The sequence below is a fragment of the Rhizobium sp. NLR8a genome, assembly GCF_019685235.1.
In the GTDB taxonomy this organism is placed as follows: domain Bacteria; phylum Pseudomonadota; class Alphaproteobacteria; order Rhizobiales; family Rhizobiaceae; genus Rhizobium.
This window is the reverse complement of the sequence record NZ_JABDWI010000008.1, coordinates 1-56,089: the sequence shown is the minus strand read 5'-3', so window position 1 is coordinate 56,089 and position 56,089 is coordinate 1. Positions and strand designations below refer to the sequence as shown.

The 56,089-nt window shown below is 62.8% G+C and carries 50 protein-coding genes, 1 tRNA gene and 1 pseudogene (1 of these 52 cut by a window edge); 24 read left to right on the top strand and 28 right to left on the bottom strand.

The annotated features are described in order from the left end of the window. On the bottom strand, positions 1–980 hold the 5' portion of the coding sequence (locus HJC04_RS16440) for a pitrilysin family protein (RefSeq protein WP_210628907.1). Its footprint begins 316 nt before the window's first position; 980 of the gene's 1,296 nt are visible here — the first part of the coding sequence; the start codon lies at positions 978–980; its stop codon lies beyond the left edge, outside the window. Positions 981–983: 3 nt separating this feature from the next. Then, complete coding sequence (thrC, locus tag HJC04_RS16435) at positions 984–2,408, bottom strand: threonine synthase (RefSeq protein WP_221146656.1); 1,425 nt, start codon at positions 2,406–2,408, stop codon at positions 984–986. A gap of 263 nt (positions 2,409–2,671) precedes the next feature. Here thrC and HJC04_RS16430 point away from each other — a divergent pair, with 263 nt between their 5' ends. Beyond that, the gene (locus HJC04_RS16430) at positions 2,672–3,319 is read left to right on the top strand and encodes a hypothetical protein (protein ID WP_210631687.1); all 648 of its coding nucleotides are present in this window, start codon (positions 2,672–2,674) and stop codon (positions 3,317–3,319) included. 306 nt (positions 3,320–3,625) lie between these two features. On the opposite strand, the gene HJC04_RS16425 is transcribed toward HJC04_RS16430, so the two are convergent. The 5 genes from HJC04_RS16425 to HJC04_RS16410 form a co-directional block, all read right to left on the bottom strand. After that, a complete protein-coding gene (locus HJC04_RS16425) occupies positions 3,626–4,315 on the bottom strand; it encodes an HAD family hydrolase (protein WP_210628905.1) in 690 nt (229 codons plus the stop codon). 187 nt (positions 4,316–4,502) lie between these two features. Beyond that, the gene (locus HJC04_RS16420; RefSeq protein ID WP_210628904.1) at positions 4,503–4,946 is read right to left on the bottom strand and encodes a hypothetical protein; all 444 of its coding nucleotides are present in this window, start codon (positions 4,944–4,946) and stop codon (positions 4,503–4,505) included. 9 nt (positions 4,947–4,955) lie between these two features. Then, positions 4,956–5,300, bottom strand: a complete 345-nt coding sequence (locus HJC04_RS31790; RefSeq protein WP_210628903.1) for a hypothetical protein — start codon at positions 5,298–5,300, stop codon at positions 4,956–4,958. Positions 5,301–5,351: 51 nt separating this feature from the next. Next, positions 5,352–5,927 (bottom strand): hypothetical protein, encoded by a 576-nt coding sequence (locus tag HJC04_RS31785; RefSeq protein ID WP_210628902.1) that lies wholly within the window; start codon positions 5,925–5,927, stop codon positions 5,352–5,354. Between the two features lie 135 nt (positions 5,928–6,062). Then, positions 6,063–6,977: a MarR family transcriptional regulator gene (locus HJC04_RS16410; RefSeq protein WP_221146654.1), complete on the bottom strand. Its 915-nt coding sequence runs from the start codon at positions 6,975–6,977 to the stop codon at positions 6,063–6,065. 110 nt (positions 6,978–7,087) lie between these two features. Here HJC04_RS16410 and HJC04_RS16405 point away from each other — a divergent pair, with 110 nt between their 5' ends. Beyond that, a complete protein-coding gene (locus HJC04_RS16405) occupies positions 7,088–10,705 on the top strand; it encodes an autotransporter domain-containing protein (protein WP_221146653.1) in 3,618 nt (1,205 codons plus the stop codon). A 5-nt stretch (positions 10,706–10,710) separates the two neighbouring features. Here the strand turns inward: HJC04_RS16405 and HJC04_RS16400 are convergent, their stop codons facing one another. After that, positions 10,711–11,397 (bottom strand): helix-turn-helix transcriptional regulator, encoded by a 687-nt coding sequence (locus tag HJC04_RS16400; protein WP_221146652.1) that lies wholly within the window; start codon positions 11,395–11,397, stop codon positions 10,711–10,713. 69 nt (positions 11,398–11,466) lie between these two features. Here HJC04_RS16400 and HJC04_RS16395 point away from each other — a divergent pair, with 69 nt between their 5' ends. The 4 genes from HJC04_RS16395 to HJC04_RS16380 all read left to right on the top strand — a co-directional run bounded on the left by HJC04_RS16395 (position 11,467) and on the right by HJC04_RS16380 (position 14,215). Further along, the gene (locus HJC04_RS16395; RefSeq protein WP_210628897.1) at positions 11,467–11,796 is read left to right on the top strand and encodes an NIPSNAP family protein; all 330 of its coding nucleotides are present in this window, start codon (positions 11,467–11,469) and stop codon (positions 11,794–11,796) included. Then, the gene (locus HJC04_RS16390) at positions 11,793–12,143 is read left to right on the top strand and encodes an antibiotic biosynthesis monooxygenase (protein WP_210628896.1); all 351 of its coding nucleotides are present in this window, start codon (positions 11,793–11,795) and stop codon (positions 12,141–12,143) included. The genes HJC04_RS16395 and HJC04_RS16390 overlap by 4 nt, the downstream gene beginning before the upstream one ends. Before the next feature lie 126 nt (positions 12,144–12,269). Further along, positions 12,270–12,914, top strand: a complete 645-nt coding sequence (locus HJC04_RS16385; RefSeq protein WP_210628895.1) for a hypothetical protein — start codon at positions 12,270–12,272, stop codon at positions 12,912–12,914. Between the two features lie 170 nt (positions 12,915–13,084). Beyond that, positions 13,085–14,215 (top strand): site-specific DNA-methyltransferase, encoded by a 1,131-nt coding sequence (locus HJC04_RS16380; RefSeq protein WP_221146651.1) that lies wholly within the window; start codon positions 13,085–13,087, stop codon positions 14,213–14,215. Positions 14,216–14,394: 179 nt separating this feature from the next. On the opposite strand, the gene HJC04_RS16375 is transcribed toward HJC04_RS16380, so the two are convergent. From HJC04_RS16375 to mutY, 3 genes are read right to left on the bottom strand one after another with little or no spacing between them, the layout of a single operon-like run. Beyond that, a complete protein-coding gene (locus HJC04_RS16375; protein ID WP_221146650.1) occupies positions 14,395–14,760 on the bottom strand; it encodes a nuclear transport factor 2 family protein in 366 nt (121 codons plus the stop codon). 5 nt (positions 14,761–14,765) lie between these two features. Continuing rightward, the gene (locus HJC04_RS16370) at positions 14,766–15,380 is read right to left on the bottom strand and encodes an HAD family phosphatase (protein WP_210628892.1); all 615 of its coding nucleotides are present in this window, start codon (positions 15,378–15,380) and stop codon (positions 14,766–14,768) included. Between the two features lie 2 nt (positions 15,381–15,382). Next, a complete protein-coding gene (gene mutY / locus HJC04_RS16365; protein ID WP_210628891.1) occupies positions 15,383–16,486 on the bottom strand; it encodes an A/G-specific adenine glycosylase in 1,104 nt (367 codons plus the stop codon). Between the two features lie 96 nt (positions 16,487–16,582). On the opposite strand from mutY, the gene HJC04_RS16360 reads away from it, so the two are divergent. The 5 genes from HJC04_RS16360 to HJC04_RS16340 all read left to right on the top strand — a co-directional run bounded on the left by HJC04_RS16360 (position 16,583) and on the right by HJC04_RS16340 (position 22,278). After that, on the top strand, positions 16,583–17,080 hold the full coding sequence (locus HJC04_RS16360; RefSeq protein WP_210628890.1) for a DUF721 domain-containing protein: 498 nt from the start codon (positions 16,583–16,585) through the stop codon (positions 17,078–17,080). A 229-nt stretch (positions 17,081–17,309) separates the two neighbouring features. Then, the gene (locus tag HJC04_RS16355; protein WP_210631686.1) at positions 17,310–17,534 is read left to right on the top strand and encodes a DUF6290 family protein; all 225 of its coding nucleotides are present in this window, start codon (positions 17,310–17,312) and stop codon (positions 17,532–17,534) included. Continuing rightward, positions 17,518–17,787 carry a type II toxin-antitoxin system RelE/ParE family toxin gene (locus HJC04_RS16350; RefSeq protein WP_221122530.1) on the top strand — a complete coding sequence of 90 codons (270 nt, stop codon included), beginning with the start codon at positions 17,518–17,520 and terminating at the stop codon, positions 17,785–17,787. Before HJC04_RS16355 ends, HJC04_RS16350 begins: the two co-directional genes overlap by 17 nt. Positions 17,788–17,943: 156 nt before the next feature. Continuing rightward, complete coding sequence (locus tag HJC04_RS16345; RefSeq protein ID WP_405047662.1) at positions 17,944–18,714, top strand: DsbA family protein; 771 nt, start codon at positions 17,944–17,946, stop codon at positions 18,712–18,714. Positions 18,715–18,816: 102 nt separating this feature from the next. Continuing rightward, positions 18,817–22,278, top strand: a complete 3,462-nt coding sequence (locus HJC04_RS16340; RefSeq protein ID WP_221146649.1) for a chromosome segregation SMC family protein — start codon at positions 18,817–18,819, stop codon at positions 22,276–22,278. Between the two features lie 521 nt (positions 22,279–22,799). Here HJC04_RS16340 and HJC04_RS16335 read toward each other — a convergent pair. Then, complete coding sequence (locus HJC04_RS16335) at positions 22,800–23,453, bottom strand: glutathione S-transferase family protein (protein ID WP_221146648.1); 654 nt, start codon at positions 23,451–23,453, stop codon at positions 22,800–22,802. Positions 23,454–24,332: 879 nt separating this feature from the next. Between HJC04_RS16335 and ppdK the strand changes: the two genes are divergently transcribed. Beyond that, a complete protein-coding gene (ppdK, locus tag HJC04_RS16330; protein ID WP_221146647.1) occupies positions 24,333–26,999 on the top strand; it encodes a pyruvate, phosphate dikinase in 2,667 nt (888 codons plus the stop codon). 18 nt (positions 27,000–27,017) lie between these two features. On the opposite strand, the gene HJC04_RS16325 is transcribed toward ppdK, so the two are convergent. Further along, on the bottom strand, positions 27,018–27,293 hold the full coding sequence (locus tag HJC04_RS16325) for a hypothetical protein (RefSeq protein ID WP_210628884.1): 276 nt from the start codon (positions 27,291–27,293) through the stop codon (positions 27,018–27,020). 526 nt (positions 27,294–27,819) lie between these two features. On the opposite strand from HJC04_RS16325, the gene HJC04_RS16320 reads away from it, so the two are divergent. Continuing rightward, entirely contained in the window at positions 27,820–28,104 is a 285-nt protein-coding gene (locus HJC04_RS16320) for a GIY-YIG nuclease family protein (protein WP_221146646.1), read from the top strand. Positions 28,105–28,529: 425 nt separating this feature from the next. Here the strand turns inward: HJC04_RS16320 and HJC04_RS16315 are convergent, their stop codons facing one another. Next, entirely contained in the window at positions 28,530–28,727 is a 198-nt protein-coding gene (locus HJC04_RS16315) for a hypothetical protein (protein ID WP_029531594.1), read from the bottom strand. Between the two features lie 116 nt (positions 28,728–28,843). Here HJC04_RS16315 and HJC04_RS16310 point away from each other — a divergent pair, with 116 nt between their 5' ends. Next, positions 28,844–29,089, top strand: coding sequence for a hypothetical protein (locus HJC04_RS16310; protein WP_064706406.1), 246 nt, complete (start codon positions 28,844–28,846; stop codon positions 29,087–29,089). Between the two features lie 15 nt (positions 29,090–29,104). Here HJC04_RS16310 and HJC04_RS16305 read toward each other — a convergent pair whose 3' ends face one another. After that, positions 29,105–29,491: a hypothetical protein gene (locus HJC04_RS16305; RefSeq protein WP_221122535.1), complete on the bottom strand. Its 387-nt coding sequence runs from the start codon at positions 29,489–29,491 to the stop codon at positions 29,105–29,107. Between the two features lie 695 nt (positions 29,492–30,186). Here HJC04_RS16305 and HJC04_RS16300 point away from each other — a divergent pair. Further along, a complete protein-coding gene (locus HJC04_RS16300; RefSeq protein WP_210628882.1) occupies positions 30,187–31,095 on the top strand; it encodes a DUF1499 domain-containing protein in 909 nt (302 codons plus the stop codon). Positions 31,096–31,521: 426 nt separating this feature from the next. Here HJC04_RS16300 and HJC04_RS16295 read toward each other — a convergent pair whose 3' ends face one another. Continuing rightward, positions 31,522–32,202, bottom strand: a complete 681-nt coding sequence (locus HJC04_RS16295; protein ID WP_221146645.1) for a peroxiredoxin-like family protein — start codon at positions 32,200–32,202, stop codon at positions 31,522–31,524. Between the two features lie 113 nt (positions 32,203–32,315). Continuing rightward, positions 32,316–33,248, bottom strand: a complete 933-nt coding sequence (locus HJC04_RS16290) for a PHB depolymerase family esterase (protein WP_259668883.1) — start codon at positions 33,246–33,248, stop codon at positions 32,316–32,318. Between HJC04_RS16290 and HJC04_RS31780 the strand changes: the two genes are divergently transcribed. Both HJC04_RS31780 and HJC04_RS16285 read left to right on the top strand, forming a co-directional pair. Continuing rightward, positions 33,145–33,396, top strand: coding sequence for a hypothetical protein (locus HJC04_RS31780; protein ID WP_259668888.1), 252 nt, complete (start codon positions 33,145–33,147; stop codon positions 33,394–33,396). The genes HJC04_RS16290 and HJC04_RS31780 overlap by 104 nt on opposite strands. Positions 33,397–33,567: 171 nt before the next feature. Further along, positions 33,568–34,263, top strand: a complete 696-nt coding sequence (locus HJC04_RS16285; protein ID WP_221146643.1) for a MarR family winged helix-turn-helix transcriptional regulator — start codon at positions 33,568–33,570, stop codon at positions 34,261–34,263. A gap of 2 nt (positions 34,264–34,265) precedes the next feature. Here HJC04_RS16285 and HJC04_RS16280 read toward each other — a convergent pair whose 3' ends face one another. Together HJC04_RS16280 and HJC04_RS16275 are read right to left on the bottom strand one after the other, a co-directional pair. After that, the gene (locus HJC04_RS16280) at positions 34,266–34,676 is read right to left on the bottom strand and encodes an ester cyclase (protein WP_210628878.1); all 411 of its coding nucleotides are present in this window, start codon (positions 34,674–34,676) and stop codon (positions 34,266–34,268) included. A 208-nt stretch (positions 34,677–34,884) separates the two neighbouring features. After that, positions 34,885–35,583, bottom strand: coding sequence for a YafY family protein (locus HJC04_RS16275; RefSeq protein ID WP_221146642.1), 699 nt, complete (start codon positions 35,581–35,583; stop codon positions 34,885–34,887). A gap of 103 nt (positions 35,584–35,686) precedes the next feature. On the opposite strand from HJC04_RS16275, the gene HJC04_RS16270 reads away from it, so the two are divergent. Continuing rightward, positions 35,687–36,085, top strand: a complete 399-nt coding sequence (locus HJC04_RS16270) for a VOC family protein (protein WP_221146641.1) — start codon at positions 35,687–35,689, stop codon at positions 36,083–36,085. A 21-nt stretch (positions 36,086–36,106) separates the two neighbouring features. On the opposite strand, the gene HJC04_RS16265 is transcribed toward HJC04_RS16270, so the two are convergent. The 3 genes from HJC04_RS16265 to HJC04_RS16255 are packed head-to-tail and all read right to left on the bottom strand — an operon-like array spanning position 36,107 to position 39,205. Continuing rightward, positions 36,107–37,828: an SDR family oxidoreductase gene (locus tag HJC04_RS16265; protein WP_221146640.1), complete on the bottom strand. Its 1,722-nt coding sequence runs from the start codon at positions 37,826–37,828 to the stop codon at positions 36,107–36,109. Further along, positions 37,825–38,274: a thiol-disulfide oxidoreductase DCC family protein gene (locus HJC04_RS16260; RefSeq protein WP_221146639.1), complete on the bottom strand. Its 450-nt coding sequence runs from the start codon at positions 38,272–38,274 to the stop codon at positions 37,825–37,827. The genes HJC04_RS16265 and HJC04_RS16260 overlap by 4 nt, the downstream gene beginning before the upstream one ends. A 22-nt stretch (positions 38,275–38,296) precedes the next feature. Further along, complete coding sequence (locus tag HJC04_RS16255) at positions 38,297–39,205, bottom strand: MBL fold metallo-hydrolase (RefSeq protein ID WP_221146638.1); 909 nt, start codon at positions 39,203–39,205, stop codon at positions 38,297–38,299. A gap of 166 nt (positions 39,206–39,371) precedes the next feature. Here HJC04_RS16255 and HJC04_RS16250 point away from each other — a divergent pair. Both HJC04_RS16250 and HJC04_RS16245 read left to right on the top strand, forming a co-directional pair. Beyond that, positions 39,372–39,446 (top strand) — tRNA-Gln (locus HJC04_RS16250). 119 nt (positions 39,447–39,565) lie between these two features. Then, positions 39,566–40,255, top strand: a complete 690-nt coding sequence (locus tag HJC04_RS16245; RefSeq protein WP_221146637.1) for a hypothetical protein — start codon at positions 39,566–39,568, stop codon at positions 40,253–40,255. Between the two features lie 46 nt (positions 40,256–40,301). Here the strand turns inward: HJC04_RS16245 and HJC04_RS16240 are convergent, their stop codons facing one another. Genes HJC04_RS16240 through HJC04_RS16230 form a run of 3 tightly spaced genes read right to left on the bottom strand, consistent with a single transcriptional unit; the run spans position 40,302 to position 46,474 of the window. Continuing rightward, positions 40,302–43,724: a DEAD/DEAH box helicase family protein gene (locus tag HJC04_RS16240; RefSeq protein ID WP_221146636.1), complete on the bottom strand. Its 3,423-nt coding sequence runs from the start codon at positions 43,722–43,724 to the stop codon at positions 40,302–40,304. A gap of 6 nt (positions 43,725–43,730) precedes the next feature. Then, positions 43,731–44,921 (bottom strand): restriction endonuclease subunit S, encoded by a 1,191-nt coding sequence (locus HJC04_RS16235; RefSeq protein WP_259668882.1) that lies wholly within the window; start codon positions 44,919–44,921, stop codon positions 43,731–43,733. 2 nt (positions 44,922–44,923) lie between these two features. Then, positions 44,924–46,474 carry a class I SAM-dependent DNA methyltransferase gene (locus tag HJC04_RS16230; RefSeq protein WP_221146634.1) on the bottom strand — a complete coding sequence of 517 codons (1,551 nt, stop codon included), beginning with the start codon at positions 46,472–46,474 and terminating at the stop codon, positions 44,924–44,926. Between the two features lie 320 nt (positions 46,475–46,794). On the opposite strand from HJC04_RS16230, the gene HJC04_RS16225 reads away from it, so the two are divergent. Continuing rightward, on the top strand, positions 46,795–48,009 hold the full coding sequence (locus HJC04_RS16225; RefSeq protein ID WP_221146633.1) for a phospholipase D family protein: 1,215 nt from the start codon (positions 46,795–46,797) through the stop codon (positions 48,007–48,009). A gap of 91 nt (positions 48,010–48,100) precedes the next feature. On the opposite strand, the gene HJC04_RS16220 is transcribed toward HJC04_RS16225, so the two are convergent. Both HJC04_RS16220 and HJC04_RS16215 read right to left on the bottom strand, forming a co-directional pair. Continuing rightward, the gene (locus HJC04_RS16220; RefSeq protein ID WP_221146632.1) at positions 48,101–48,880 is read right to left on the bottom strand and encodes an SDR family NAD(P)-dependent oxidoreductase; all 780 of its coding nucleotides are present in this window, start codon (positions 48,878–48,880) and stop codon (positions 48,101–48,103) included. Positions 48,881–49,573: 693 nt separating this feature from the next. Continuing rightward, positions 49,574–50,188, bottom strand: coding sequence for a TetR/AcrR family transcriptional regulator (locus tag HJC04_RS16215; protein WP_064706421.1), 615 nt, complete (start codon positions 50,186–50,188; stop codon positions 49,574–49,576). Between the two features lie 112 nt (positions 50,189–50,300). Between HJC04_RS16215 and HJC04_RS16210 the strand changes: the two genes are divergently transcribed. From HJC04_RS16210 to HJC04_RS16200, 3 genes are all read left to right on the top strand, one after another. Beyond that, positions 50,301–50,987, top strand: a complete 687-nt coding sequence (locus HJC04_RS16210; RefSeq protein WP_221146631.1) for a PspA/IM30 family protein — start codon at positions 50,301–50,303, stop codon at positions 50,985–50,987. Between the two features lie 46 nt (positions 50,988–51,033). Then, positions 51,034–51,315: a YiaA/YiaB family inner membrane protein gene (locus tag HJC04_RS16205; protein WP_008529123.1), complete on the top strand. Its 282-nt coding sequence runs from the start codon at positions 51,034–51,036 to the stop codon at positions 51,313–51,315. 92 nt (positions 51,316–51,407) lie between these two features. Beyond that, positions 51,408–54,803 (top strand): acyl-[ACP]--phospholipid O-acyltransferase, encoded by a 3,396-nt coding sequence (locus HJC04_RS16200; protein WP_221146630.1) that lies wholly within the window; start codon positions 51,408–51,410, stop codon positions 54,801–54,803. Positions 54,804–55,981: 1,178 nt separating this feature from the next. On the opposite strand, the pseudogene HJC04_RS31775 reads toward HJC04_RS16200, so the two are convergent. After that, a pseudogene (locus tag HJC04_RS31775) lies at positions 55,982–56,089 on the bottom strand (GIY-YIG nuclease family protein); the annotation flags it as partial.

The window sequence follows — 56,089 nt, the reverse complement described above, 5'->3', positions numbered from 1 at the left end:
TCGCTGGCCGACTTGTGCAGCTCGTCGATGATCACAGGCACCAGCTCCGGCAGGTTTTCTCCGCCGGTAGCGGCATGAATGCCGAAGATGCCGGTATCGGAAAAGCCCCAGTGGAAGGCGTAGACGGAATAACAGAGGCCGCGGAACTCGCGCACTTCCTGGAACAGCCTGGAGGACATGCCGCCGCCGAGGATATTGGCGAGGATCTGCGAGCAGTAGAAGTCGCGGGCGTGGTAGGGCTTGCCCTCGAAACCGAGCAGGATCTGCGCGTCCATCAGGTCGCGCGGCTCGCGCACGCTGCCGCCGATATAACGCGCCGCTTCCATCACCGGCGGCGCCGAAGGCTGCGTCGGCAGGCTGGCGAAACGCTGCTCGACCATGCGCAGGAATTCCTGGTGGTCGACGGCGCCGGTGGCGACCACGAACATCCGATCGGTCGTGTAGTTGCGGCCGAGATAGGTGCGGATCTGCTGCGGCGTGAAGGAGACGACGGTCTCCGGCGTGCCGAGAATGGCGCGTCCGAGCGTCTGGTCACGATAGGCGGCCTCGGAGAAACGGTCGAACACGACGTCGTCGGGGGTATCGTTGGCGGCGTTGATCTCCTGCAGGATCACCTGCTTCTCACGCTCCAGCTCCTCCTCCTCGAAGGCCGATTCCGTCAGGATGTCGGCGAGGATGTCGACGGCGAGCGGCACGTGGTCCTTCAGCACCCGGGCATAATAGGAGGTCGTCTCGGTCGAGGTGGCGGCGTTGACCTCGCCGCCGACATCCTCGATCTCTTCGGCGATCTGGCGGGCCGTGCGGCGCGCCGTGCCCTTGAAGGCCATGTGTTCGAGCAGGTGGGCGATGCCGTGCTCGTCTTCCGTCTCGTTGCGCGATCCCGATTTGATCCAGACTCCGAGCGCAACGCTTTCCAGGTGCGGCATGGTTTCTGTGACTACTGTCAGCCCGGATTTGAGCCGGGTGCACTCAACTGTCATTGGCTATCTTTCTGCGCCTGCTGTCGTCTCGCTGCGGGCGTGCTGGCCGATAAAGGTTTCAACGGCTTTCAGCTCCGGTTTGATGATCTGGAAGCGCTCCTCCCTTTGCATCAGACCAGCAAGCCACGTCGGAAGCGCCGGGTCAATACCGCTGGCCGATTTTACGGCGACGGGGAATTTCGCCGGATGCGCGGTCGCAAGCGTCACCATCGGCGTATTCGCCTTTTCCTTCTTCTTCGCCACGAAGACGCCGATCGCCGAATGCGGATCGAGCAGATAACCGGTCTCGGCATGGGTCTTGCGGATCGTCTCGGCCACCTGCCGCTCACTGGCGCGGCCGGCGCGGAAATCGCGGCGGATCGCCTTCAGCGCTTGCGCGCCGATCTCGAAGCCGTTGGATTGCTTGAGGCTTTCCATCGCGGCGCGCACCTTCGAGGCATCGCGCCCATAGGCTTCGAACAGCAGCCGCTCGAAGTTCGACGAGATCTGGATATCCATCGACGGCGAACTCGTCGCCTTGACTGCCTTCATGTCGTAGCGGCCGGTCTTCAGCGTGCGGGTGAGAATGTCGTTCTCGTTGGTGGCGATGACGAGCCGGTCGATCGGCAGGCCCATGCGCTTGGCGCAGTAGCCGGCGAAGATGTCGCCGAAATTGCCCGTGGGCACCGTGAACGAGACCTTCCGGTCCGGCCCGCCGAGCGCCACCGCCGTCGTGAAATAATAGACGATCTGGGCCATGATGCGGGCCCAGTTGATCGAGTTGACGCCGGAGAGACGGACCCTGTCGCGGAAGGCCGCGTCGTTGAACATCGCCTTCACCAGGTTCTGGCAGTCGTCGAAATTGCCTTCGACGGCGAGCGCATGCACATTCGAAGACGTCGAAGTGGTCATCTGCCGCTGCTGCACCGGCGAGACCTTGCCGTGCGGGAAGAGGATGAAGATGTCGGTGCGCTCGCGGCCGGCAAAGGCGTCGATCGCCGCGCCGCCGGTATCGCCGGAGGTGGCGCCGACGATCGTCGCCCGCTCGCCGCGCTTTTCCAGCGCATAATCCATCAGCCGGGCGAGCAGCTGCATCGCCACGTCCTTGAAGGCAAGCGTCGTGCCGTGGAACAGCTCCATGACGAAGCTGTTCGGCCCGGTCTGGACGAGCGGCGCGATCGCCGGATGGCGGAAGGTGCCGTAGGCCTCGTCGATCATTGCCCGGAAGGTCGCCTCGGGGATCTCGCCATTGGTGAAGGGCGAGAGAATGGTGAAGGCGATCTCCTGATAGCTCTTGCCCCGGAGCGCCCGGATCTCCTTCTTGGAGAAGTGCGGCCATTCACTGGGAATATAGAGCCCGCCGTCGCGCGCCAGCCCCGTCAAGAGGGCGTCGCAAAAGCCGAGGGAAGGGGCCTCGCCGCGGGTCGAGATATAGTCCACGTTCGTCATCCTTGATCTATCGCTGGAGAAAATCCGGCCGGGCGCGGCCGTGGCCTGCTTCGCCGGAAACCGAGAAGGTGCGGCCCTGCCGACATATGATCGCCGTTATCTTGTTGAAGTTGCCCGCATCCGGCGGCGAAAAGTGCATCAAAACGGCGCGTACCCAATCGATTTTTGTTTGAGCCGCTGATATAGACCATCGCCAACCGTCGTGAAAGGCCTCACGCAAAAGACATGGGGCCTCCAAGAAACGCTTGTGCAAGGGGTGGAATATCGTGCTCGGCAAGGTCTCGCGTCTCATCGTCTCCGCTTCTCTTGTCGCCCTGCTCGCCGGCTGCAATTCGCTCGGCATAGGCGGCGACAGCAAACCGGAGGCAGCGCCCGCCCAGCCGAACGGCAATGCCCAGATCATGCCGCTGGCGCCCGCCAATCCGTCGTCCAACAATCCGTCGATCGGCACGGCCACGACTGCGCAGGGCACCGTCGCCCCGGTCGTCCAGGGCGCCTGCCCGCAGATCTTCATGCGCGATCAGGATGCGATCTTCCGCACTTACGCCAAGGGCAAGAAGGACGATCCGCAGCAGATCGCCGTCCAGGCCTCCTTCGGCGATTACACCCGCCAGTGCATGCTGAACGATACCAACCTGACGATGACCGTCGTCGCCCAACTGCGCCTCATCACGGGCCCGGCGGGCGCTCCCGGCCCGGTGACGCTGCCGATCCGCGTCAGCGTCCTCGACGGCGAGAACGTGCTCTACTCCGAAGTCACCAAGTTCCCGACCGAAATCCCGGCGGGCTCGCCGGGCACGCAGGTCATCTTCCGCAAGGAAGGCATCAAGATGCCGGTCGGCGCCGGCGCCCTGGTGCGCGTCAACGTCGGCTTCGACACCCAGCCGGCGAAGACGAAGAAGAGCAGCTAGGCCTGCCTTTGTCATGCTCGGGATATCCGTTGGATGCCGAGAGGACATAGCCGCAATCTCAGCCATTGCCACGCCCACACCGTCATTTCAGGGCTTGACTCTGGGATCCACGACCGGCACTCGGCCTCAATTGCTTGCCCACGGGGAAATGTCGCCGCTCCTCACGCAGTGCCAGCCGCATGGATCCCAGGGTCAAGCCCTGGGATGACGGAGGAGAGGCGGTGCCGGGATGCATAAGCCCCGCCGGCGCGGAGGAGAGGTAGTGCCGCGACCGCATCGGCAGCAGCCGAGCGAAATGGTCCAGGCCTAGAGCACGCCTTCCCACGCCGCCAGCGCGGCAACCACGCCCGGCAGGTCGTTCATGCGTGAGATCACCGTCTCGGCGCCGGCATCGGTGAGTTTGTCGGCATGGGCGGGGTAGCTGTGCGAGGCGCCGGTGAAGCCGATGACGCGCATGCCGGCGGCGCGGGCGGCGTGCACGCCGTGGACGGAATCCTCGACCACGACCGTCTGGTCGGGAGAGACGCCCATGCGGCTTGCTCCGTGCAGGAAGATATCCGGCTTCGGCTTGACGCGGTCGGCGCCGAGATCCTTGGCGGAGAAGACGTTGGGCGCAAACAGCGGCTTCAGGCCGACCTTGCCGAGCATCATGTCGAGCCGCTTCGTGCTCGAATTCGAGCAGATGCAGCGCTTCATCGGTAGCCTGGAGACGGCGAATTCGACGCCCGGGATCGCCTTGACGTCATTCGCCAGCCTGAGGTCGAGCAGCTGCTCGGATTTATCCAGCAGCGAGGCCGAAAGCGGGATGCTGGCCTCGCGCTCGACCTGCAGCAGGATGTTGTGCCAGGTCATGCCGGCGAAACGCTCGCCCATTTCCTCGACGCCGATCGGATATCCGGCCTCCGTCAGCAGTGCGGATTCGACTTCGGCCGCGATGATTTCGGAATCGACGAGGACACCGTCGCAGTCGAAGATGATGAGATCGAAGCCGTCCATTGTTCACGCCTTGCTGGAAATCTGGTCTTGTGCGGGGATGCTGCGGCTTTACACGATCACCGGGCAAAGCTCAACCTGATCTCAAGCATGGCTGCGATGCGGCAAGCGACCGGCTCCGTGGTCGCTGCTCAATGGTGATACTGGAGGGGCAGGGCTCGTCGAAGTTCAAGCGGCGAGCCCCGGGCAATTATTGTTCCGGCAGAATGATCTTCTGAGTGGTGGTGCTTTTCACCGGCTTTTCGCCCGGAACATGCGACATCGTACGAGTCGTGCTGTCGAGCGAGCTGCCGTCCGTGCTGGTCTTGGTGCGGGACTTGCTGAACGTGCCCTTGTCGACGGCCTGGGCCTTGGTCTGCGCCTTCAGCTTGTCGCCATTATCGTTGATATGAGTCTTGCTTTGCGCCTTTCCGTCGACCGTGGCCGCACTTCCGCCAGATCCGATCGACGATGTCGTGCCGCCATCGGTCTGGCAGGCGCCCGCCGTTCCGACCGAGCTGGCGGATGTGCCTCCGGCCGAAGCGCTTCCCGCCGTGCCGACGGTTCCGGCCGCATTACACTCCTCCGCAAGGGCGGCCGGGCTCGATGCGAGGAGCGCGATCGAGGCGGCGGCGATAAAGTTGATGGGTTTCATTGCCATCTCCTATTTGTTCGGCTTGGTGATGGAGCAGGTTCCATCGGACCGTTTCGTGATGACGGTGCCGTCCGGCCGGGTCACGCTTGCCGTCGAAAAGCTGTCGACGCTTCCCGATCCCGCCGAGGAGCCCGCCGAGGCGGATGACGAAGTGGAGCCGGTCGAACCGCTGCCCGTCGTGGTCGACGAGGACACGTGCCCGTTGCCGGCCGTGACGGTGGTTGACGTGTCTCCCGCCTGGGATTGGACGATCGTGCACGTCGTCCCGTCGTCGAGCTTGATCTCTTCCGACATTGTCGGGCCGGCGATCACAATGAGCGAAGCGGCCAGTGCGATTGTGGAAAACCGGGTCATTGGTTTCTCTCCAAGAGTTTGGCCGGCGCCCGGAAGCGCCGGCCGGGATCATCATTTGCAATCCTCGGTGCCGGCGGCACCCTTCTTGACCTGGCCAGGCGCGCAGCCTTTCTTGCCCTTATTGTCGTGTGAGCTGCCTGCCGCGCTGCTGCCGGTGCCGACGGTGCTGCCGGTCTTGTCTCCATCCGCCGACGAAGCGCCGGTTCCGACACTCGAGGCCGAATTTGCATCGCCCGAACCTGCGGCGGAACCGCCGGTGCCCACGCTGCTGCTGGACGTGCCGCCGCCGGCCGACGAGCCACCGGTGCCAAGCGTAGAGGCGGAACCGGATCCAGAGCCCGAGCCCGCGGCCGAGCCGCCGGTACCGACCGTGCTGCTCGACGTCCCGCCGCCAGCCGACGAGCCGCCGGTGCCGAGCGTCGAGGACGAACCGGAATTGCAGTTGGTCGCACCAGCCGGGCAGGTGCCCCCGGCAGAGCTGCCACCAGTACCGACGGTGCTGCTCGCAGTTCCGCCGCCCGCCGTCGAACCGCCGGTGCCGACTGTGCTCGAAGACTGCGCAAAGCCGGAAGCCGCCGTGCCGGCCAGAAGGGCCGCTGCCAATGCCAGATGTGTTACCTTCATCATAGGATATTCCTCCGATTGTTTGTCAGTTGCCGTCGCATCCGGAGTGGATGGACGACTGTTTGACAAACGACGGTTTTACCCGGCTGTTCCTGATCTAGGCACTCAGTCGGACAAGGCCTCGGACCTTAGGCCGATTTAATCGTTCGGCGCGGCGGCTTCGACTCTTTTGCCGCCGATCAGCGCCGTCAGGCGGCTGTAATGGACCATCTGTCCGGCCACCCAGGTCTCGAACTGAAGGAGCGTCCCATCGGGCATCGAGGCGAGTTCGCCCCCCGCGGAGACGCAATACCAGCCCTTCTCAGCGGCTTCGTCGAGGATGTTGCTGATATGCTGACGGGACACGCCGAAGCGCTCCGCAAGCGCTCGATAAGTCAGGCTTGCGGGGACCTTCGCGTCGGCCGGGCGCTCGCGCAGCGCCTCGGCGATGACGGCGCAGAAAACGAGGTGGCCGGCATCTCTTTCGCTGTGGCGCACGATGGCCGGAAATGGGCCGAATAGGTCGTCCTTCAACGCATAACGTTCCGCGGAGAGCGCCAGCCAGCGCGCCAGCACGTCCTCGTCCTGGGCGAGTTCGTCCGGGCGGATGGGCAGAGGCGGCGCCAGGAGCTCGAAGGATCTCAAAATGGCCAATGGCGAGTGTGCGATTTCCCGCATCAATGCCAGACCCGGCTTCAGGATTTGCGTACGGCGATCCGTCTCCAGTGACATCGCGGTGACAAGGCCCCGGTCACGCAGCCCGCCGGTGAAATCGGCGATCTGGCGCGGGCTGCCGGGTGCAGCGCGCTGAAGAAGGGCAAGCGATGGCGCTGGGCCACGCGCTTGAAGCCACTGAATGTAAAGACAAATCAGCACGAAGGAAACGAGATAGCGCTGCTTCTGGGCAAAAAGCTTGTTGGCAGGCAACACCTTCGGCACGCGTGCAACCATTGCCTCGCAATAGGATAGCACCGCGCCGCGATAGGAGGGATGTCGCATCAAGCCGGCCGCCTCGACCCACAGAGTGTCCGCGGCGAAGTCATTCACTCCTGCGTAAAGCCTTGTCTCACTCATTTTTCTTTTCGTCTGCTTACCTGATCAATGCAAAGTTTAGACTCTGCCCTGGGCGGGGAGGCGGTTTATACAGCTTCCGCGTTTAATTTTCTTCAATAAAGTTGATTCTGATGAAAGCACAGGGCCGTATTTCAGTTCACTTCGCCGTGGCCGGTTCAGCCTTTATTCCACTCTTCCTTTCAGCCGTTACCGCGCAAAGCGATCCCTTGCTCGATTCCTATGTCGAGATCAGCAACGGCGGCGAGTTGGGAACGGATCAGGTCGACATGTCGACGGGTGGATGGATCAGATCCGTGGGGGCCGGAACCGTCAACCTGGTGCCGGAAATGGATATTATGAACGGCGCCGTTGTGCGTTTCTCCGCCATTGCCGGTAGTGATCTGAATCTCAGGCTTTATCGGGCCGGGACGGCCGCGGAACTTCATTTCGGCGGCGCCGGCGACACCGGCACCGTCACGCTTGCGGATAACTTCTTCTCGGGCGGAGGCCAGGACGTTTATGTCGATTCTGGCACGCTACTGATCCCGGGGGACGGTCAAGGGGCACTGCTCCGCGCCACCACGACAACCGTTGCATCCGGCGCAACCATCGACTTCGGGACGCACAACGATTGGATAGCCTCTCTTGCCGGCAGCGGCACCATCCGCCTCAACAATGCTAATCTTGAGATCCGAGACTTCACATTCGATGGAACGATCGACGGCGCAAACAGTGTGACCTTCAGCCGGGGCGGAAACTGGCAGGGCAGGTTCGTCGGCGTCGGCGAAGTCGCGCTCTCCGCCAACCGGACGCTAAACATTCTCGATGCCGCCACCGCTGCAAATCTTTCGACGCTCGATTCGCTTCGATTGTCGTCAGGCTCGACCCTGGATCTAAGAACGTACGACGCCTCGCTCAACAACCTCTACGGCTCCGGCATGATAGGCACGACGGAAACGCTGGCGATCGGATCCGGAAATTATTCCGGCGAGATCATCGCCACCCGCGGGCTGACGATTTCCGGGGATTTTCTCTGGTCGGGAATCGCGCAAGGGGGCCTCTCGATCGATGTCCTGTCCGGCGCGACACTGACTGCTGATGGCGGCAAGGTGTTCGGGGGCCTTGCGGACATCAATCTCGACGGGACGTTGACTATCAAGACAAGTGAAGCTGTCGATGCACTAACCGGTAGTGGGAGTGTCGACGTCGCCGGCAACGCCGTTCTTTCCGTTGGAGCTGACAATAGCTCGACCACTTTCGACGGAGTTATATCAGGTGACGGCGGTCTGACCAAAGCCGGCACCGGCACCGTCACGCTCAGCAGCCGCCAGTCCTTTACAGGTGCAACGACCATCTCAGCCGGCACATTGCAGTTGATGTCGGCCAATGCGCTTTCCACCTCTTCTGGACTCTTCATGAATAATGGCACCCAATTGGATATGGGCGGCTTCAATCAGGCTGTTGCGAGCCTATCCGGCGGCGGCGACATTCTGCTCGGCAGTGCAAGCCTGTCCCTCGGCGCCTCCGGCGGGAGCGGATCGTTCGGCGGGGTCATATCCGGCAGCGGGTCCGTTACAAAGTCGGGCACCGGCACTTTTGGGCTATTTGGACCCAACAGTTTTTCCGGAGCCATGAATGTACTGGGAGGAACCCTCTTTGTGTCCTCATCCGCATCTCTCGGTGATGGCAGCGCCACCAATACCGTGACCCTCGACGGCGCGACGTTGCAGACATTCGGCACTGTTGCGTCTCCAGCCGCCCGGGGTGTGGTCATCGGAGGCGCCGGTGGCACCGTGAACACGAACGGCTATGCTGTGACCTTCGCCGGCAACGTGTCGGGTACCGGACGGCTGACCAAGACTGGCGCGGGGACACTGACCCTTTCCGGCAACAACACGCGTTCCGGCGATACGGTGATCGACCAGGGGCGGTTATTCATCCAGAACGGCAATGCATTGGCCGACGGAGCGGGCGTGACCATTACTGATCTTGCCGGAACCGGGCTCGACGTCGCCACCTCCGAAACCATCGGCTCGCTCGCCGGCGGCGGTTCGTCGGGCGGAGATGTGAACCTTTTTAACACGGCGACACTCACGGTCGGCGGCGACGACAGTTCAACCACTTTCGCCGGGTCGATCACCGGCGATGGCAGTCTCGTCAAGACTGGCGATGGCCTCTTTCACCTGACTGGAAACAGCAGCTATAGCGGCGATACGGATGTGCTTGACGGCACGCTGTCGGTCAATGGCAGCCTGACTGGTGCGGTCAACATCGGTTCCGGCGCAAGACTTCAGGGAACGGGAAGCGTCGGCACCGCCTCGCTTGCCGCAAACAGCGTCCTTGCTCCTGGCAATTCGATTGGAACCCTCGCGGTCTCCGGAGATCTGAACCTCGATCCACTCACTCTTTTCGAGGTCGAGATCGGCAGCGCCGGGCTGAGCGACAAGGTCGATGTCACCGGCACCGCCTTCCTGAACGGCGCCAAAGTCCAGGCAATCCTATGGGACCCGGCCGTGAGTTACATCAACGGCCAGTCCTACACGATCGTCTCCGCCGGCGCCGTGTCGGGCACCTTTGGCGATCTGGAGATCGATTCCGCCTTCCTGAAGTCTTTCCTCAGCTATTCCGCCACCGACGTAACCTTGACCCTGCGTACCGTGCTGAGCCCCGGCTCTCTGTTCCCGAGCGCCGCCCTCACCTTTAATCAGCAACAGTCGGCTTACGGGCTCGACTTTCTCGACCAGACGAGCGGTTCCAGCAGCCTGGCGCTCTACAATGCGATTCTTTATAGCGACAGGGCAGAAGCGAGGGATGCGTTCGATCAGCTCTCCGGCGAGATTCACGCCTCGTTGCAAAATGGCCTTTTCAGCGAAGCCGATGACGTGCGCAATGCGGTCTATGACCGGCTGAACGAGGCGTTCGAGACCGGCGGCAAGGCATGGACGAGCGCCTATGGCAATCTTTCCTGGTTGAAGGGCGACGGAAACGCCTCCAGCGCGACGACGGCGCGCGGCGGTGCGCTGTACGGTGTCGACTGGGTGATCGACGATCGTTCGGCCGGGGTGTTCGCAGGCGTCGGACAATCGTCTTTCCAGATCCCGGACCTTGGCTCCACGGCCAATATCGACAGCGTGCATCTTGGCCTCTATGCCGCCCAGCGATTCGGCGGACTGCAGGTCAAGTTCGGGGCGTCGAATAGCTGGCACGACATCGAAACGCGCCGCGACATTGCCTTTGACGGTTTTTCCGACAGTCAAACGGCAAGCTATCATGGCAGTACCGCCCAGTTTTTCTCGGAGGCGTCATTCGACTTCGGCCTTTCCCCTGACCTGATCGTGACGCCGTTCGGCAGACTGGACTGTGCAATCGGCCAGCGCGACAGCTTTCACGAGGACGGCGGCGCTGCCTCCCTTTCGGGCGAGAGTGCGCGTGAAGATCTGTTTGCAACGACGGTCGGGCTACGGACGAAACGGCAGGCTTCGCTCGCCGGAAAGAGCATCACAACGGGTTTGGATTTCGCCTGGAGGCGGATCGCCGATCAGGATGCCCCGCTTTCCGCCCTGACATTTGAAAATGGTGGCAGTTTCGCGGTTAGAGGGCTGCGTAATGCCGAAAACAGCGTCGTTGCGGGCGGATCGGTGGCATTGCAGTTGACCGAGGCAGCGGCCGCATCCTTATCGTACCGCGGAGAATTCGGCGATGGCCTCAACCGTCACAGCGCCAATGCCCGGTTGGACGTGAGATTTTAAAGGCGCTACGCCTCTAACGGAAACAGCCTCAGGAACTGCCGGTCGCCCTCCGGTGAAAAGATGATCGAGCGGCTTTCGGCGGTGCGCCTCGCCCAGCCCCTGTCAAGGAAGCTCGACAGCAGCGCCTTGCCGAGGCTGCCCGCCAGATGCGCTCGTCTTTCGCTCCAGTCGAGGCAGGAGCGGCAGAGCGGGCGGCGCGAGGATTTGAGATTGCCGACGTCGATGCCGATGCGGGCGAGATCGCTCTCGCCCTTTTCCGTCAGCGCCAGACCCTCTCCGACCGCCTCGATCGCGCCTGATGCAATCAGGCTGTCGAGCATGCGCACGCCATAATCGCCGGCCAGATGATCGTAGCAGATGCGCGCCTTGCGCAGCGCCGGCTCCTTCGGCCCTGGCTGGTGGCGCAGATGCCCGCGCCCGGCGGCAAAACCCATCATGCTTTCGATCAGCCGGGCGGCGGCCTCGTCGGCCAGCGTGAAATAGCGGTGGCGCCCCTGCTTGCGCTGGCTCAGCAGCCCGCCGGCTTCGAGTTTGGCCAGATGCGCGCTTGCCGTCTGCAGCGTGATGCCGCCAACGCCGGCAAGCTCGGTCGCCGTCAGCGCCCGCCCACCGGTCAGCGCCGCCAGCATGTTGGCCCGCGCAGGATCGCCGATCAGCGCGCCGATCTGGGCAATGTCTGGTCCTTCCTTCATAGTTCGATCGTAACCGAAGCATCTTCGTCCGGCAATGTGCGAAAACGGGGAAGCACAAAGGAGAACCCGATGATCACCTGCTTCATCCGCTATGAGATCGACCCCTTCAAGAAGGACGTCTTCACTGAGTATGCCCGCAACTGGGGCCAGGCGATCCCGAGGAATGGCGCCGACCTGATCGGCTATTTCGCCCCGCATGAAGGGTCGGCGACGACGGCTTACGGCGTCTACAATATCGAAAGCCTCGCCGCCTACGAAGCCTACCGCGCCCGGCTGGCCGCCGACCCGCTCGGCCGCGAGAATTACGAGTTCGCCCGTCGCGAACGCTTTATCCTGAAGGAGGATCGCGTCTTCCTGAAAAACGTCTCTGCTCCCCACGCAAAGCTGGTGCTGCCATGATCGCCGTCATCTTCGAAGTCGTGCCCTATATGGGCGAGCGCCACAAATATCTCGATCTCGCCGGCGAGCTGCGTGCCGAACTCGAAACCATCGACGGCTTCATCTCGATCGAACGTTTCGAAAGCCTGACCAACCGCGGCAAGCTGCTGTCGCTCTCCTTCTTCCGCGACGAGGCGGCGGTGAAGGAATGGCGCAACCGTGAGGCCCATCGGTCCGCCCAGCAGGCGGGCCGCGGCGGCATCTTCGCCGATTACCGCCTGCGCATCGCCAGTGTCCTGCGCGACTACGGCATGTTCGAACGCGGCGAGGCGCCGGCCGACAGCCGCAGGGTTCATGATGCGGTGTGAGGACGGCGAGAACTGGTAGAGCTCCGCCCGTTTTCGTCTGAAACAGGTTTTCTCGCTTTTACTTGCAATGCTGTCGGATATCTTCGAAATGTAAGGCTCAAGTTGCATTGAAGGCGCAAATCTCGAATGGATGATAGAAAAAATTGTTCGCGCTCTTGCCTCATTCGAGCAGTCTTTACGGTATTTGCTTTAGCCGCTGCTCTTACGCCAATTGCAGTTTTTGCCCAGACGGCTGATGAGCAGCCAGCCCTTGAGAAGCAAGCATTTAATCTGATCCGCAAGGGCAATTGCGCAGAAGCATGGAAAATCGTTTGGCATGAAGCGCGCCAGGGAAATTCAGAAGCTTTGGCCTCGCTTGCGGATCGGCTAGTGCCTTTGGGAATTCTTGTGCCGCCGTCGTATTTTCCCATGAGGGAGAATATCGTGCAGAATTTCGAGGATCAGGTTACAGCACTCAGGCTATACGCCTGGAAAGACGCTGGAGTAAGTAACGCTCTCAAAGATCATGGTCTTGGGGTGGACCAAATTATTCCCAGGCACTTTTGGGATAACAAAGTGATAGGAGATTACAGGCGCGTGGATGCTTGCTTGAAAAGCAACAAGAACACTGGGGACTGTGTCCAGCTTGCAATCAAATTGAAAATCATTCCGCCTTTCGATGTTTATGTCTCAATGATGGACGCTGCACCCCGGCAGGCATTCTGCATCGCCCTGACCGAGAAACCAAAAGGTACTCCTCATTCGGTGCCCCTCCAGTCTCAACAGAGATAAGCTTTTCAAGCAAACGATTAAAACAATCGCCTCATGGCGCCGCTCTCGGACCGTTACCCGATTGCCCGCCACAATAAATTCCCGAAATCAGTCATCGCTTCAGGCTTTGGTAACTAAGTTGGGTAACCATAACGGAGAGTTAAGCGTAAAGCGTATGAGTGAGTATCAGAATGGCGTCAGTTTTTCCGCTTGCCGACCTGAAGGCCTCCGTCAAGACGGACTCCTGGGTTGACACCATCATCAAGGGCGACTGCGTGAGCGCCCTTGAAGCCTTGCCCAACCACTCCGTCGACGTGATCTTCGCCGACCCGCCGTACAATCTCCAGCTCGGCGGAACGCTGCATCGTCCCGACCAGTCGCTGGTCGACGCGGTCGACGACGAATGGGATCAATTCGCCTCCTTCGAGGCCTATGACGCCTTCACCCGTGCGTGGCTGCTCGCCTGCCGCCGCGTGCTGAAGCCCACGGGCTCGATCTGGGTGATCGGCTCCTATCACAATATCTTCCGCGTCGGCGCCACGCTGCAGGATCTGAACTTCTGGATCCTGAACGACATCATCTGGCGCAAGACCAATCCGATGCCGAATTTCAAGGGTCGCCGTTTCCAGAACGCCCATGAGACGATGATCTGGGCAAGCCCCAACGCCAAGGCCAAGGGCTATACCTTCAACTACGACGCGATGAAGGCCGCCAATGACGACGTGCAGATGCGTTCGGACTGGCTGTTCCCGATCTGCAATGGCGGCGAGCGGCTGAAGGGCGAGGACGGCAAGAAGGTGCATCCGACCCAGAAGCCGGAAGCGCTGCTCGCCCGCGTCATCATGGCTTCGACCAAGCCCGGCGATATCGTGCTCGATCCCTTCTTCGGCTCGGGCACGACGGGTGCCGTCGCCAAGCGCCTCGGCCGCCACTTCGTCGGCATCGAGCGCGAGCAGGATTATATCGATGCGGCCGCCGCCCGCATCGCCGCCGTCGAGCCGCTCGGCAAGGCGGAATTGACCGTCATGACCGGCAAGAAGGCCGAGGTGCGCGTCGCCTTCAACGTGCTTGTCGAAAGCGGCCTGATCAAGCCCGGCCAGGTGCTGACTGACGCCAAGCGCCGCTACAGCGCGATCGTGCGCGCCGATGGCACGGTGGCATCAGGCGGCGAGGCCGGCTCCATTCATCGTCTCGGCGCCAAGGTGCAGGGTCTCGATGCTTGCAACGGATGGACCTTCTGGCACTTCGAAGACGGTCTGTCCCTGCGCCCGATCGACGAGCTCAGGTCCGTCATCCGCAGTGATCTGGCAAAGGTGGAGTGAGCACCACCTAAACCAGATAATTGGAGCATGATGTCGTCCGAAAACCGCTTACACTTTTCGGCATCATGCTCTGGCGAATCGAAATAACTTCTTCCGGTTTCCTCCAGTTGCGGAAGAAGACCAAGGCGCCCGGGGTTCAAGCCTCGGGCGTCTTCTATTTGAGCTGGGAAGCGCAATGATCAGAACTGGCGATAGTCGGTGACTTCGACCCGCGTGATGCGGCCATCTTCATTGAAGGTGATCATTTCCTCGCCCTCGCGCAGCAGCGGTTTGCCGGTCCGGCTGTGGGTGGCGCTGAGCGACCAGACCGCGCGGCCGGAGAGGGGCGTCAGGCTTTCCACCAGCGAATTCTCCGCCGTCTGATCGGGATAATCGTCGAAATAGCGCCGGAAGGCAGCCATGATCTCTGGTCGCCCCGAGAGGCTGCCGACGCCGTTCGAGACATAGGTCGCGTCCTCGGCGAAATAGTCCTCGATCGCCGGAAAATCCAGCGCGTTGATGGCGGCGTGGAAGCGTTCGATTTCCTCTGCCGGGTCGAAGGCCATGGCTCTCACACCTTCACGCCGTAGGCAGCGAGATCGCTGCGCAGTTTGTCCGCGCCCGAAAACCGCACCGCGTTCCAGCCGAAGGCCTTGGCGCCTTCGACATTGGCCGGTGCGTCGTCGATGAAGATCGTCGCGGCGGGATCGAGGCCGAAGCTCTTCGTATGCGTCTCATAGATCGCGATGTCAGGCTTGATCAGGCCGACATCGCCGGAAACGGTGACGCCTCGCGGTTTCGTCAGGAACGGGAAACGTTGCTGCGCCTCGCGGAAAGTGTCGGAGGCGAAGTTGGTGAGCATGGTCACGTCGCGGCCTTCGTCGATCAGCCCCTCCATGATCGCGACGCTCTCCTCATAAGCGTGCGGGACCATCTCGTGCCAGTATTTGCGGAAAGCGCGGATGTGCTCCTCGCGCGTCGGATGCGCTTCGATCAGCTGCGCTTCGGCCTCCGCCCAGGTGCGGCCGCGGTCCTGCTCGACGTTCCAGTCATGGGTGCAGATATTGGCGAAAAACCAATTGCGCTCGGCCTCGTCGGGAATGAGGCGGGCGAAGGGAAGATTGGGATCGTAATGAATGAGAACTTTGCCGATGTCGAAAACGATATGCCTTATTTCGATGGTCATGTTTATGCCCTGGATGTTTTGAACGCGAGAGGAATAGCCGCTGCGATCGCTTTTTTCATGACGGTCGGCAAGGCCTGCGCTTCAAGATTTGTAACCGGTTCCCACCATCCGTCATCCACGCCAGCATTCGGCTTCGGCTTTGCAGCGATCGCCGCCCGCCAGATCGACAGCCGGAGTTCGAAATGGGTGAAGACATGGATGACGGTGCCGCAGGATTGCCAGGCCGCCTCGAAGGGGGCGGCGGTGACGGAGGTCTCGCCGTCGATGCGCGCCGTCCAGCCCGTCGTCGGCACCTCGGTCATGCCGCCGAGCAGGCCGCTATCGGCCCGCCGCCTGAGCAGGATCTCGCCCTCTGCGGTCACCGCGATGAAGGCCGCGCCCTGGCGAACCGGCTTGTCCTTCTTCGCCCCCTTGACCGGAAAGAGCTCGGGATCGGAAAGCTTCAGCGCCTGGCAGGCATCGCGAAACGGACAGAGCGAACAGGCCGGCCGCTTCGGCGTGCAGATCGTCGCCCCGAGATCCATCATCGCCTGGGCGAAATCACCGGGCCGAGCCGCTGGCGTCAGCAGCGCCACCTTCGCCTTCATCAGCGGCTTGGCGCCCGGCAGCGGTGTTTCGATGGCATAGAGCCTTGAAATCACCCGCTCGACATTGCCGTCCATGACGGCGGCCCGCCGATTGAAAGCAATGGCGGCGACGGCGGCAGCGGTATAATCGCCGATGCCGGGAAGCGATTTCAGTCCCTCTTCGGTGTCGGGAAAGACGCCGCCATGTTCCCTAGCTACCGCTTCGGCGCATTTCTTCAGATTGCGGGCCCGCGCATAATAGCCGAGCCCCGCCCAGGCGGCCATGACCGCCTCGTTTTCGGCTGCGGCAAGATCGGAGACTTCGGGCCAGCGCTCGAGAAACTTCTCGAAATAGGGTTTGACCGCCTGCACCGTCGTCTGCTGCAGCATCACTTCGGACAGCCAGACGCGATAGGGATCGGCGCGGACGCCGCGCGCCGCCATGCCGGGCGAAACGCGCCAGGGCAGGTCGCGGTGATGGCGGTCGTACCAGTCGAGGAGGGGCTTTGCCGAGGGCGTGTCGAGTGTCGTGGTCGTCATGATTTGCCGCAATGGGGGGAAGGCCCTATACTTGGCGAAGCAACGCCGCGCGATCAAGTCGGCCGCACCAATTCGTGACGCCGTTCAAAGGTTTCGATGAGTTATCCACGCAAAGATGTGAAGCAGATTTCCGAACTGGCGAACGGGCTGATCGATCCGGTCCTGGCGCGCCGCGCCGGCATCAACACGGCGCTGCTCGGCTCGTGGAGCGAAATCGCCGGCGAGGATTTCGCCGATTGCACCCGGCCGGAAAAGATCGCCTGGGCCCGCGGCGGCGGCGATGACGGCAGCTTCCGCCCCGGCGTGCTGACGATCGCCTGCGAAGGCGCGCGCGCGCTCTTCCTCACCCATGCCCAGGGCGAACTTATCCAGCGCATCAACAGCTTCTTCGGCTTCGCCGCCGTCCACCAGATCCGCATCGTCCAGAAGCCGGTGTCGCAAGCCGTCCGCCGCTCCCGCCCGCCCGCGCCGCTGAAGGGCGAGGCCGCGCGCAAGCTCGAAGGCATGATGGAGGGCATCGAGGGCGACAAGCTGCGTCAGGCGATCCAGCGCTTGGGAACTGCGGTGATGGGCAAGCGGGGAAGAGGGCGCTGATGAGCAAATCTGAGTGGAAGTTTGTCCGCTTCTGGCGACCGAGGCGTCCTACGGGCGTTTAATTTTTTGATCCTGCTTCAACACGCTCGCGGGTCACAAGGAATTCGACTCTGCCCGAGACCGACGTATAGGGCTCGCATTGCGTAATCGCATCAGCGAGATTTCCGGGAGGAGACTGGTGACCGAACGCTTCGGGTGCTATATTTGTATAGCAGACAGGAGAAAAATCATGTTGGCCTTGCGGTTGCCACCTGAAATCGAAGCACGCCTCGATGAGCTTGCCAGGCGCACGGGCCGCAGCAAGAGCTTCTACGCGCGTCAAGCCATTCTCGAACATCTCGATGATCTCGAGGATGTCTATCTCGCCGAAAAGCGCCTGGAAGAGCTTCGCCGAGGTGAGAGCGATACAGTGCCGCTGGCCGAGCTGATGGCACGTCATGGCTTGGAGAATTGAGTTTCACCGGGCAGCCGAGCGTGAGCTTGAGAAGCTTGGACATGAGGCGGCTCGCCGAATCCTCCGGTTTCTCAATGATCGCGTTGCCAAGCTGGACGATCCACGATCCATCGGAGAGGCGCTTAAAGGATCTGAACTTGGGGACTTCTGGAAGTACCGCATCGGGGACTATCGGGTGATCGCAAGCATCGACGATGGAACCGTGCGAATCCTCATCGTGCGGATTGGCAATCGCCGTGATGTCTATCGATGAAATCCGGGAGCTGACCGATAGCAATTTTGTCCGGCGGTCCCATCACGGTCACAATTCTTTGAAGGAAGTTGGCCAACCGTGCCTTGTAGGCGGCTGCCAGCCGTTATATCGCACAATCATGCCGTCACTCTCATTACTTATGGGGAACCCATGCAGATGTCCGAAATGCAACTGACGAAACGCCGCCTCCTGGGTGGGATCGCCATCGCCGCAGCTGCCGCAGCGCTTGTCGCCTGCAACGACAGCAAGGACGCTGCCGATGCTTCGTCCTCCGGCAAGACCATGGCCGACGGCACCGATGTCGATACCATGCAGACGGCGGCCACCTCGGCGGGGGACATGCCCCAGTCCGACGGCGATGTCGACATGGCCGAAGTGCTGAAGCCCGGCGCGCTGCCCGAGATGGCGCTTGGCAAGGCCGACGCGCCGGTCAAGATCGTCGAATATATGTCGATGACCTGCCCGCATTGCGCCCATTTCCACAACACCACCTTCGACACGATCAAGCAGAAATACGTCGATACCGGCAAGGTGCAGTTCATTATCCGCGAATTCCCCTTCGATCCGCGTGCCGCAGCCGCCTTCATGCTCGCCCGCTGCAGTTCCTCCAATCCGGAGCAGTTGAGCACGCCGGAACAGTATTTCCCGATGGTTTCGATGCTGTTCAAGCAGCAGCAGGTCTGGGCCGCCGCCGATGACGGCCGCGCCGCACTGCTGCAGATGTCGAAGCTTGCCGGATTTACTGAGGATAGCTTCACGAAATGCTTGACGAACCAGAAGCTTCTGGATGAAGTGAACGCCACGCGGGAAAGGGGATCCAAGGATTTCGGCGTCAACGCCACGCCAACGTTCCTCATCAATGGCAAGCGCTATTCTGGAGACATGCCGGTTGACACCATGTCGAAGCTCATCGACAGCCTCATCTGAACCGGACCGTTCGACCACAGCCGGCGACGGCGAAAGCCGTGCGCCCGTTTTTTGTTTTCAGCGCAGTTTGCGGGCGGGGCTTCCTGCCGTGGATATTTCCGCATGAAGTTCAACAAGCTGCGCCTGGTCGGCTTCAAATCCTTCGTCGAGCCGACGGAATTCATCATCGAACGGGGGCTGACCGGCGTCGTCGGACCGAACGGCTGCGGCAAGTCCAATCTCGTCGAGGCGCTGCGCTGGGTGATGGGCGAGAATTCCTACAAGAACATGCGCGCCTCCGGCATGGACGACGTGATCTTTTCCGGCTCGGGAAACCGCCCGGCCCGCAACACCGCCGAGGTGGCGCTCTATCTCGACAATGGCGAGCGGACCGCACCCGCCGCCTTCAACGACAGCGACGAGATCCAGGTCACCCGCCGCATCGAGCGTGAACAAGGCTCGCTCTATCGCATCAACGGCAAGGAAAGCCGCGCCAAGGATGTGCAGCTGCTCTTTGCCGACGCCTCCACCGGCGCCCGCTCGCCCTCGATGGTTGGCCAGGGCCGCATCGGCGAGCTGATCCAGGCAAAACCGCAGGCCCGCCGCCAGCTCCTGGAAGAGGCGGCCGGCATCTCCGGCCTGCATTCGCGTCGCCACGAGGCCGAACTGCGGCTGCGCGCCGCCGAAACCAATCTCGAGCGCCTCGACGACGTCACCTCGCAGCTCGAAAGCCAGATCGAGAGCCTGAAGCGTCAGGCCCGCCAGGCCAATCGCTTCAAGACGCTGTCGGCCGATATCCGCGCCCGCGAGGCGATGCTCCTGCATATCCGCTGGGTGCAGGCCAAGGAGGCCGAGGCCGAGGCCGACAGCGCCCTCAACCAGGCAACCGTCATCGTCGCCGAAAAGGCGCAGATCCAGATGGAGGCGGCCAAGCAGCAGGGTATTGCCAGCCTGAAGCTGCCGGAATTGCGCGAGGGCGAGGCGCGTGCGGCTGCCGCCCTGCAACGCCTGCAGATCGCCAGAAGCCAGCTGGAAGAGGATGCCGGCCGCATCCTGCGCCGCCGCGACGAGCTGACCCGCCGTCTCGCCCAGCTGGCCGAAGATATCCGCCGCGAGGAACGGCTGGTCGCCGACAATGCCGTCATCCTCGCCAAGCTCGACGCCGAAGAGGCCGAGATTTCTCAAATCCTCGCCGATTCCGGCCGTTTTGCCGAGGAGACCCGCGAAGCCTTCGAAGGGGCGGCGGCGAAGCTCGCCGACAGCGAGCGCATCTTCACCCAGCTGACGGCCGAGCGGGCGGAAGCCGCCGCCGGCCGCAACCAGCTGGAGCGCGCCATCCGCGATCTCGCCGACCGCCGCATGCGCCTCGAGCGCCAGATGCACGAGGCGAATGCGGAATTGTCGGCCATCGCAGAGAAGATATCAGGCCTGGCCGATCCCGATGAAAAACGGGCGATCGTCGAGGCCGGTGAAATCGCGCTGGCCGATGCCGAAGCCGCGGCCCAGACAGTCGAACGGGCGCTCGCCGCCGCCCGCCAGGCCGAGGCCTTGTCGCGCGCGCCGGTCGATCAGGCCCGCTCCGCCCTGAATGCGCTGGAAACCGAGGCCCGCACCATTTCCCGCATGCTTGCCGCCGGTGCGGCCGCCGGCAAGTTTCCGCCGGTTGCCGAGGAGCTGAAGGTCGATCGCGGCTTTGAGACGGCGCTGGGTGCGGCACTCGGCGACGATCTGGAATCCCCGCTCGATGCCGAGGCGCCGGCCCATTGGTCTGTCAATGGCGACGGCGCCGCCGACCCGGCGCTTCCGCCGGGCGTGACGCCGCTCATCGCCCATATCAGCGCACCCGCCGCTCTGACGCGCCGGCTGCGCCAGATCGGCATGGTTGGCGAGGGCGACGCGCGGTCGCTGATGGCGGCGCTGAAGCCCGGCCAGCGCCTGGTGACGAAGGAGGGCGCCGTCTATCGCTGGGACGGCCATGTCACCGGCGCAGATGCCCCGAGTGCCGCGGCACTGCGCCTTGCCCAAAAGAACCGCCTGGCCGAACTCGAAAGTGAAGTGGCGATTGCCCGCGACGTGCTTGCCGAGGCCGAGGAACGGCAGGCAGCCGCCGCCGAAGCCATCCGCATCGAGGAACGCAGGCTCGCGGAAGCCCGCGACATGAGCCGCCTGTCGGCGCGTCATCTCGCCGAGGCGCGCGAGGCGCTGGCTGCGGCCGAGCGCGCTTGCGGCGATCTCATCCGCCGCCGCGACGTCGTCAGCGAGGCCGCCAGCCAGTTGGGCACGCAACTGGAGGAGATCGGCGTTCAGGAAGAAAATGCCCGCATCGAGCTGGAGGATGCGCCTGATCTCACGCTGATCGACGAGCGGCTGCGCTTCCAGCAGGCGGAGGTTGCGACCGACCGCGGCGCGCTCGCCGAGGCCCGCGCCCGGCACGAAAGCCTGGCGAGGGAAAATGAGGCCCGCCAGCGTCGCATCATGGCGATCGGCCAGGAGCGCGAGACCTGGCGCCAGCGGGCGGCAAGTGGCGAGGATCATGTCGCCACGCTGCGCGAGCGCGAGGAAGAGGCGCGCGAGGAGGCGGCCGAGCTCGAAATGGCGCCGGATGAATTCGACGACAAGCGCCGCGCTCTGCTCAGCGAATTGCAGAAGGCCGAAGAAGCGCGCCGCAACGCCGGCGATCTGCTCGCCGAAGCCGAACGCATCCAGCGCGACGCCGACCACAAGGCGGCGACCGCGCTTTCCGAACTTGCCGAATACCGCGAACGCCGCGGCCGCGCCGAGGAGCGCCTCGTCTCTGCCCGTGAGCGGCGGCAGGAAAGCGAAAGTCGTATCCGTGAGGCGTTGAATGTGCCGCCGCATGAGGCGCTGCGGCTTGCCGGCCTGCAGCCGATGCAGGCGCTGCCCGATCCGCGCGAGGTCGAGCGCGAGCTGGAGCGGCTGAAGATGGAGCGCGAACGGCTCGGCGCCGTCAATCTGCGCGCCGACGAGGAGCAGAAGGAGCTGAGCGAAAGGCTCGAAGCCCTGATCAAGGAGCGCGACGACGTCATCGACGCGATCCGCAAGCTGCGCGGCGCCATCCAGAGCTTGAACCGCGAGGGCCGCGAGCGCCTGGTCGCCGCCTTCGACGTCGTCAATGGCCAGTTCCAGCGGCTGTTCACCCATCTCTTCGGCGGCGGCACCGCCGAGCTGCAGCTGATCGAATCCGACGATCCGCTGGAGGCGGGCCTCGAAATCCTGGCGCGGCCGCCCGGCAAGAAGCCGCAGACCATGACGCTGCTGTCGGGCGGCGAGCAGGCGCTGACGGCGATGGCGCTGATCTTCGCCGTCTTCCTCACCAATCCGGCGCCGATCTGCGTGCTCGACGAGGTCGACGCGCCGCTCGACGACCACAATGTCGAGCGCTACTGCAACCTGATGGACGAAATGGCGGCATCGACCGAAACCCGCTTCGTCATCATCACCCACAATCCGATCACCATGGCCCGCATGAACCGCCTCTTCGGCGTCACCATGGCCGAGCAGGGCGTCTCCACCCTCGTCTCCGTCGACCTGCAGACGGCCGAACGCCTGCGCGAAATCGCCTGAAGGCGTCCGCGCGAGCCGCGGAGACCAGGCTCAGGGCCCAGGGTGATGGGATTGAGGCAAGGGACCGGCCGGAAACGCGGACGCGGCAGGAGGCCGCGGACAGACACACGGGCGCCACCGAATTGGTATTTGGCGGTCCGCCGCTATTTTGCTGCGGCTGTCACCCTATCCTCCGTCTTCCTCGGGCTTGACCCGAGGATCCATGCGGCATCCACCAGCGCCAGGCCGTGGATCCCAGGCTCAAGGCCTGGGATGACGGAGGAGAGGTGGTGCCCGGATGGTGAGGAGAGGTGATGCCGGGCTGGCGGGAAGGGTGGTGCTTGGGTTGGCAGAGGAGAGAATGAACCGGGCTCGAAGGACGAGAGGTAGTTGCGGTTGAGGGGCAGCCCCCCCACCGATCTCCCAGCCTGGGACGTTGCACGGATATTGAACTCCTGCGTATCTCGACCAACGAAAACGCCAGAACACGAAGCAATCAATGACTACTTCCGTCCAAGCGGTTCACCCCCCATGATCCCTGGTCAGCCGCCCGATGCAGCCTGGAAGACCGCCAGCTGCGCGGCGAAGGCGCGCTGATAGGCCGGCCGTGCTTCGGCGCGGGCGACATAGGCTGCAAGGCTGGGATAATCGTCCAGTATGTTTGACGACTTCAGCCGCAGCAGTACCGAGACCATCAGCAGGTCACCGGCGCTGAAGGCGCCGTCGAGCCAGTCGGCATGGCCGAGATGGGCAGAAAGGCTGTCCAGTCGTTTGCGGATGCTGCCCTCTAGGGAACGCAGGCGCTTTTCGTACCAGGGTTCGTCGCGCTCCAGGATCCTGGCGAGGCTGTGCTCGAAGATCGGCGGCTCAACCGTATTGAGCGCGGCAAACATCCAGGCGATCGCCCGCGCCCGGCCATTGCTATCCCCAGGCAACAGGCCGCCGCCGTGGCACTCGGCGATATGCAGGACGATCGCGCCGGATTCGAACAGGGTAAGATCGCCTTCCTCATAGGTCGGGATCTGCCCGAAAGGCTGACGCGCCAGATGCGCCGGCTGCTTCATCGTCTCGAACGTGACGAGGCGAACCTCATAGGGTTGGCCCGCTTCCTCGAGCGCCCAGCGAACCCGCATGTCGCGCGCGAGACCCCGGCCCCGATCGGGCGAACGTTCAAAGGCGGTAATGGTGATCGTCATCGCTTTCTCCATCGCTTGTCCACATTGAAGACGTGCGGCCAAACGGGATTCCGACATTCACCACCGTCCGGCATCAGCTTTTGCGGGAACGGCTGTCTGCCATCGGCGCAGGATCTGCCTCGCATTTCGAGAGGGTCGCATCGACGACGAGGCGGCTGCTCATCGGCCGGCCAAAACCCGAACTCCAGCCGGACTGTGCACAAATCGCGCGCAATTTTCCCGCATTCGGTGATAAACACCAAAAAAGGTCGGCTGTCTTGCGGTCCGTACCCCATTTGGATGATGCTCTTTTCTCTGACTTGCATTAGAAGTTGTTTCAACGCAACCTGATGACTTTGCTGAAAAGCGGGCGGTCAACGTTGCGTATTGTCGAATTTGCGATGCGCTTTCCGGGTAGAGGGCAAAGACCCGGGAGGTGTTGAGCAATCCCGGGAAATCCTGAGGTATTGCCGAACACGAAGATCAGGGTGGTTCCATGAACCGTCCTGGGTTGAGGGACCCCCCGTCCGGTTTTCCTGGCCGGACGGAAACAAGGCTTTGCGGGACATTGTTGCAGTCCCGCAAAGCTTTTTTTATGCCTTCTTCAGATCGGGTGCGGTTTGCATGCCTTCGGCCGCCACTCTCGCGAAAATTATTGTGCGACGCAGCATTTTTGCCGCATTTGTCGATTTTCATTTCAACTCCAAGGCATTAAGCTGATTTGTCAGGCTGACGACACTGCCTTCTTCTCTTTCGTCATGCTCGGGCTTGTCCCGAGCATCTGCGACCGGTCACACGCAGCAGATCCTCGCCACAGGGGCAAGGATGACGCCGAGAAAAGAGCGAGGGTCGTCGACAGCCGAGGGATCACGCTGATCCCGATCTGGAGTTGGGGGGAAGATGACCAAGTGGGTCTATAGGTTCGGCGACGGACAGGCGGAGGGTGGCGCGCGCGACCACGAGATGCTCGGCGGCAAGGGCGCCAATCTTGCTGAAATGTGCGCTCTCGGCCTTCCCGTTCCGCCGGGACTGACGATCGTCAGCGATGCCTGCAACACCTATTACAGCAATGGCGGCCATATCGACGACCGGCTGAAGGCCGAGGTGCGCGCCGGCATAGCGGCGATCGAGGCGATCACCGGCCGCCATTTCGGCTCCACCAGCCAGCCGCTGCTGCTGTCGGTGCGCTCCGGCGCCCGCGTCTCCATGCCCGGCATGATGGACACGGTGCTCAATCTCGGCCTCAACGACGAGACCGTGCAGGCGCTCGGCCATGACGCCGGCGACGCGCGTTTTGCCTGGGACAGTTACCGCCGTTTCATCCAGATGTATGCCGATGTCGTCATGGGCCTCGGCAACGACGCCTTCGAGGAAATCCTGGAGGACGAGAAGGCCAAGCTCGGCCACGAACTCGACACCGAGCTCAGCGCCACCGAATGGCAGCATGTCGTCTCCCTCTACAAAAGGTTGATCGAAGAGGAGCTGGGACAGCAGTTTCCGCAGAATCCGGAAGTCCAGCTCTGGGGTGCGGTCGGCGCCGTCTTTTCCAGCTGGAAGAGCGCGCGCGCCGTCACCTACCGCCAGCTGCACAACATCCCGGAAGGCTGGGGCACGGCCGTCAATATCCAGGCGATGGTCTTCGGCAATCTCGGCAACAGCTCGGCGACCGGCGTCGCCTTCACCCGCAATCCTTCGACCGGCGAGAAGGCGCTCTACGGCGAATTCCTCGTCAATGCGCAAGGGGAGGATGTCGTTGCCGGCATCCGCACGCCGCACAGCATCACCGAGGAGGGGCGGCTTTCCTCCGGCTCCGACAAGCCCTCGATGGAAAAGCTGATGCCGGAAGCCTTCCGCGAGCTCACCCGCATCTGCACCGAGCTCGAGATGCATTACCGCGACATGCAGGATATCGAATTCACCATCGAGCGCGGCAAGCTGTGGATGCTGCAGACCCGCTCGGGCAAGCGTTCGACCCGGGCGGCGATGAAGATCGCCGTCGACATGGTCGACGAGAAAGTGATCACCGAGGAGGAGGCGGTGTTGCGCATCGAACCTTCGAGCCTCGACCAGCTCCTGCATCCCACCATCGATCCGCGCGTCAACCGCCAGGTGATCGGCACCGGGCTGCCGGCCTCGCCGGGGGCGGCGACCGGCGCCATCGTCTTTACCGCCGAAGAGGCGGTCGAGGCGGAGGCCGAGGGCCGCAAGGTCATTCTGCTGAGGGTCGAGACCAGCCCGGAGGATATTCACGGCATGCATGCCGCCGAAGGCATCCTGACGACCCGCGGCGGCATGACCAGCCATGCGGCGGTGGTTGCCCGCGGCATGGGCATTCCCTGCGTCGTCGGCGCCGGCACCATGCGCATCGATCAACGCAACGAGCGCCTGCTCGGCATCGGCGTGACGCTGAAGAAGGGCGATATCATCACCATCGACGGTTCGGCCGGCCAGGTGCTGAAGGGCGAGGTGCCGATGATCCAGCCGGAACTGTCGGGCGATTTCGGCCGCATCATGGGCTGGGCCGACCGCGCCCGGCGCATGACGGTGCGCACCAATGCCGATACGCCGGCTGATGCCCGCGCCGCCCGCTCCTTCGGCGCCGAGGGCATCGGCCTTTGCCGCACCGAACACATGTTCTTCGAGGGCGAGCGCATCCATGTCATGCGCGAGATGATCCTGGCCGAGGATGAGAAGGGCAGGCGGCTGGCGCTCGACAAGCTGCTGCCGATGCAGCGCTTGGATTTCACCGGCCTTTTCACCGTCATGCACGGACTGCCGGTGACGATCCGCCTGCTTGATCCGCCGCTGCACGAATTCCTGCCGAAGACCGACGACGAGGTCGCCGAGGTCGCCTTCGCCATGGGGTTGGAGCCGCTTGCGCTGCGCCAGCGCGTCGATGCGCTGCACGAGTTCAACCCGATGCTCGGCCATCGCGGCTGCCGGCTGGCGATCTCCTATCCCGAGATCGTCGAGATGCAGGCCCGCGCCATTTTCGAGGCGGCGGTGGCTGCGGCGCATGAGACCGGGGCGGCCGTCGTGCCGGAGATCATGGTGCCGCTGGTCGGCCTGCGCTCCGAGCTGGATTACGTCAAGGCCTGCATCGACGCCATCGCCGGCAATGTCATGGCCGAAGCCGGCATGAAGATCGATTATCTCGTCGGCACGATGATCGAGCTGCCGCGCGCGGCGCTGCGCGCCCATGTGATCGCCGAGGCCGCCGAATTCTTCTCCTTCGGCACCAACGACCTGACGCAGACCACCTTCGGCATCTCACGCGACGACGCGTCGGCCTTCATCCCCACCTATCAGCGCAAGGGCATCATCGAGCACGATCCCTTCATCTCGCTCGATTTCGATGGGGTGGGGGAGCTGATCAGCATCGCCGCCGAACGCGGCCGGCGCACCCGCAACGACATGAAGCTCGGCATCTGCGGCGAACATGGCGGCGACCCCGCCTCGATCCGCTTCTGCGAAACGATCGGCCTCGACTACGTCTCCTGCTCGCCGTTTCGCGTGCCGATCGCCAGATTGGCGGCGGCGCAGGCGGTGATTTCGGAAAACATGTAGGACCGCGCAGCGCCGACGTCAGTGATGGTACCGCCAGCGATCGTGATAGATATAGGGTCCGTTCAGATCCCAGGCCATGCTCTGCATCAGCTCGGCACTCTGCGCCCGCGACTCGGCCCGCCGGTCGAGATCGATGCGCTGCAGGCAGGTGGCAAACGCATCGGTTCCGCGGCGGAAACCATAATTCAGGCACTTCTGCTCATCGGCCGCCCGCCGCTCCTCCGGCGTCATCGTCTGGCAGGCGGAAAGGCCGGCGGTCACGGCGAGGAGGATAAGGAGAAGGGCGATGCGCATTGGTTTGGTCCTTGCTTTTCCCTGAGGAAAAGCCATTCGGGCGAGGGCGTCAAGCGACCGCTCGTCCCTTGCCGAGTGGCCCAGGCCGGGAATGGTTTCTCCTGCGCATCCCACGCTCCGTCATCCCAGGGCTTGACCCTGGGATCCACGACCGGGCACGCGGCTTCAATTTCTCTGCGGTGGGTGGCCATTGCTGTTCAGCGCCAGCCTCGTGGATCCCAGGGTCAAGCCCTGGGATGACGGAGGAGAGGTGGTGCCGGCACGCACAAGCCGGCGCGGACGAGAGGTGGTGGCGGGATGTATTTGTCCGCCAGCGCGGAGGCGAGGTGGTGCCGCGACGCGTCGGCTCAGCAGCGGTGAGGAAGCTTCGGCAAAGCGACCCCACGCAAGCCTCGGCGAAAGCGAGGTCTCACAAGCTGCGCCGGTTCTCAAGCTGCACCGGCGGTGCGTTTGGCGAGAACGCCAACTCCACACTCCGTCATCCCAGGGCTTGACCCTGGGATCCACAGCCAAGCACTCTGCCCACATGGCAGGATATGTTTACATCATCACCAACCAGAAAAACGGCACCCTCTATATCGGCGTGACATCCGATCTGGAGCGCCGCATCCATGAACATCGCGAAGGACTGACACCGGGCTTTGCCTGGAAATATGGCTGCACCCGCCTCGTCTGGTACGAGGAGCATTGGGACATCGGCAGCGCCATCCAGCGCGAGAAATCATTGAAACGATGGAACCGGCAATGGAAGATCGACCTGGTCGAGGCGATGAATCCCGAGTGGGACGATCTCTATCTTACGCTGTGGTGATGGCGGTTGTGTCGTCTGTGGTGCTCTGCGCATGGATCCCAGGGGCAAGCCCTGGGATGACGGAGGAGAGGTGGTCGCGCGACAGATCGGCTCACCGCGAGGAGAGGTGGTGCCGGGATGCATAAGCCGCCAGCGCGGAAGAGAGGTGGTGCCGCGACCCATACGTCCGCCAGCGCGCAAGGTGGTGCCGCGACGCATCGGTTGAGCAGCGGTGAGGAACCTTCGGCGGATGCGTCGTTGCACAAGCCGCGGCATTGCGACATCCCAAAAACCGCGCCGGCTCCCAAGCTGCGCCGGCGGTGCGTTTGGCAACATCGCCAACCCCACACTCCGGTGCTTGACCCTGGAATCCACAACCAAGCACGCGGCTTCAGTTACTTACGAGAAAAAGCCATCGAGAGCGAGGACAACGCCTCTCGCCATCTTCACGCCGCCCCGGCGGGATCCCCGATCGGCAGCAGCGCCGGATCGAGCGGCGGGTCTTGCGGGTTCTTCGTGTCGCCCGGGTCCTGGGCCGGGGTCAGCGGCGGTTTTTCCTGGATGCGGTCGGGAATGCCGGGTGTCGGCGTCGGCCCGCGCGGTGTATCGGTCGTCGGTGTCGGGATCGGATCTCTGTTCGGCATGATCGCCTCCTTTCCAAAAGGAACGGCACCGCCGGAAGATGGTTCCGCTTTCGCCACCCACCTATGCACAAGGGGCATTCCTCTGTATGAGGAGGCCGAAAACACTGGAACCGAGCATGGCCATCCGCGATCGATTTTCGAAGAAACTGAACTGCCCGCAATGCGGCAATGCGGGTTTTGCCGAGGCCTCGGAGATCGATGATCCCAAGCGCAAGCATCCGGATTTCCAGGTCGATCAGCTGCCGCGCGGCTTTGGCGTGCAGCGGGCTTCCAACCACCAGGAAAGCTTCATGATCAAATGCGAGTGCGGCCGCAAATTTCCCTTCCGCAGCCTGGCGGAAGCGGCGGCCGAACGGCGCTAGAACCGAGACGGACGCTCAGATCCGCTCCAGCACCTCGATGAAGGCATCGGCGAAGCGCACCAGATGAGCAGTGTCCTCGTCGGGCGCCTGCATGCGGATCTCGGTGCCGTTCTGATCGAGCAGCGCCAGCACGACGCGCATGCCCTCGCCATCGGGGATGCGCAGGACGGCGATGCGGCGACAATCCTCGATCAGGCCGGCGGCCGGCAGGTCGAACAGCAGTTCGCCGCCGGAACGGCCGGCTGCCTGGCGCACCGCCTCGCAGAAGCCGGCATCGCCGCCGGCATAACCTTCAAGCGAAAGTTCGAGCTCGACGAGCTCCATCGGCAGCGTCGGTTCGGTGTGATCGATCCCGCCAAGCGCAGACGCCTGCGGCCTTGCTGCTATCTCGGGTGAAATCATCCCGTCTCTCCTGTCCGTGACCCTGGAGATGAAACCGCGGCAGAATGGCCTTTTTTTGACATATCAGCAAGGGCTTATGAAGTCGGCGGTCGATTGCCCGGCGGTCTCCGCTGAATTCCATCTGATATTCCGAGACAACAGTTTCAATTCAGCCGAATCTTGCCCCAGATCCGGATAATTTTAGGCCGGCCCGGCCTAGAGTCTTTCCGGGTTAGATTGAAGCATTCTGCCGGAGCAGATTTTCGTCAGGACAAAGGCGATTGGCGACGGACATACCCCTCGGTACGTCCGAGCCGATCGCCTTTGTCCTGGCTAGAGATGCCCGGCCCACCGGCCGCACCGCTTCGCCATGGCGAAGCGATAAGTGCGTCCGGCGATTCCAAAGTCTTGCAGATTTGCCAGACAAATCTGCGGGAGGGTTGGCTGAAACGGGCCGGCTGATCGACCGGCCGGCTTGGCCGTAGAGCTGGGCTACGCCACGCGCCGGCCGGTCGACCATCCGACTCCGTTTGAGCCAACGGAATGCTTCAATCTAACCCGGAAAGGCTCTAAATCTGAATCCGAATCTAAATCAAAGAAATAGAGCAAGATGTCGTCCGAAAACCGCTTCACACTTTTCGGCATCATGCTCTAAACAGGGAGAAGGCGATTTGCGTGGTTGATGGCGCGGCGCTGACGAGCAACCGGTAAGTTTGATGCCCATCCGTTACGACCGTCCCGTTTCCAACGCCGCCTACGCTTCGCGGCTGATCGGGGCATTTTCCCTGGTTCTGGCGCTCGCCGTGCTGATCGCCCACCGCTTCGGCGGGCTCGCCACCCCCTATCTGGTGCTGCTTTTGATCGCCGCCGCCGGCGGCGCGCTGCTTGCAGCACTGCTCGCCGCCGTCGGCCTGCGCAGCCTCTGGGTATCAGGGGCCGAAGGCGGGCTCGCCGCACTGGCGGCGCTGATCTATGCCGCCTTTCCGCTTGGCATCGGCGCCGTGGCGGCCGAGCGCTACCTCAGCCTGCCTGCGATCTACGATGTCTCCACCGATCCGGTCGCAGCGCCCGACTGGCTGTCGCCGCCGAAATCCGACCAGATCTGGCTGAAGCGCAATCCGCTGGTGACGCCGGAGGATCGCGAGAAGCAGATGGAGGCCTATCCCGAACTGACCGGCCGGCGCTATGAGGGCGCTCTCGACCGCGTGCTGGAGGCGGTGCGCAAGGTCGCCAAGCAGAGCGGCTTTACGATCGTCAGGAGCACTGGCACGAGCGAGCCGGATCGCGATCTCGAGGACAGGCCGGCAAAGCCCGACCCCGACGACGACGCCGTGACCGACGCGCCCGGCATCATTCCCGTGCCGACGCCGCGTCCCTATGACGACGACGTCGCCAAGCTGATCCGCGGCGCCAACGGCGTGACGCTGCAGGCGACCACCCGCACGCTGATCCTCGGCCTGCGCTTCGATATGGTCATCCGGCTGCGCGAAGAGGCCGAAACCACCTTCGTCGACATCCGCGTCGCCTCCCGCTACGGCCAGCACGACCTCGGCCTCAGCGCCGCAATCGCCGGCGATTATCTGAAGGCGCTCGACTCCGAACTCCTGGGAATTGCGGGTGGGTGAGCCGCGGTGCCGCCAAGGGCGGCAGCAATCGATCCAGTGAATCGATTGCAGCGGCGAACGCCCTGAGCCCAAGCGAAGGGCCGGGAGAGGGCCCGGCAGACGCGACCCCCTGTTCCGATGCCGCCAAAGGCGGCAGCAATCGATCCAGTGAATCGATTGCAGCGGCGAACGCCCTGAGCCCAATGGAAGGGCCGGGAGAGGGCGCGGCAGACGCGACCCGCATACCGTGCCGCAAACTCGACGGTCCTGCGATATTGCCTAGCTCTCCTCCCTCATTCTGTGACGAGCACAGGAATGAGGGAGGAGAGGTGGAAGCAAACGCCCCGAGCCCAGCAAAGCCGGGATAGGCGCGGCAGACCGGCCCCCTTGTTGCGGGCCGCCAAAGACGCCGGCAATCATCCGACCACCAACCGATAACGCTGCAGCCTAGCGCCCAAGCTCGCCCACGGCAGCGATGATCTCCGTCGCCGTCGGGAAGATGCAAAGGCTGCTGGGTCCGTCCAGCGCCTCCATCTTTGCCCAGGCGATGGTGCCGTTCTGATCGACCAGGAAGTGACCGACGAGCTGGGTAGGGTGTTTGGCGAAGATCGCCTGATCGGCTTCGTCAAGCGCGAAGCCGTCCCTGGCGTTGAGCACCGTGTTGGCTTCCATCGGCTGGATCGGTTCCGGAAACACACCCATGGGGTTGATGCGCGCCGCCTGGAACTGCGCCATCGTCGCGGTATAAGGCCATTCGGGCTCTTCGCTGCTGCCCTCGGGCAGGAACTCGGCATGTGGCACACCATAGGCGCGATGCGTGCGGCAGTCGGGATCGCACAGCAGCGTCACCGGCGTCGGACGGTGGCGGACATACAGGCGAGCGCGCTCCACCGGCGTGTTGATAACGGCCACGGTCCTCACCCCGGCGGCGCTGAGGGTGGGCTCTATGCCGGCAAGCTGTTCGAGCTGGCGGCGGCAGAACGGGCAGTGCAGCCCGCGAAAGAAGCCGATCAGGAATGGCCGGCCGCTCAAATCGGCCAAGGAGACCGTCCCGTCGAAATTGGCCGAGGCGAGCTCGAAGGCGGGCGCGGTGTTCCCAGGTTGCAGCGGGCGCTTCTGTTCTCCCATCGAGAATTCCTTTCCCGGTTCGTCTCAGGTGCAACGACCGAAATTGAATATAGCACTCGCTGCAGGAAGACCCAGCGCCCGATGGTGAGATCGCCTGGAGTGGCCAGGCATGCTTACCGCCTTGCCAGGCGCCACAGACGCATCAGTTCCACCGGAGCCGAGATCTCCGCTGTCAACACGAATGGGTCTGTCGAGCCTGAACGGGTCGGCCTTCGACTCTTGACGGGAAGACCGTGCCCCATGCCATGGATGGAATAGAGCGATACCGGGCGTGCACCTCCGGCGTTCCAGGAGGACAACTCGCCCCAGGGCTTCTTCTCGACACGGGCGCTGCTTCGATCGACAGCGTTCGCTTCAACCCATTGATCGACGCAGGCCCTCGCATTTGCCGGGTTTACCGTGCGATCCGCAGTCCCCTGCCAGATGCTGATCGGCGGCCAGGAGCGTTGGCCGGGGGAGATTTCGGCAATCCTGGCGCCCCAGCCATCCGGGGGCAGTGCCGCGCCGGACTTCATTGCACGCAGCGCTGACATTGCATCGCGCACCGCGCCAACCGGCATCCCGGCGACGATGGCGGCACCTGCAAACATATCCGGATAGTTGGCGACCAATGAACCTGTCATCGCGCCGCCGGCAGAAAGGCCGACAATGTAAACGCGCGTGCGATCGGCTTGATGTCGTTTGAGCGCATGGTCAATCATCTGCTTGATAGAAAGCACCTCGCCGCGATCGCGAGCGACCTCGCTCGGACGGAACCAGTTGAAGCATTTATGCGCATTGTTGGCGTGGGTCTGCTGCGGGTAAAGCAGCACGAACCCTCTCTCCCTCGCCAGTCTCGAGAAGCCGCTGGCGGCGTCCAGGCTTTCCGGCGTCTGCCGGCATCCATGAAGCACCACCACAAGGGCCGGTTTGCTTGGCAGATCGGCGGGCACGAAGCTCTTCATGACCAGCCTTCCGGGGTTGCTGCCGAATGCGGCGGTCGTCTGGAGCCTCGGTCGCTCCTGCCTGGATGGCTTGCGGCGAAGCGGACGCCATGCCTTCTCCAACAAGCGTGCGGCTCGCCGTCGCGTCGTCAACAGTCTCGACAGCGATTTGGTGAAGCCGAGCTTCAAACGACCACGCCTTCCAGCCTGGAAAGCAGAGCCTCCAAGCCGGGCTGTGCCGCATCTCGCCTCGACGACGTGCAGCAGATGAACGGTGACATGGTAGCGATGCGAAGCTGCCCGCTTCCGTCTCTTCGATAACAGATCGCATCGGCCTGCCGAACATCGCGGACCGTTGCGATCGTCGAGTTGGATTGATCGTGAGAATGGAGCATGGCTGTTTCGATTTTCCTGTCTTTCATCAGAGCTGTCGCATCGAACCATGACAGTCTGGTCCGCAGGGGGAGTTCAAGTTGTCGCCCGAAACCGAAATCAATCTCGACCGTCACAGGAAGCCTTCAACCCCTTATTGGTTCCGATCTCGTGCGACAAGCCTACCAGGTCCTCGGCCGAAAGCTGCGATGCATCAGGACTGCCCCTCACACTCAGATCGGTCGATGCCGTTTCATTTCCCGCATGTCTCGGTTTATGGAAGAGCAACGCATTCTTTCCAAGGAAGAAGTGGCCGATGGCCGGAGATGAAGAGAGCCCCGAAAAGCTGGAGTCCGCCTTGGCGCTTGCGGAAAGTCTTCGCGTCACGGTCGGCAATTTCGTCAGGGGCATAAGAGCGAATACAAACACGCCGACAACGTCTCAGTCTGAAACTCTGGCGCTGCTCGATCGAAGCGGTCCTCTCAGCGTCGCCGAATTGGCAAGCCGACGCAATGTCAGACATCAGAGCATGCGATTGGTCGCAGGCCAATTGGAGACCGCCGAATTGGTCAGCAAGTTGCCCAATCCGGTGGATAGCCGCAGCCGGCTTCTATCCATAACCGAGAAAGGCCGGGAAGAGCTGACCCGCTCCAGGAAGGCTCGGACGGCGGAAATTGCCGCGCTTATCGACGAGCGCTTGTCCCAGGAGGACAGGCGAACACTCGAAGCCGCAATTCGTATCATCGAAAGACTTGTTCGTCCGTAGCGTCAGGCCTTCGCTAAAGTCGCAAGGACGGTTGAGAACGTGTTCAGGCCCCAATGCTCGGCATATTTGCCGTCCTCGACACGCACGATATCGATGACATCGATGGCGACATCCCGACCGGTCGGTGGAATTCCCATCAAGGGACCGGAGTGAGTGCCACTGATCGTCTTTCGCGTTGTCACCTTGTCGCCTTCGGCGATCTGATCATGGATCGTCACTTTCATATTCGACAGCGCCGGGCGCAGGACATTTTGGAACGTGTTCCACATGCTCTGCGGGCCATTCGCCATTCCTTCCGGCGCGGCATGGTTGATGAAATCCGGGGCCATCAGGGCTTTGAACGCCGCCTCACTGCCGTCTTGAATCACTTCAACGTTGAAGCGGCGAACCACCTCTTTATTCTCGATCTCCATGATCGATCCTTTCTGCCGTCTGCTCTGCTCATTTATACAGGTAGACTGTATAAATAAGCAACCGACTTTCTGTCGCTTTTCCAGCGCCATCGTGACACCGGAGATCGGCGCAGCCAGCCCCTCATCCGGCTGCCATCCCGTAAACGGGGCGAAAGGGTATGCCGAGAGGTCTTCGTTCCACGCTCGTCGGCCGGAAGCATCTCCGCATCTAACCCGACTTGCGCATCTCGGCCTCGCGCCACTGCTGCCATTGCTGCCGCAGCCGGCTCCTGGACATGCCGATGGGTTCAGCGAGAATCTCGACCTTGAGGATCCGTTCGGTGCGGAAGTGCCGGAAGGCCTGTTTCGATTGGCACCAGGCGATCAGCAGGCTGTGCCTATCGGCATAGCCGAGAAGCACGGGCCAGACGATGCGGCTGCTGATCGTCCCGTCCGCCGCGCGATAATCGAGTTCCAGCTTGCGGCCTTCCCGGATCGCCGACCTCAGAGGACGCGTGTCGAGCGTCGCATCGCCGCCGATAGCCTCCGGTTTGATGCCGACCGCGGGCTCGGCAATAAAGGGAAGCAGCTCCGGCGGCATGACCGAGGTGATCTTGGCCATGACATCGCTGGCGGCGTTGCGGATGGCCGCATCATTCAGCCTTGCCGCCATCTGCACGCCGAGCACGACCGCCTCGATCTCGTCGGGCGTCAGCATCAGCGGCGGCATGTCGTAGCGCGGATCGAGCACATAGCCGAACCCGGCTTCGCCTTCGATCGGAACACGCTGGGCAATCAGATGGGCGATATCGCGATAGACGGTCCGCCTGGCGACCTCCAGTTCATCCGCGAGCGCCGACGAGGTCACCGGCCGGCTCGACCGGCGAAGAATCTGGATGATCTGAAAAAGCCGCTCTGCTTTTCGCATGCCTGCTGACTCCTGCTGCCACCACGCTGTCAGCACGGCTGTGTGAGAAAGGCAAGCCGAGAGATCGTCGCGCACCCATCATCGCGCAGCCAAGGAGAAGATCATGAAATTCGCATCCACCCGCCTCATCGCCGCCGATATCGCCAGCATGGTGGCCTTTTATGAGCTTGTGACCGGCTGCCGCGCCGAATGGCTTGCGCCCGCCTTCGCCGAGATCGTCATGCCAGGCGCCACACTCGCCATCGGCAGCGCCGAAACGGTGGCGCTGTTCAGCGAGGGCAGTGCCGAGCCAGGAGCCAACCGGACGGCCATTCTCGAATTCACGGTGTCGGATGTCGATGCGGAATTCGCCCGGCTCAAGGACCGGGTCACGGTCGTACACGCGCCCAAGGATCTGCCATGGGGCAACCGGACAGCGCAGTTTGCCGACCCCGAGGGGACCCGCATCGCCCTCTATACGCCTGTCACCGAGGCCGCCAGACAGCGTTTCGCCGGCCGTTGATGCTGGCCAGGGCGAGGGGTCTCACTCCAGCACCAGCCACCCCGAATAGCGCACCACCAGCCCGGTCAGCCGCCCGCCGATCTCGACGTGGAAGTGGAAGCGCCCGTCGCGCTCCTCCTCGTAGGTATCGCCGCCCGGCGCCAGGAACAGCGGCAGCGGAATGCCGCAAAAGCGCCAGCCGCGCACGATGAGGCGCAGCTTCTGCCCCTCCGGCACCAGCGCCAGCAGCACCCGGAACGGCCCGAACACCTCGACGAGCAGGTGGCTATCGCGGCCAGGGCCGGCGGCCTGCCAGCTGCGGAAGGTCTTGCTGCCGAAACTGCGCGTCCAGATCTCCCGCTCGCCCTCGGCGACAAAGCGCACCGCGACCGGCACATCCTCGCCGGCGGCGGGAAAGCCGATGAGGCCGGCGATCAGCCGGGCGAGGAGACCGCTGCCGCGCTCGATCCGCGCCCGGCCGGAGGCAAGCCGGGTGCCGCCCGCATGGATCGCCGCCAGCGCCGGCGGCAGCTTCTCCCAGGCGTCGCCGAGAATGCGCCGGTAGAGCGGCTGGGCCTCTTCCTGGTGATCCAGCCGGACGCCTGAAGCGATGGAGAACTGGCTGAAGGCCGCTTCGAAATCCGCAAGCGACAATTCCCCCGCCGCCGGCCGGGCGCCGCTTTCCGGCCGTTGGCCGTCGAGCAGCCGGCGCACCAGCAGCTCGACGCCGAGAACCGGAATGAACGGCCCGTCATCACCTTCGGCAATCAGCGACCAATCCGCCGTCAACCGCCGCCCCTCATGGTCGAGGCCGCCCAGGCGCACGAACATGCCGCCGCGATGGGCGCCGGCGGCGAAGCGATGGCTGGCCGCCTGCAGCGCCCGGGCGAACGGCGTGAGCGACGGCAGCAGCCCGACCTCCACCAGCCGGGCGGCAAATCTCAAGAGCCGCTGCAGCGCCTGCGGCTCGGTGCCGACGCCGGTGAAGGTGGATTGCAGGCCGGCAAAGCGGGCCGGCAGCAGCGCCAGGTCGGGCGCATCCACCAGCAGGAAGCTGCGGCTGGCGAGCGGCGCCACGCCGGGCGGCGCGATCGTCACCCGCATCTCGTCGATCAGCCCGCGCCCCTTGGCCGGCTGCCCCTCGCGCAGCAGCGCCACCGGCCTGCCGGCATAACTGGCGATCGCCCGGACGACATTGAGGCCGATCCTGACATGCGCCGACGGGGCAATGCCGGCCGCGACGCTGTCGACGCGGGCAAAATGCGGCGCCATCGCCTCCAGCGCCGCGAAGGAGAGGGCCGGCAGGCTGCTCAGCCCCGAGAGCACGAAGATGCCTTTCGCCTTCGCCTCGGCATCGAGCCCACTGACGCCGGCGACAAAGCCGGTGCTGTCGGCGAGATCGGCATAATCGATGCCGAGGTCGATGCAGGCCCGCACCAGCTTATAGCCATCGCCGGTGAAGCTCTGGAACGGCCCGGAGGCATCGACGACGAGATCGGGCCTCAGCCGCGTCAGCTGCTCCCGGAGATCGCCGTCACGATCGAACACCACCGCCTGCAGCCAGGCGCCGAGATCGTTGCCGCCGAGGCGCCCGGCGCCGCCCTTCGGCGATCGCATATCGAAGACGAAATCATCGGCCTTTTCGAGCGAACGGCCGGCGATCAGCAGCCTGAGCCTGGGCTCCTCGCCGAGCAGCCGGGCGAGCCGGCCGCCGAAGGCGCCGTAGCCGCCGATGATCAGCAGGGAAAAGGTGCCGCCGCTCATGCGATGAAGCGGCCGCGCTGCTCCGGCGTCGGCACCATGCAGCTCTGCCGTCCGGCAATCTTCAGCCGGTTGCGGGCGATGAATTCATAGATCGCGTCGGCTGCACGCCGCGGCAGCAGCCGGAACAGCCTCACCAGCGAATAGGGAAAGCCGAGCCCGGCCACCATGCGGATCGAGCCATCGGACTTGAAGAAGGCGCGGCCCTTCTCGATGAGGATATTGGTTTCGTAATCGCGGCAATCGAGCCCGTAATGCCGGTAGAGCGCCTGCCCGAGCGGCGTCTGCGCCGCGACGAAACGGTAGCGCTGCCGCCTGTCGTGCTTCAGCGCGAATTTCACCCAGCCGGAGCAGAAGACGCATTCGCCATCGAAGACGATGAGCGGCCGGTCATCGGCAAAGGCGGGCACAGTGGGATCGGTACGATAGCTGTAATCGGCGCGGCCCATGCTGATCTCCCTCCGCCTTTCATTACCCCGGCCAATAGCGCGCGGCAAGCGAGGGCGGCCCATCCGCCGCAACCTCGCCGCGCTCCATGAGATGCTCGATATGGGCGAGCACGGAAAGTGCCGCCGCCTCATGCAGCTTCGGATCGGTATCGCGATAGATCGCCTTCACCATCTCCGCGATCTCGCGATCGCCGGCCGCGATTCGCGCCAGCACCGCCTGCTCGCGCCCGAGCCGATGCGCCTTCAGCGCCGGCAGGAAGCTCTTCGGCTCGCTGACCGGCCCGCCATGGCCGGGCAGCAGCAGGCCGTCCTCGCGCTCTATCAGCCTGTCGAGCGAGGCCATGTAATCCGCCATCGCCCCATCCGGCGGTGCGACGATCGAGGTCGACCAGGCCATGACATGATCGCCGGAAAAGAGGATCTCGCGGCCTTCGAGCGCGAAGGCGGCATGATTGGCCGTATGCCCCGGCGTCAGCACCGCCGTCATCGCCCAGCCATCCCCCGTTCTTGTCTCGCCATCGCCGAGCGCGATATCCGGCACGAACTCCATATCCGAGCTTTCGGCAAACGGATTGACCTCGCCCTCCCGCAGCCGCCGCGCCGGCCGATGCGGCCCTTGCCCCACCGTCACCGCCCCCGTTTCCGCCTGCAGCCGGCGGGCAAGCGGCGAGTGATCGCGATGGGTATGGCTGACGAAGATATGCGTCACATCACGCCCGTCGATCGCCGCCATCAGCGCCTGATAATGCGCCTCGTCATCCGGCCCGGGATCGATGACCGCAAGCGAGGAGGAGCCGACGAGATAGCTGTTGGTGCCGAAAAAGGTGAAGGGCCCGGGATTTTCCGCCGTGATGCGCAAGATATCGGGAGCAACCGGCACGGCCCGCCCATAGGCCGGCTCGAAAGCAAGGTCGAATGCGGGACTTTCCATGCGGGACGATGATCTCAGGTTGATAATATCGCGGCATGCTAGCACGCCGCCCGCCGCTTCGCGCGCAGAAATCTGCCGCAGGCGCAACTTAGTCATTGTGACAGGCAAAGAGCTTTGCTAATCAGGCGTCGATTTGAGAGCAAGCGGTTCGCCGCTCAAGCTCTGGTGGGGCGTAGCCAAGCGGTAAGGCAGCGGTTTTTGGTACCGCCATCCCCTGGTTCGAATCCAGGCGCCCCAGCCAGTTTTATGTCAGCTCTCCAAGATAGTATTTTAGGCCCAATCCCAATTTGCACGAGGGTTTAACTGTTGCCGCGAGTCACGAGGCAAGTTAAGTATCGGTCGATATTGGGGAGGAATATAATGGCCGAATTGTTTGGAATGCTCGACGATGAATGGGAGGCGTTGCAACCCTATCTCCAGGGCAAATTTACGACCCAAACCTTTCGCAATGCCTTAGAACAGCATGCACCACGAGCTTGGGCAAAACTGGTTGAGCGATATGGGCAGGGCGGAAAGGGTAGTGGCAACTACTATTCGCCTTCGAATATTTTATACAACTATCTCAATGACAAAGCACGCAACTCCCTGGTTGTTCGGCGTGGTTTCGTGCCATCTAAAAAGGGCTGGGGCACGGGTATCGTCGTCGAGTGGGAAATTGCCGATGCCGTTGCGCCAGTTACCAGCGAAGAAGACAAACAGTTTATTGAGGGTAGAGCCGAGCGACGTGAGCACCTATTCCGCGAGCGAAGGGCCGGTCTGCGACGCGACCTTCTGAGAGCGCGAAAACGTACAGGTCTGTCGTGCGACATCTGTAAGTCGACGGGTTCTCACCTCCCCGAAGACATGCGCGATTCCATCTTCGAAGCTCATCATGACAAAGAGCCTTTCTCTACACCCGGCGAGCGCGCGGTAACGATCAAAGATATGGCCTTGCTTTGCGCAAATTGCCATCGCTTGCTTCACCGGCTAGTGGCGCTGAGGGACCAATGGTTTGAGGTGGAGGAAGCTTGCGAGCAGTTCGGCTTCGAAATTCGCGCCATGTCGGCCTGAAAACCGGCCGACACCTTAGGCCCGCCTATAGGTTGCTGGGGGATGCTCACCCCGCCGCGCTCTCGTTCAACCCTCTGATCACTTCGACGAGCTTCTTCGTCTTCTCGAAGTCGAAGACTTGCTGCGGTCCTTCCGGCGCAACGTCGATGAACGGGCTCTCATAGAGAAGCGCGGGGTCCATGACGCCTCTTTCGGTCAGGTGCTCGATGACCATTTCGATGAATTCGATCTGGTCGGCTGTTGCGCCGCTGTCGGAGATGAAATCGGAGAAGGCCTCGACGACCGATGCGCGGTCGAGGCCGACCAGTGAACGAACGAAGGCACCGAAACCGTGAGCCACCTCCGTCGCTTTCTCCAGGTGCTTGACGTCGCCGATGCCGGCGGAAAGCAGCATGGACTGCAGTTCCTCGACGTCGGTCGGCGTCAGCGGCTTGCCGTGGCGCAGCTTGGCGATGGCGATGTGGTCATCGTGCTCGCGCAGGAAGTGCCGAGCCTTCCGCTTGAACCGGGCAAAATCGACTTCGCCGATCTCCGGCAGATCGATATCGGCACCGAGGCCCAATTCGTCCTCAAAATTGGTGTAGACGATCTTGCGCTTGCCCTTCTCGATGTGCTGGACGAGGCCGCGAAGCCTGAGCCGCACCAGTTCGAGCTGGGGCACGGTGATCCCTTCCCACCAGGGATCGGAGAGGATGTCGAGGATCAGCGGATGCTGGGCGGCAATGATCGGGATGGCCGTCTGTTCATCGAGGGCCGAGGCGATCTCGATCAGCTGCTTCTTCAGGCGGTCGAAGCTCTTCGAGCCTTTGAGCAGCGCCAGCTCCAGCCCGAAGATCAGCAGGTCGAAGCGTTTCGCCTCTTCCGGCTCGCCCTTCACTTCGCTCGGCAGCGGCGCGACTTCGTCAAGCAACTCCTCGCGCACGGCATCGGTGAGCTCGTTCCAGGCGTCGGCGGTTTTGTATTTCTCCACCGCGCGCCGTTTTCCGCGCACGATGAAGTTGTCGAGGTTCATGCCGGCCACGTAGGTCCGCAGTGCGTCGAGCGCCTCATTGCGGATTGTTACCTCGTCGAGCGGCTTGCCGCCGGCGGCGTCGTAGCCCTCCTGGCGGGGTTCGGCCACTCCAGGGGCATTGAGCCTGTGCTTTTCGTCGAGCGCTCGGACGATGTCGAAACGGGCGGCAAACAGGCGCTCGTTCAGGCTCTTGCCGTTGCGGCCGTCGTCCGGTTGCGGGTTCTGGCGGAAGAATTCGAGGTTCTGGCAATAGTCGAAGACTCGGAAGAATTCCTTGTCCTCGCCGGGGCCGAAGAGATCCGGGCAAAGACGCGTGCCGCGCCCGATGATCTGCCAGAACTTGGTTTTCGAGCGGATCAGCTTGAACAGCACCAGGTTGACCACTTCGGGCACGTCGATGCCGGTGTCGAGCATGTCGACGGAGATGGCGATATGCGGATTGCCGTCCTTCTTCGAAAAGTCGTCGATCAGGCTCTGCGCGTATTCCGTCTTGAAGGTAATCACGCGGGCGAAGTGGCCGGCGAGATGCGGATAGGCGCGGTTGAACCGCTCCTCGATGAATTCTGCATGGTCCTGGTTCTTGGCGAAGATGATCGTCTTGCCGAGCCTGTCGCCGCCAGCGACTTTCAGGCCCTCCGTCATCACATGCGCCAGCACCTTGTCGACGGTGTCGGCGTTGAACAGCCATTTGTTGACGGCCTGGCTATCGACGCTATCCGGTGGGTCGCCATCCTCCTCGTCCCACTCCAGCATGTCCCACTGCTCTTTCTCGGTCTCGGAAAGATCGTCGTAGCGGATGCCCTCGCGCTGGAATTTCAGCGGTACCGAGACCGAATGCGGCGGCACGAGATATTCGTCCTCCACCGCCTTGTCGAGCGAATAGGCATCTGTGGGAACGCCGTCCTCAAGGTCGAACAGGCCATAGGTGTTATGGTCGATCTCGTCCTTGGGCGTTGCGGTGAGGCCGACCAGCAGGCTGTCGAAATAATCGAAAATAGCGCCGTAACGCTGATAGACCGAGCGATGCGCCTCGTCGATGATGACGAGATCGAAATGGCCGGGGCCGAAACGCGCTTGCCCCGCTTGCCGTTCGTCGATCAGGTTCATCATCGTCGGATAGGTGGAGAGAAAAACGCGACCCTCGGCTTGTCTCTCCGTCACCAGATTGACCGGTGAGGTCTCCGGCAGTTGCCGCTTGAATTCGCGCACCGCCTGGTTCACCAACGCGACGCGGTCGGCGAGGAACAGCACCCGTTTCACCCAGCCGGCCCGCATCAGCAGATCGACCAGCGCGATCACCGTGCGTGTCTTGCCGGAGCCGGTTGCCATGACCAGCAGGCTCTTGCGCTGCTTGTGGGCCTCGAAAGCCTCGGCCACACGCGAGATGGCGCGGGTCTGGTAATAGCGGCCGGCGATCTGCTTGTTGACGGTCAGACCCGCGATCGGCTTGCGGTTCATTCGCCGCTGGATCATCAGCGCCAGCTCGTCTTTCTTGTAGAAGCCGGAGACGGCGCGCTGCGGATAGGCGCTATCGTCCCAGATCCAGTGCTCGTAACCGTTGGAGGTGAAGATGACAGGCCGTTGGCCGAACTGCTTTTCCAGGCAATCGGCATAGAGCTTGGCTTGTTGCTGTCCGGCGCGCGGATCGCGCTTGGTGCGCTTGGCCTCGATCAGCGCCAAGGGCTTGCCGTCGTCGCCCCAGAGCACGTAATCGACGAAGCCCTTGCCCTCGCTGTTCGGCATGCCCTCCACGGGAAATTCGCGGTCGCGAGGGCTGTCCAGCTTCCAGCCGGCTTCCTTGAGCAACAGGTCGATATAGAGATCGCGGGTCTCGGCCTCGGAATAATCGTGCTGGTCGGGCTTCGCCTCGTTCTCGCGACGGGCGGCAGCCACTTCGGCGCGCAGACGTTTCAGTTCGGCGTCGAGATCGACCTTGTCGCGCAGCATGGTCTCGAAGGCGACATCCTTCGCCTCCATCTCGCCCTTCATGCGGGTTAGCTCGGCGAAGGCGCGCTTCACCACGTCTTGCTTGCGACTCAGATGTCCGGGGTCGAAGGCGAGATCGTCGGAGGGGCGGTCCTTACGCGCATAGGTGCGGGCCAGCCAGAAGCAGAAGTGGAACAGCTCGCGCACGGCATTGGCGGCCTCGGCGGGCTTGGTCTCGCGGCTTTCATGAACCGCTTGGTTGCCGATCTTGATGATGACGCGAGCCTTGGAAAACACCGCCTGGCCGGCGAGCTTCTGGAAGCTCGGTTCGTGGATCAGCGCCGAAATACTGCTCTGATAGGGAAATTTGAGGGAGGGATCATGCTTGTAGGCCCATTGCACGGCGAGTTCCACCGTGCGACGCGCATAAAACGCCGCCGCCCGCGGATCGCCTTCTGCCAAAACCTCTGCCCGCTTCGCGCTGTCGAAGATTTCGGGAAATTCGGCGGCGAGGAAGGCAAAGTTGGACATAGAGCCTCAGAGCTGGCCGGAAAAGGCGCGGTGCTGGAGGGAAGAAAAAAGAGATGCCAAAACCTGCTCCCCCTGTTTCAATAAGCGTCTTTTAACACGAAGCTGCGATATTCTTCTTGAAAATTCAACCTGTAGTTCGCTTGGTGGTAATGGCACGCGAAGATCACTCATTTGCTTGCCAGTTAGTTGTGGTACGGCCGACCCGGAGCCAATCTTTTTGAAGTGTTTTTGCATTCGGTCCAGCTTTAAGAATGAAAGCAGGTACTCTTGGTCAACAAGATGATTGGTTCGGATGATCATCATCTGAGCATTAATGAAGCCCGTATCGTTACCGCAATCGAAGATTGCGGCCTGGCCGAGCGATCCGCGCAAAGTTATTACGATGTCGCCCTCTTTAAGCTTGCCGCGCCCCAATGATTTAAATTTCTCCGCCGTTATGAAGTTGCACCGATCGAGATCGATACCGTCGTCCGTAATGTTAGTAGTGTTCAGAAAGAGAATGCCAGAATCGACCAAATCATCCTGGCTTGGATAGTTGCTAGATCGATCGCCGTTTATAAGTTCTGCAATTTCCTTCATCTGAAAGCGCTCAAATGACGAGGCTTCAGATAAAGGGTCCCCAAACATCTCCAGAAAGATCGACTGGGTAAGGCTGTCGAGCAGCGCGAGGGCTTGACGGCGCTTCTGGCGCAGCTGATCGACTTTATCTAATATCGCCGCAATCCGCTTCTGCTCATCGAGCGGCGGGAGGGGGATTGGTGTGGCTGAAATCTCTCCAGAACGGATTCGAGGAAGTTGTCCCGGAGCTGTGTCAATCGGTGCGGTTTTTAGAAACTCTGGGCTACGTAAGAAATGGTAGACATAATTTCGGTCAGCTATAGGACGAACTTTAAATACATACTGATCTACGGAACAGATGCCGCCGAACTCGGCAATCCAGACCTTGTTGAGATACGGCCGCAGATATCCATAGACGATGTCACCAGCTTGAAAGCGCGCGCGCCGCCCGGTCAGCTGTTCAAGGTCGACTGTTTCTGACCCAGTTCTAATGCCGGTTTCACGTTGGATGTGCTCTAGCCCAACGAATGTCATGATACCCGTCGGATTGTCTTTTGGATGAACAATCTCATTGCGAAATTGCAAAACATCGCCAAGCTTGCGAGCAACACCGCGGAATGACTGGGGATCTGCCGTCATATTCACAGCATCCCCTCCAACTCCCGCAGCTCCGTCGCAATCTCATCCTCCAGCCTCAACAGTTCCGCAATTATCTCCTTCGGTGGCCGGTGTTCCGCCGCCTCGTGCACCACTTCCTTGTAACGGTTGAGCGAGAGATCGTAATCCGCCGTCGCGATTTCTTGCGCGGTCACCGTAAAACTCTGCCCCGTGCGTGGGTTTTCGCGCTCGGTGCCGTTGCGTTCGGCCCAGCGGGTCAGCACATTCGGCAGGTTGTTTTTCGCGTGCTCGTCTGCCGTCAGCTCCTCCTCCGGCACCGGGCCGAATTTTGTCTCCGGCAGCAGCATCTGGCGCTTATCGTCCAGGCTCATGCCGTCGGCCTGCAGGTCGTAGAACCAGACGTTGTCGGTGCCGCCGGAATTGGTCTTGGTGAAGAAGACGATCGCCGTGGAGACGCCGGCATAGGGCCGGAACACGCCGGACGGCAGCTTGACGATGGCGTCGAGCTTGTGGTCGTCGACCAGCATCTTGCGGATCGCCTTGTGCGCCGTCGACGAGCCGAACAGCACGCCATCCGGCACGATCACCGCCGCCCGTCCGCCGGGTTTGAGCAGCTTCAGGAACAGCGCCATGAACAGAAGCTCGGTCTTCTTGGTCTTGACGATGGCGAGCAGGTCGTTGGCGGTCGTTTCGTAATCCAGGGAGCCGGCGAAGGGCGGATTGGCGAGAACAAGCGAATATTTATCGGAATCATCGCCATGGCTGGAGGAGAGCGAATCCCGGTAGCGGATATCGGCGCCCACGACGCCGTGCAACTGCATATTCATCGAGCCGATGCGCAGCATGGTCTGGTCGAAATCGTAGCCGTGGAACATGCCGTCATGGAAATGCCGGTTGAGCGCGGCATCGCGGAACAGGCCCTTGTGGTGCTCGCGCAGATATTCGCCGGCGGCCACCAGAAAGCCGCAGGTGCCGCTCGCCGGATCGCAGATCACGTCCTGCGGCGTCGGCTTCATCAACTCCACCATCAGCTTGATGATGTGGCGCGGCGTGCGGAACTGGCCGTTTTGGCCGGCCGAGGCGATCTTGCCGAGCATGTATTCGTAGAGATCACCCTTGGTATCGCGATCCTCCAACGGAATTTCCGCCAGCATGTCGACCACCTTGGCGAGCAGACCGGGCGTCGGAATGGTGAAGCGGGCGCCCTTCATGTGTTCGGAATGCGCGGTGCCGGCCTCGGCCATTTCGCGCAGGAAGGGGAAGACGAATTCCGAGACGAGCAGAAACATGCGTGCCGGATCTTCATTCTTCAGCCGCGACCAGCGCAGCTCCTGATAGCTCACATCTTTGCCGTCGCGATCCTGCCGATAGACGCCATTGGGAAAGATCACCCTCTCAATCGGTCGGCCCAGCATGTTGGCCTTGTTTTCCGCGCGCGTCTGGATGTCGTCCAGGCCACGCATGAAGAGCAGATAGGTGATCTGTTCGATTACTTCGAGCGGATTGGCGATGCCACCCGCCCAGAAGGCATTCCAGACCTGATCGACCTTCGAGCGAATTTCACCTGTGAGCATGCTTATTCCTTCATCAAATCAGTGCGGGAGACATTACCCGGGAGATTATGAGGCGCAAGCGCCGAGGTCGGTCTGGTGGCTGGTATGTTCACAGTTGCATGACCGCTGGCGCCCATGGCTCGCCGTCGATCCCACAAGCTTCTCTGCCAAGCGCATCCAGAGACCCGGCATCACACACCTCCGTCGCCATCAAATGGTCATGCTGCCCTACATCGAAATCATAAGGGCGTGATATGACCAGGGAGGATTGATGCGCTTGTTAAATTTCCTGCGTGGGATCTAGGATGAGGCGAACGCATATCCAAGAAATGGGAGGGGCAATGGATATCTCAGAAGAACAGGCCCGGTGGTCTGCAATGACCTCGCGTCTGGTTGATGGAGGATGGGCGGAAGAGCTCGACATGGCACTCCGGCTCGAAGCGCGTAATCTCAGTGTCATATCTCCGTTTCTCAAACAGAAGGCCACCGGACGAGTCTTGTCGCACACCCCCCAGTCGGTTCGTGTGATTACACGCTTCAATCTTAGGGACTTTGCAGAAGGAGTAAGCGACATCGCAGCGCTTAGAAGCTTGCTAGTCGCTGGTGCGAAGGTGCGCGGGGTTCGGAATCTTCACGCCAAAGTGTATGTCTTTGGTTCCCGGCGCACAATTGTGACATCCGCCAACTTGACCGAGGCGGCGCTTACCAGAAACCATGAGTTCGGTCTCGTGTCCGACGACGCAGAAATCATTTCCGCGTCTGATCGTTATTTCGATGCACTCTGGGCGCGCGCCGGAACAGATTTAACGGCAAGACAGCTGGATGCATGGGAAGAAACGGTCACGATGCATCTGGCAAGCGGAGGGCCACGCTTTCGCCTCGAGAAGTTAGCGGATTACGGCACCGACGCCACAGGGGTTATTCAATCTGGCGAACCGCTGATTCCAGGTCCAATTCCCCAGGCTGAGCAGGCGTTCGTGAAGTTTCTGGGCGAGGGCAGCAATAGGGTTCCACTTTCCTTTTCGACGCTAGATGAAATCAACAGTGCTCTTTGTCACTGGGCGCTTGCATATCCAGCCACCAAAAGACCTCGAGCAGTCAAGGAAGGCGCGGTGATGTTCATAGGCAGGCTGACCTATGATCCAACAGACATCATCATATTTGGCCGCGCTACCGGGATGCGACATGTGCCTGGGCGTGACGATGCATCGGCAGATGAAATCGCACAACGCCCCTGGAAGGAGACATGGTCGCGGTACATACGAGTCCATCATGCAGAATTCGTCGCGGGAACCATGGCGAACGGAATCTCGCTCAACAAAATGATGGACGCCCTCGGCTCGGATGCATTTGCCTCGACACAACGAAATCAAGCTCGCGGCGAGGGTAACACGAACCCGTACAACGCCTATCGGCAATTGGCAGCAGTCGAGCTCTCGCCCAAAGGGCAGATTTGGCTGAGCGAGCGGCTGCAGTGGGCTTTGGAGGTACACGGCAGGGTCTCGCAGGAGGAACTGAACAAGCTTGGATGGCCCGAGCTTCCGCTAAAAATTTGATCTCCACGTCGGACTAGACTACGCGCTTGCGTGACTGTTCAAAGAAAGCGGGGCGGCCCGATTGCTCGCGCGCCGCGGCCGCTCGTATGCCTCACCCATGCCCCGAAAACAGCCGCACACCCGTCAACCCCGCAAGCCTCTCCACCAACGTCTCCTGAATTCCAACATCACCAACTTCCGTCGCCGCCTCCCGCTGCTGCCGATGATACCAATACCCGCCGCTCACCTTCGCAGCTTCGTCCTCGCTCGTCGCAAGCCATGTCTGCGTCAGATGCCCCATCTCCAGATCATCCGGCGCGCGGGCGCCGCCCATCTTTGTCGGCACCCAGCCGGGGTCGACGGCGTTGCTGAGGACGTCGGGCCAGTGGCGGGCGATGGCGGCGGAAAGGGTGGCGACGTAGAGCTTGCTTTCGGAATAGGCCTGGCTGGCGCTCCAGGGCCGCTTCTTCCAGTCGATATCGTCAAGCACGCTGCCGCCGCTGCGGTGCATGCCGCTGGTGAGATAGATCAGCCGGTCAGGCCGCGTGATCCAGGCGGTGAGGAGATAGGGGGCGAGCGTGTTGACCGCCAGCGTCTTGGCGTGGCCTTCGGGCGTTTCGCCGCGGCTCTTCTCGAGGTAGATGCCGGCATTGTGGATGACGGCGTCCATGCGGCCGATGGCGTTGACCTGATGGGCGATGGAGCGAGTTTCGGCGGCGCTGGCGAGATCGCCGATGACGAGGCCGAGGGCGGCGGCGGAGGTCTCGGCGATGGCCGCGGCGCGCTCGCGGGAGCGGGCGTGGAGGACGACCTCGTGGCCTTCGCGGATGAGGGTGCGGGCGGCGGCGAGGCCGAGGCCATCGGTGGAACCGGTGATGAAGATGCGGCTCATGGGGGTTCCTTTCGCGAGCGGTGGCGGGACAGAGTGCTGGGTAGGGGTGCTTCGGTCAAGGTGGGATGGTCGACAAGTCCGCCAGCGAGCGGGTGCGGTTTTGCAGATTGGTTCCCACCTCCTCCGTCATCCTCGGGCTTGACCCGAGGATCCACACGCAGCACTCGAGTACATACGTTCACGGACAGGATGCTCCCTGCCGCTCCGTCTGCCGACGGCCAGCACAATGCGCGCGGCATGGATCCTCGGGTCAAGCCCGAGGATGACGGAGAGTGGGGTGAGGCTTAGGCCGGAACCGCGAGGCCGTTCGCCGGATGATGCCGCTCCGTCTGACACGGCGAGCACAATGCTCGGGGCATGGATCCCAGGGTCAAGCCCTGGGATGACGGAGAGTGGGGTGGGGCTCCGGCTGGTTCCGCAAGGCCCTCAGTCAGATGATGCCGCTCCATGCGCCTACGGCCTGCACAATGCGCGCGGCGTGGATCCCAGGGTCAAGCCCTGGGATGACGGAGGAGGGGGTGGGGCTCGGCGAAAACGGCAATGTCGTCAGTCGGATGATACCGCTCCATGCGCCGCCGGCCGGCACAATGCTCCGGGCATGGATCCTCGGGTCAAGCCCTGGGATGACGGAGTATGAGGTGGGCTCCGCGAAAAACCGCGACGTCAGTCTACGCCACTCCACCCGATGCCATCTCACATCCCCTGCCGCCGCAGCTCGGCGCCCGCCGCGATCGTCTGCACCAGCTCGTCCACCTCGCGTGCCAGCCGTTCCAGCGGCAATCCCACGAAGCGCCCCTCCAGGCTGATGCTGACCACCCCGTGCACGGCGCCGAAGAGGGTGCGGGCGCGGATGGCGCGGTCTTCGGGTGGCATGTCGGGCTGCAGTTCGGCGAGCGGTTCGGCGATCACGTCCATCAGGAAGAGGTGTTCGTCGAGGTGCCATTGCGGCGTCGGGCTGGTGGCGGGGGGGAAGTGGTCGAACAGCGCCTTCCAGAGATTGCGGTGCTCGACGGCGAAGGCGAGGTAGCCCTGGGCGAGGTTGCGCAGGCGGTCGGTCGGGCTTTTGCCCCTGGCCTCGTCGAGCGTTAGCCTGGCCTCCAGCGCCTTCAGCGTCGCGGAATTGACGTGGATGACGAGCTCGGCGAGATCGGTGAAGACGGTGTAGAGGCCGCCGAGCGCGCAGCCGGCATCCTGGGTGATGTCGCGGGCGCGCAGGTTGGCAAGGCCGTCGCGGGCGATGCGCTCGCGCGCCGCCTCGATCAGCCGGGCCTTCAAATCCTCGCGTTTTTCTTCTCGTCTGCCGGCCATTAACCATTTCCCTTCGAAAATCTTGAACGACGTTCAAAAATTATCTTGAACGTCGTTCATGATTCTGCCATAACTCATCTCGTGAACAACGTTCATAAACTGGAGGAAGGGAATGTTCAAACTGATTTCCATTTTGCTGCGGGGCAGGGCGCATGATGCCGAGCAGGCTTTCGCCGATCGCCACGCCGTGCCGCTGCTGGCCCAGCAGATCCGCGATGCCGCCCAGTCGATCCAGACGGCGCGCCGCAGCGTCGCCGTCGCCATCGCCCAGAACGAGCAGGAGAAGGCGCAGCATCAGACGATCCTTGCCCGCATCGCCGATCTCGAGACCCGCGCCACCGCGGCGCTCACCAAGGGCAATGAAGGCCTGGCGCGGGAAGCGGCCGAGGCGATCGCCTTTCTCGAGGCCGAGCGCGATTCGTCGGAACAGGCACAGGGCCAGTTCACCACCGGTATCGCCAAGCTGAAGGGCATCGTCAGGGATGCCGAGGCGCGGCTGCAGGCGCTGCAGCGCGGCGAGCGGCTGGCCCGTGCAACGCAAGAGGCGCAGAAGCTCGATGTCGCGGTCGCCGGCCCCGGCCTTGCGACGCTCGACGAGGCCGAGGAGACGCTGGCCCGGCTGCGCCTGCGCCAGAGCCAGAACGAGCTGACGGCGGCGGCGCTGAAGGAGATGGAAAGCGCCACGCGGCCGGCCGGCATCATCGAAAAGCTCGCCAATGCCGGCTGCGGCGCGCCGCTCGCCTCATCGGCCGACGAGGTGCTCGCCCGGCTGAAGAGCCGCATCACGCCGGCCGCCTGAGATCGTCATCCCACCATCCACCCCTAGAAATTAAAGGGTCACTGATATGAACGACAGTTTCCAGAAACATTCCGCCAGCTGGGTCAGCTTCTCCTACATCTCCTTCGGCGCCGCCGCCTTCATGCTGGCGCTCGGCCTCTACATGATGCCGCTCGATCTCTGGGGGAAGGGCTATCTCGCCATGGGCATATTGATGCTGGTGCAGACGACGGTGAATATCACCAAGACGCTGCGCGACAATGCCGAATCCGAGAAGCTGATCCGCAAGGTCGAAGATGCCCGCACCGAAAAGCTGCTGGTCAAATTCAATCGTAACGGTGAAGATTGATCTTCCTTAACCACATCGCAGAGTTGTTATCGCACTCAACTTTTGCGTAACAACTCTGTGGCCTGCTCTGCCCACCAAAAGAGGGTCTCGCCGTGCAAACCAATCTGATGACATCGAGGAAATTCGCGCCGCTGTTCTGGACGCAGTTCCTGACCGCCTTCAACGACAATTTCCTGAAGAACACCCTGGTCTTCCTCATCCTCTTCAAGATGTCGGCAAGCGAGGGCGCGGCGCTGGTGACGCTCGCGGGCGTCATCCTCATCGTGCCCTTCCTGCTGCTTTCCGCACTCGGCGGCGAAATCGCCGACAAGCACGACAAGGCCAAGGTGGCGGAACTGCTGAAACGCTGCGAGATCGCGGTTGCCGCCCTTGCCGTTATCGGCCTCGCCTTTTCCTCGATTTTTGTGCTGATGGCGGCCCTCTTCGGCTTCGGCATCGTCTCGGCGCTGTTCGGGCCGATCAAATACGGCATCCTGCCCGATCATCTCGAACGCCGCGACCTGCCGAAGGCCAATGCCTGGATCGAGGGCGGCACCTTCATCGCCATCCTTGGCGGCACGATCATCGCAGCACTCGCCTTTTCAAGTGGCGACAATATCGTCCTCTTCGGCTCGATGATGATGGGGCTGTCGGTGCTCTGCTGGCTGTCGGCCCGCATGATCCCGGCGACCGGCTCCAAGGCGCCGGATCTTCAGATCGACCGCAACGTCATCCGCTCCAGCTACACGCTGGTCATGGAGATCCGTAGGGATACGCGGCTGTGGCGCTCGGCGCTGATGAACTGCTGGTTCTGGCTGGTCGGCGCCTTCACGCTCTCCATCCTGCCGACCATGGTGACCGAGCTGCTCGGCGGCTCCGAGCTCGTCGTGCCCGCCTATCTCACGGTGTTCGCGATTGCCGTCGCCGTCGGTTCGGGCATTGCCGCCTGGATGTCGGCGGGCCGCGTCGTGCTGTTGCCGGCCCCCGTCGGCACCGCGCTGCTCGGCCTCTTCAGCCTCGATCTCGCCTGGAACCTCTGGGGCCTCACCTCGACCTCGCACGCGACGACGATCCTCGATTTCTTCGCCGGCGAAAATACCATCCGCGTCGCCATCGATCTCGCCGGCATGGCGATCTCGGGCGCCTTCATCGCCGTGCCGACCTTCGCCGCCCTGCAGACATGGGCGCATGAGGATCACCGCGCCCGCGTCATCGGCGCCGCCAATGTGCTGTCTGCGCTGTTCATCACCGTCGGCCTCGGTTTGGTCGCCGCCATCCAGGCGCTCGGGGCCTCCATTCCGCAGATTCTGATCGGCCTAGGCATCGTCAATTTCGGCGTCGCCTGGCTGATGCTGAAGACGCTGCCGACCAATGCCTTCCGCGATTTCATCTCGATCCTGTTCCGCGCCTTCATGCGCCTCGAGGTCGAGGGGCTGGAGAATATCAAGAAGGCCGGCCCGGCGCCGATCATTGCGCTGAACCATGTCAGCCTGCTCGACGGCGCGCTCGCGCTCGCCATCACCGAGGAGGAGCCGGTCTTCGCCGTCGATTACAAGATCGCCCAGGCCTGGTGGGTGCGCCCCTTCCTGAAAATGTGCAAATTCCTGCCGCTCGACCCGACCAAGCCGATGGCGACGCGCTCGCTGATCAAGGTGGCGCAGGAAGGCAATGCGATCGGCATCTTCCCCGAGGGCCGGCTGACGGTGACCGGCACGCTGATGAAGGTCTATGACGGCGCCGCCATGGTCGCCGACAAAACAGGCTCGATGGTGGTGCCGGTCAAGATCGACGGGCTGGAAAAGACCTATTTCTCCTATCTCGACGACGGCAAGATCCGCCGCCGGCTGTTCCCCAAGGTCAAGGTCACCATTCTCGAGCCGGTCAAGCTCGAAGTGCCCGCGGAGCTGAAGGGCCGCAAGCGCCGCACGGCGGCCGGCGCCGCACTCTACCAGCTGATGTCGAACCTGCTCTTCCGCACCGCCGATACCTCGTCGACCGTGCTCGAGCGCGTCATCCGCGCCGGCCACGAATTCGGCATGAAAAAGCCAGCCGTCGAGGATCCGGTCACCGGCCGGCTGACCTATGGCAAGCTCCTGACCGGGGCGGCCGTGCTCGGCGCCAAGTTCCGCGCCCGCTTCCCCGAGCAGAACCTCGGCGTCATGCTGCCGAACGCCAATGGCGCCGCCGCCACCCTTCTCGCCGTCATGAGCGCGGGCAAGGTGCCGGCGATGCTGAACTTCACCGCCGGTGCCGCCAATCTCCTCTCGGCCTGCAAGGCGGCCGAGGTGAAACACGTGCTGACCTCGCGCGCCTTCGTCGCCCAGGCCAAGCTCGGCGCTGTCATCGAGGAGCTGGAAAAGCAGCTGACGATCGTCTGGCTCGACGATCTCAGAGACGAAATCTCGTTCAAGGACAAGCTGATCGGGCTTCTTCGCAAGGGTCGGCCGCTCGTCAAACGCCAGGCCGACGATCCGGCCGTCATCCTGTTTACTTCGGGCTCGGAGGGCACGCCGAAGGGCGTGGTGCTGACCCACCGCAACGTGCTGTCGAACGCCGCCCAGGCCGCCGCCCGCATCGATTTCCACAGCGGCGACAAGGTGTTCAACATCCTGCCGGTCTTCCATTCCTTCGGGCTGACGGCCGGCACCGTGCTGCCGCTGATCTCGGGCGTGCCGGTCTATTTCTATCCGTCGCCGCTGCATTACCGCATCGTGCCGGAGCTGATCTATGTCTCCAACGCCACGATCATCTTCGGCACCGATACCTTCCTCAACGGTTATGCCAGGACGGCGCACCCCTACGATTTCCGCTCGATCCGCTACATCTTCGCCGGCGCCGAGCCGGTGAAGGCGGCGACCCGCCAGACCTATATGGAAAAATTCGGCCTGCGCATCCTCGAAGGCTACGGCGTCACCGAAACCGCGCCTGTGATCTCCATCAACACGCCGATGTACAACCGCTCCGGCACGGTCGGCAAAATCCTGCCGGGCATGGAATGGAAGCTCGAGCCGGTGCCCGGCATCGACGAGGGCGGCCGCCTGCATGTGCGCGGCGCCAATGTCATGGCCGGTTATCTCCGTGCCGAAAAGCCCGGCGTGCTCGAACCGCTCGCCGATGGCTGGCACGACACCGGCGACATCGTCAGCATCGACGAGGACGGCTTCGTCAAGATCCGCGGCCGCGCCAAGCGCTTCGCCAAGATCGGCGGCGAAATGGTGTCGCTGGCGGCAATCGAGGCGCTCGCCGCCGAACTCTGGCCTGCCGCGCTCTCGGTCGTCTCGTCGCTGCCCGACCCCAAGAAGGGCGAGCGCCTGGTGCTGCTCACCGACGCCGAAACCGCCACCCGCGCCGAATTCCTCGCCTTCGCCAAGTCGAAGGGCGCGATGGACATGATGGTCCCGGCCGAGGTCACCATCGGCAAGGTGCCGGTGCTGGGCTCCGGCAAGGTCGACTTCGTCGCCGCGCGCAAGCTGGCGGAAGGGGCGGCTGAGAAGGAAGAGGCGGCGTGAGCGTTGGCGTTGGACGGGGGAGGGCGCCAGCTCTCCTCTGTCGCCAGACGCGCCGCCGGCACAGCCTGTGCGGCGCCGCTTTTGCCGTCGCTTCATCGCCGCCGCTGGCGATGCTTCGCGGCACCACCTCGCTTCCGCGTTGGCGCACTTATGCATCCCAGCCACACCCCTCGTCCGCGTCGGCTTATGCGTCCGGGCACCACCTCTCCTCCGTCATCCCAGGGCTTGACCCTCGGATCCATGCGGCTGGCGCTGAACAGCAATGGCCTGCCACCGCAGAGAAATCGAAGCCTCGTGCTTGGCTGTGGATCCCAGGGTCAAGCCTTGGGATGACGGAGTGTTGGGGGTGGCGTTATCGCCACACGTACCGCCGGCGCAGCTTGAGAGCGGGCGGTGCGTGCGGCGTCGCTTTGCCGAGGCTTGTGCGCCGCTTTTGCCATGGCTTCCTCACCGCTGCCGGCGATGCGTCGCGGCACCAATCCTCTTCCGCGCCGTCCAGGCTTATGCGTCCCGGCGCCGCCTCTCCTCGCAGTGAGCCGATCTGTCGCGCGACCGCCTCTCCTCGCGCCGGCGGGCTTGTGCATCCCGGCACCACCTCTCCTCTGTCATCCCAGGGTTGACCCTGGGATCCATGCGGCTGGCACTGGTGAAGAGTGATGGCCTGCGGGGAAACGATTGAAGCCGCGCGCCGGGCTTGTGCATCCCGGCACCACCTCTCCTCCGTCATCCCAGGGCTTGACCCTGGGATCCATGCGGCTGGCACTGCGGGGAGGGTGATGGGCTGCGGGGAAGCGATTGAAGCCGCGCGCTTGGTTGTGGATCCCAGGGTCAAGCCCTGGGATGACGGAGTGTGGGGGTGGCGTTATCGCCACACGTACCGCCGGTGCAGCTTGGGAGCCGGCGCGGTTTGTGAGGCGCTGCATTTGCCGTAGCTAGTGTGGCGCCGCGTCTGCCGAAGCGTCATCGCTGCCGCCGATGCGTCCCGGCACTACCTCTGCTGCGCGCTGGCGGGCTTATGTGCTGCGGCACCACCTCTCCTCCGCACCGGCGGGCTTATGCGTTGCGGCACCACCTCTCCTCGCAGTGAGCCGATCTGTCTCGCGACCACCTCTCCTCCGTCATCCCAGGGCTTGACCCTGGGATCCACGCGGCTGGCACGACAGACGACGCAGCCGGCATCACCACAGCGTAAGATAGAGATCGTCCCACTCGGGATTCATCGCCTCGACCAGGTCGATCTTCCATTGCCGGTTCCATCGTTTCAATGATTTCTCGCGCTGGATGGC

What these genes read in the sequence shown, in the direction of transcription:
- thrC (WP_221146656.1), bottom strand. Translation starts at nt 2,408, where the DNA reads ATGACGAACGTGGACTATATCTCGACCCGCGGCGAGGCCCCTTCCCTC.
- HJC04_RS16425 (WP_210628905.1), bottom strand. Translation starts at nt 4,315, where the DNA reads ATGGACGGCTTCGATCTCATCATCTTCGACTGCGACGGTGTCCTCGTC.
- HJC04_RS16420 (WP_210628904.1), bottom strand. Translation starts at nt 4,946, where the DNA reads ATGAAACCCATCAACTTTATCGCCGCCGCCTCGATCGCGCTCCTCGCA.
- HJC04_RS31790 (WP_210628903.1), bottom strand. Translation starts at nt 5,300, where the DNA reads ATGACCCGGTTTTCCACAATCGCACTGGCCGCTTCGCTCATTGTGATC.
- HJC04_RS31785 (WP_210628902.1), bottom strand. Translation starts at nt 5,927, where the DNA reads ATGATGAAGGTAACACATCTGGCATTGGCAGCGGCCCTTCTGGCCGGC.
- HJC04_RS16410 (WP_221146654.1), bottom strand. Translation starts at nt 6,977, where the DNA reads ATGAGTGAGACAAGGCTTTACGCAGGAGTGAATGACTTCGCCGCGGAC.
- HJC04_RS16405 (WP_221146653.1), top strand. Translation starts at nt 7,088, where the DNA reads ATGAAAGCACAGGGCCGTATTTCAGTTCACTTCGCCGTGGCCGGTTCA.
- HJC04_RS16400 (WP_221146652.1), bottom strand. Translation starts at nt 11,397, where the DNA reads ATGAAGGAAGGACCAGACATTGCCCAGATCGGCGCGCTGATCGGCGAT.
- HJC04_RS16395 (WP_210628897.1), top strand. Translation starts at nt 11,467, where the DNA reads ATGATCACCTGCTTCATCCGCTATGAGATCGACCCCTTCAAGAAGGAC.
- HJC04_RS16390 (WP_210628896.1), top strand. Translation starts at nt 11,793, where the DNA reads ATGATCGCCGTCATCTTCGAAGTCGTGCCCTATATGGGCGAGCGCCAC.
- HJC04_RS16385 (WP_210628895.1), top strand. Translation starts at nt 12,270, where the DNA reads ATGGATGATAGAAAAAATTGTTCGCGCTCTTGCCTCATTCGAGCAGTC.
- HJC04_RS16380 (WP_221146651.1), top strand. Translation starts at nt 13,085, where the DNA reads ATGGCGTCAGTTTTTCCGCTTGCCGACCTGAAGGCCTCCGTCAAGACG.
- HJC04_RS16375 (WP_221146650.1), bottom strand. Translation starts at nt 14,760, where the DNA reads ATGGCCTTCGACCCGGCAGAGGAAATCGAACGCTTCCACGCCGCCATC.
- HJC04_RS16370 (WP_210628892.1), bottom strand. Translation starts at nt 15,380, where the DNA reads ATGACCATCGAAATAAGGCATATCGTTTTCGACATCGGCAAAGTTCTC.
- mutY (WP_210628891.1), bottom strand. Translation starts at nt 16,486, where the DNA reads ATGACGACCACGACACTCGACACGCCCTCGGCAAAGCCCCTCCTCGAC.
- HJC04_RS16360 (WP_210628890.1), top strand. Translation starts at nt 16,583, where the DNA reads ATGAGTTATCCACGCAAAGATGTGAAGCAGATTTCCGAACTGGCGAAC.
- HJC04_RS16355 (WP_210631686.1), top strand. Translation starts at nt 17,310, where the DNA reads ATGTTGGCCTTGCGGTTGCCACCTGAAATCGAAGCACGCCTCGATGAG.
- HJC04_RS16350 (WP_221122530.1), top strand. Translation starts at nt 17,518, where the DNA reads ATGGCTTGGAGAATTGAGTTTCACCGGGCAGCCGAGCGTGAGCTTGAG.
- HJC04_RS16345 (WP_405047662.1), top strand. Translation starts at nt 17,944, where the DNA reads ATGTCCGAAATGCAACTGACGAAACGCCGCCTCCTGGGTGGGATCGCC.
- HJC04_RS16340 (WP_221146649.1), top strand. Translation starts at nt 18,817, where the DNA reads ATGAAGTTCAACAAGCTGCGCCTGGTCGGCTTCAAATCCTTCGTCGAG.
- HJC04_RS16335 (WP_221146648.1), bottom strand. Translation starts at nt 23,453, where the DNA reads ATGACGATCACCATTACCGCCTTTGAACGTTCGCCCGATCGGGGCCGG.
- ppdK (WP_221146647.1), top strand. Translation starts at nt 24,333, where the DNA reads ATGACCAAGTGGGTCTATAGGTTCGGCGACGGACAGGCGGAGGGTGGC.
- HJC04_RS16325 (WP_210628884.1), bottom strand. Translation starts at nt 27,293, where the DNA reads ATGCGCATCGCCCTTCTCCTTATCCTCCTCGCCGTGACCGCCGGCCTT.
- HJC04_RS16320 (WP_221146646.1), top strand. Translation starts at nt 27,820, where the DNA reads ATGGCAGGATATGTTTACATCATCACCAACCAGAAAAACGGCACCCTC.
- HJC04_RS16315 (WP_029531594.1), bottom strand. Translation starts at nt 28,727, where the DNA reads ATGCCGAACAGAGATCCGATCCCGACACCGACGACCGATACACCGCGC.
- HJC04_RS16310 (WP_064706406.1), top strand. Translation starts at nt 28,844, where the DNA reads ATGGCCATCCGCGATCGATTTTCGAAGAAACTGAACTGCCCGCAATGC.
- HJC04_RS16305 (WP_221122535.1), bottom strand. Translation starts at nt 29,491, where the DNA reads ATGATTTCACCCGAGATAGCAGCAAGGCCGCAGGCGTCTGCGCTTGGC.
- HJC04_RS16300 (WP_210628882.1), top strand. Translation starts at nt 30,187, where the DNA reads ATGCCCATCCGTTACGACCGTCCCGTTTCCAACGCCGCCTACGCTTCG.
- HJC04_RS16295 (WP_221146645.1), bottom strand. Translation starts at nt 32,202, where the DNA reads ATGGGAGAACAGAAGCGCCCGCTGCAACCTGGGAACACCGCGCCCGCC.
- HJC04_RS31780 (WP_259668888.1), top strand. Translation starts at nt 33,145, where the DNA reads ATGACCAGCCTTCCGGGGTTGCTGCCGAATGCGGCGGTCGTCTGGAGC.
- HJC04_RS16285 (WP_221146643.1), top strand. Translation starts at nt 33,568, where the DNA reads ATGACAGTCTGGTCCGCAGGGGGAGTTCAAGTTGTCGCCCGAAACCGA.
- HJC04_RS16280 (WP_210628878.1), bottom strand. Translation starts at nt 34,676, where the DNA reads ATGGAGATCGAGAATAAAGAGGTGGTTCGCCGCTTCAACGTTGAAGTG.
- HJC04_RS16275 (WP_221146642.1), bottom strand. Translation starts at nt 35,583, where the DNA reads ATGCGAAAAGCAGAGCGGCTTTTTCAGATCATCCAGATTCTTCGCCGG.
- HJC04_RS16270 (WP_221146641.1), top strand. Translation starts at nt 35,687, where the DNA reads ATGAAATTCGCATCCACCCGCCTCATCGCCGCCGATATCGCCAGCATG.
- HJC04_RS16265 (WP_221146640.1), bottom strand. Translation starts at nt 37,828, where the DNA reads ATGAGCGGCGGCACCTTTTCCCTGCTGATCATCGGCGGCTACGGCGCC.
- HJC04_RS16260 (WP_221146639.1), bottom strand. Translation starts at nt 38,274, where the DNA reads ATGGGCCGCGCCGATTACAGCTATCGTACCGATCCCACTGTGCCCGCC.
- HJC04_RS16255 (WP_221146638.1), bottom strand. Translation starts at nt 39,205, where the DNA reads ATGGAAAGTCCCGCATTCGACCTTGCTTTCGAGCCGGCCTATGGGCGG.
- HJC04_RS16245 (WP_221146637.1), top strand. Translation starts at nt 39,566, where the DNA reads ATGGCCGAATTGTTTGGAATGCTCGACGATGAATGGGAGGCGTTGCAA.
- HJC04_RS16240 (WP_221146636.1), bottom strand. Translation starts at nt 43,724, where the DNA reads ATGTCCAACTTTGCCTTCCTCGCCGCCGAATTTCCCGAAATCTTCGAC.
- HJC04_RS16235 (WP_259668882.1), bottom strand. Translation starts at nt 44,921, where the DNA reads ATGACGGCAGATCCCCAGTCATTCCGCGGTGTTGCTCGCAAGCTTGGC.
- HJC04_RS16230 (WP_221146634.1), bottom strand. Translation starts at nt 46,474, where the DNA reads ATGCTCACAGGTGAAATTCGCTCGAAGGTCGATCAGGTCTGGAATGCC.
- HJC04_RS16225 (WP_221146633.1), top strand. Translation starts at nt 46,795, where the DNA reads ATGGATATCTCAGAAGAACAGGCCCGGTGGTCTGCAATGACCTCGCGT.
- HJC04_RS16220 (WP_221146632.1), bottom strand. Translation starts at nt 48,880, where the DNA reads ATGAGCCGCATCTTCATCACCGGTTCCACCGATGGCCTCGGCCTCGCC.
- HJC04_RS16215 (WP_064706421.1), bottom strand. Translation starts at nt 50,188, where the DNA reads ATGGCCGGCAGACGAGAAGAAAAACGCGAGGATTTGAAGGCCCGGCTG.
- HJC04_RS16210 (WP_221146631.1), top strand. Translation starts at nt 50,301, where the DNA reads ATGTTCAAACTGATTTCCATTTTGCTGCGGGGCAGGGCGCATGATGCC.
- HJC04_RS16205 (WP_008529123.1), top strand. Translation starts at nt 51,034, where the DNA reads ATGAACGACAGTTTCCAGAAACATTCCGCCAGCTGGGTCAGCTTCTCC.